Here is a 56,587-nt window from a genome sequence, read left to right as displayed (position 1 = left end):
TTACTCACGGAAGCCTCCTTCAGCTGAAGTCAAAGTCATAGATCGGGGCCAACTCAGGCTCAGGCTCCACCGGCATCTCCAGCGCTGCAGGCGGCGCTGGAAGCTCGTACCCTGGAAGAGGCCGACCCACCTTGATCGAGTAGTCGTGCAAGGACTCCACCACCGGATGGTTACCCTCGCCATAGAACCAGGTGCGCGCTGCGCGAATAGCCTCAGGCTCCAACTCCTCAAGGAACCGGCTGGTGATCCCGTTGGCCTCTTCGCGGCCTCTTGATTCCTTGGGATTGACCGGGATCTTCCAGCGATTGGCGAGCTCCAGGTCATTGGGGGCCACAAGAATCACCCGCTCCTTCCCACGGGTAATCCCGACGTACGCAAGACGGCGCTCGGCCTCCATGTCGGCAGGGCGATCAGGCAGCTGGTGAGGGAATTGACCTTCGACCATGCCCGGGATGATCACCAGCGGCCACTCAAGCCCCTTGGATTTGTGGATGGACGTGATCAACAGCGGGTCACGCATGGTTTCCGGCTGCTCCTGCTGCTCCATGCGCTCGGAGAATGCATCGAGCATCGCCTCGACGTTCTCGTAGCGGGAAACCTCTCGCGCCATCAGGTTGATGACGTTCAACCGATCCGCTTGCTTCAGCGGGTCAGTGATCTGACGCTGCACATCCGCACGCCAATCGAGATCGTTCCAGATCATGGCTGCGAGGTCGGCCATCGAGCGCCCAGGCTCGGCCAGGCGTTCCAGTACAGTCGCCCGCCGACGCAGGCTGGACAGCTGGCCAGGGCGAAGCCCATCGGATTCATTCGCCGAACGCAGAAGCTTCGGGATTTCGCTCAACTCTCCGCCGGCGAGCTCCTTCGATACCTTCTGGATGTACTTACGAGGGAGGAACATCCCTGGGGCCCCGAGAACTGAGGCAATCATCTCCTCCCGCCCTTCCTCTCCGCAGGCCTCGAACATCTCCGCATCGCTCATCACGGCGTACGCGTTGATTGCCTTCACCTCCGGCATCGACATGATGCCGCGCCCCTCAATGACATAGGGGATCCGCTCACGGATCAGGTGCATCTCCAGCGGCGCCGCCAACTCGTAGGTTCGCACGAGGATCGCGGCCTCACGCATATGGCGCCCTTCGTCCTTCCACTCCTTGAGGTCCTGCATGATCGCCTGGGGCCAGTACCGATCCCCCGTGCGAGACGAAGCCATGCGCATCTGAACCGTCGATTTCGGCGTGGCCTCATGGGACACGCAGAGCTTCATGGGGCGGTCGGCGTTGTTACGGATGAGGCTGTTGGCTGCAACAGCCACTTCGTGGCCGTAGCGGAACGTGAGACTGAGCTGATAACGGGTGACGTTACCAGCGCCGAGGCGCTCTTCCAGTCCGCTCATCATGTAGGCCAGGTTCGCACCGCGCCAACCGTAAATGCACTGATCTTCATCGCCCACCACGAAGAGGCGGCCGCGGGTTCCGAGCAGGGTCAAAATCACCAGCTGCTGAGCATCGTCCACGTCCTGGTATTCGTCGACGATGATGTGAGCAAATTCGTTCGCCGCCCATTGCCTGGCCTCGGCCGAATTCTGAAAGAGGCAAGCGAGGTCGTAGATGAGGTCATCGAAGGTCCGCAATCCCTCTTCACGACGAACGTTTTCGTGAATGAGCATTGCACGAGCCACTTCCTCGTCACCTTCGGCGAACTCCAGCAGCACCTCGTGGTTGTCGATTTGCTCCAGGGGAACCATGCTCGCCTTGGCCAGGGTGAGCGCCTGGCGCAGGGCTCCAACCTTCAATTCGTCCACGTCGACGGCGTTCTCATCGCCACCAGCCAGGGCTCGCCGAGCGAGCGCGGCGGCTTTCCAGTCCTCTGCGACCAGTTGGCGCGCAGGGAGAAGCCCCTCCTCCTCGGCGACCTGCAGCACTTCCTTACAGAAGGAATGGATCGTGCGGAACTTCAGCTTGTTCGCCCCAGAAACCGGGAGGGCAGCCAGGCGCGCGTTCACTTCGCGAGCTGCATCGACGTTGAAGGCGAGCCCCAGAACCTCGTCCGCCTTCACGCCTCGCGACAGCAGGACACCACAGTAACCGATGACCATCTTGGTTTTACCAGAGCCTGGCGCAGCCGATACCAGGGCATGCCCTTGGCTATGCGTGGCGGCCTGAACTTGTTCGTCAGAAAAACCTGCCAGCCAAGGGTGCTCTTGCCTGGGTTCGCTCATGACGGTCTCTCCCTGTTGATGTATTCTTTTGTATATGCCATAGTAAAATTATAGCACGAATGACTTTCGACGGATAGATCATGCCACACATTGACGTAGCGGTTTTCTGTCCGCTCGACCAGACCTTCACCTATGAGTGGCCCGACTCGCTTGGGGAAATGCCATCACCCGGCTGCCGAGTGAAGGTGCCATTTGGCAAGCGAACGGTAACCGGCTTGGTTGTAAGGCCATCTCTCGCTGCCCACAGTGAAGAGGCCGCCAAGAAGATTCGCGCTGTAGAAGAGCTCATCGATCGCGAGCCACTCTGGGATTCGCAGAGTTGGGCGACCTGGCTGTGGATGGCGGACTATTATCAGCACCCTATCGGAGATGCTCTCGCCACAACGCTTCCTGCAGGCCTGGCGAAGGGTGGTCAACCTGAGCCGGCGAAAGGGCGCCTGCTTGATATGTCTGGTGATACCCGCTACGCCGCCGGCGATCTCGCCGCAGCGACTACCTCCAGCCAGAAAGCCGTAATGCGCGCGGCCGCAGCGCACGCGGATGGTGTGACTCGCCTGGCCCTGATCGAGGAGACCGAAGCTCCTCGCGTTGTGGATCTACTCATCCGCACCGGTGCCCTTCACCCGGTGAGAGGCGGCCATAAAAGGCACGCCCTGAACGCCGCCCAGAGCGAAGCCGCCGTCCAGATCAAGGACGCCCTAAACGGATTCTCCGTGACCCTCCTGGATGGGGTAACCGGTTCCGGAAAGACCGAGGTCTACATGGAGGCCATTGAGGAGGTGATCGCCCAGGGGAAGCAGGTTCTCTACCTGGTGCCCGAGATCGGCCTGACACCACAAACCTGCGGGCGCCTCGAACAGCGATTCGAGGTATGCGTGTTGCACTCGAAACTGTCCGAGAAAGATCGTCTCCTGGCGTGGGAGCTGGCCAGGACCGGAGCGGTATCGATCATTGTCGGAACACGGTCTGCCCTGTTCACCCCGATGCCGAACCTTGGCCTCATCGTGATTGATGAAGAGCACGACTCATCTTTCAAGCAGGACACGCACCTGCGCTATCACGCCCGGGATGTCGCGATCTACCTGGCAAACAAAAGAGGCGTCCCCGTTGTACTGGGCTCAGCCACTCCATCAGCGGAAAGCTATCGAAACGCCGTAGCTGGTCGCTACCGACACCTGCAGCTTACAGAGCGCGCTACTGGCGCTCAGATGCCGAAGATGGAAGTTATCGACGCCAAGAGCCTTCCCCACCCAGACGGGATCTCCCAGCCCGCATTGCATGCAATTCGCCGCACCTTGGCCGCCAGCGGCCAGGCCCTGGTCTATTTGCCGCGCCGCGGCTTTTCGCACGCTCTGTTCTGCACCACCTGCGGATGGGCCTCGGAATGCCCGAACTGCAGCGCTCGGATGGTCTTCCATCGCGGGAGAGGAAAGCTGATCTGCCATCACTGCACCGAAAGCAGCCACCAGCCAGGCGCATGCCCCAAGTGCCTCGCCGAAGTGATCCCCCTCGGTGCAGGCACCGAGCGCGCAGAGGCGGCACTGGCTGAGGCGCTGGGTGAAGACTACGTGCTGCGCCTGGACACCGATGTGCTCTCCTCAACCACGGCGATGCACGAAGCCTTTACCCGCATTCGCAAGGGCGATCCACTCTGCATTGTCGGGACGCAACTCCTGGCCAAGGGGCACGACTTCCCGAACGTCACCCTGGTGGTGGTTACCGGAACCGACTCAGCCCTGTTCTCGGCGGATGCCAGAGCTTCGGAGCGCGTCATTCAGCAGATCACCCAGGTAGCTGGCCGGAGCGGTCGGTCCAAGCCGGGGCGGGTGTTGATCCAGACCTCACAGGCGGAAAACCCTGTCATCCAGCAGCTGATCAATGAGGGCTACCACGCAACGCTGGCGGGCCTGGTGAAGGCGTACGAGGAGACCATGCTCCCGCCAGTCTGCGCACATGCGCTGCTGACGGTGGAAACAACGGACAGGGATGAAGGCAGGCTGTTGCTGGAACAGGTGATCGACCGAATCGACGATCCTGCACTGGTCGGCCCGTTCCCGGCGATCATGGAGCGCCGCGCCGGATCACACCGTTATCAAGCAGTGGTTCTGGCAGAGTCTCGCAAGGAAAGGCACACGCTGTTGAAGCGCATGCGGCACGAGTGGAAGACGCTGGGGACGAGATACCCGCTCATGATCGATGTGGACCCGGGGCAGCTCAGTTGAGGATGATATATCCTTGATCCTCCAACTTAGCACTGCTGTTTGTAAGGAGATTCAACCATGCATGGCGTCGTATACGATCCGCCGGCCGCCGGCCTCCCCTATCTCGCTGTCGTTCTTCATGACGGTGAGGTGGTGGTCGCCCGAGCCGTATCTTCCGTCGAGACAGGCGAAGCACTGATCGCGAAGGTCTTCAATGATTTCGCAATAGCGAAGCAGAAAGGCGAGGTTTGACGCCTAGAAGTATTGCGCCTGCTCAGGATCTGCAGGCGCGATCTACCCTCGGGCCATGGAATCGATCGGTGCGCACGCACTGAAGAGCTCTGGCCGGTGGATGTAGTACCCCTGAAAGGCATCCACGCCACACCCGATCAGGTACTCCATGTGCCCCTTGGTCTCAATGCATTCGGCAATGACCTTCATACCGCGACTCTTTGCGAGCTTCACGACCGCAACCAGAACATCTCGGGGAGCTTGCTCGCCGCAAACACTCCGGCTGAGTTTCACCGCCTGCCAGGGTAGGTCGATCATTCCAAGCGATGCGGCGCCCTCGCCGAAATCATCCAGGTAGACAGCTACACCGGCACCGGCCAGCATCTCTACAGTTCGGCGCACCTGCGCGAGATTCTGCACCTCGGCCGTTTCAGTGATCTCGATGGCAATGTTGTGGCGCCCCCGAAGTACGGAGACAGCCTCCAGCATCGCACCGGAATCACAGGCAGTCAGGCTGGAGAAATTCACGGTGTGCACAGGAGCATCTTCTGGCACGGCCTTGACTGCCATCCTGAGCAGCATCAGATCGTAATCGCGGACCAGACCGAGCTGCTCGATCATCATCATCGCGGCCCCGACCGATTCACCGCCGATACGGGAGAGAATCTCGTAATGGCTTCTGCCGTCGAGATAGCGGATGCGCTGGCGGTACAGTTCGACCAGATGCTCAAGCGTGCCGCCGGTGATGAACTGGTCGATCAGATCGGTAGCCTCCCAGTCATCCTTCACTGAATCCACCACTTGGAGGCGCCGGCCGGCCAGCTTTGCCTGCCGGCATGCACCTTCCGCCCGGTCGATTGCATGCGAGAGCTCCTGGCAAGACGCCAGGCCGAACACCGCGTCAATGCGGATCGGCTTCGAGAGTGCCGCACCCACATTTTCTCGAAGCTTCAGGCGGATCTCATTGAATTGCCGCTCCATCAGCTGTGGGTCGCGACGCTCGCATACCCCCAACCAAACATCGCCTGAGATGTGAAACCAGTGATGCCGGCCATCGTCCCTGAGTGTGGCACCGACAACCTGAAGTATCAGGTCTCCACCCTCAGGCCCGAGCAGCTTGTTGAGCAAGCGGAAATTCGACAGGTCGATACAGGCCACACTCCAGCCGCGAAGGCTTTCCGGAGCGCGGCGCCGGAAGTCGACAAGCGCAGCACGGCCGCCACTGCCAGGCATCGAGAACGCCGGTAGCCATAGATTTGCCATGCTGTTCATGTCTAGCCTCCTACTCCCTTCCGCGGAGAAGCTTCTTCGTGATTGAGCTGAGATCGTCCATCGACAAGTAGCGAATCTTCAGATAGCCGCCCTTCTGGCCCTTCTTCGCTTTTTCGAGCAACGCCTCGTGACCCAGCTTTTCGCTGACCGCCTGCAACCACCGGCGCTCATCGGGATCCTCACGCTCGGCCGCGACTGTCGCGCGCCCTGGGCGCTTGGCAGCCTTGGCAAGCGCCTCGATCTGGCGATAGCCAAGCCCTTCTTCCGCAGCTTGGCGTGCAATACGCACTGCGTCGGCCGCAGAGAGCCCGTAGAGACAGCGCACCTTGGACTCGGTTAAACGCCCCTCTCCGAGGAGCTCCTGCACAGCCAGGGGCAAGGTAAACAGGCGCAGGTGGTTGGTGATGACCTCGCGACTTGCACCGAGCATCTGGCCGAGCGCTTCATGGGTGAGTTCGAACTCCTCAATGGCCATCTGATAGGCCTTGGCACGCTCAACGCTGTTCAGGTCCTTACGCTGGTCGTTCTCCACAAGCGCAGCCTGCAGGGCCTGCAGATCCGTGTAGTTGCGAACCAGGCAAGGGACGCGATCCATCGAGACCAGCTGCGCGGAGCGCCACCGGCGCTCACCAGCGACGATCTCGTACAGATCTCCGGCACCAGGCTTCGGCCGCACGACGATCGGCTCGATGATCCCGATGCCGTTCTCCAGAAAGCTCTGACCGAGTTCCAGAAGACTCTGGCGATCAAAATTGGAACGAGGCTGATAGCGCCCGGGCACCAACTGCTCAGGGCTCAGAATTTTCAAGCCAAACGCCGATTCCTCGGTGGCCTTGGATGCCTCTTCTGCTTGACTTGAAGTCATCCTTCAACCTCAATTAGAACTTGGATCGACTTTACCATTATAATCTCGGTAACAAAACACACGCTAACTGGAGATACCATGAAGAAGCTCCTTCTGATCATCGCCGTAACGGCACTGACGCAGCCGGCGCTGGCGAGCAGCTGGAACGTTTCTGGCCTGTTCGACGCTGTGACTCCGACAGCCAATACGACGGTAGCGACCACGAACAGCAACGCGCTGCCGCCAATGCAGACCACTTACAGCACGCCGGGCTTCAATCCAGACTCGCAGGTAACGCGTACCTACAAGACCCAGCCGACCGCCAGTGGTGGCATGCCTGTATGCCCAAACCGCAATGCTGCTTCGCAGCAAAGCGCTAGCGGTTACCAGATGCAACGAGTTTCGAGGGCCTACTGATATGCCACTCCCCCTCATACCGCTCCTGGCAGGACAAGCTATTCGTGTCCTGGGCCCGCAAGCCATAAGGCATATAGCCGCAAAAGAAGCTTTTGGTCTGGCTGAAAGCGCACTGGCCAAGCGCGCTATGCCGCTGCTTGGAGAGGCGCTCACCAAAGGCGAGAACTTCATCCCTGGAACCGGCACCATCGGCAAGGTTCTGGGAAGCACCCCCGGCGCGCTCGGCCAGCTGCTGGGCAAGGCCGACATCATCAGCGATGTCGCGGGCAAAGCCCTTACCGAAATCGGGCCGAAGATTGCTGGCATGGCCATCCCCGGCCTGGGCGCCGCCCTGCAGGCGGTCGACCTGACCAAGAAGGCAGCAGACGCGTTCGGTAGCAACCAGAATGCAGGGCAGTTCCTCTCGACGATGAGCAAGCTCGATCTGCCAAGCATGCTCAGTGCCGGCGAAGCGCTCGGGTCCAAGCTGCTGCCCCAGTTGGTGCAGGCGATCAGCGAACTTCTGAAAAGCGCCACGACCTATCTCGATCGGGCCCAGGAGAGCCTGGCACCCAATGATATGGCCCCCCGCTGATGTCCGCGGGGCTGTCCTACTCTCCTCATTGGAGCCCGAACTATCTGGTCGTGCCCCACGCGCGGTTAGACGACCGCGCAAGGGCAGCGTTGCCGCACCTCCCGATGATGGGTCGTTACTTCTCCGACGAACAGTGGGCAGCCTGCCCACTGAGCCCCGCCGCACACGATATGCGCACCTGGACCATGATCAGCGAACCGGCCTGGGTGGCCCGTAACGCTCTGCGCATGCTCGGGCAGAAAGCACGAGAGGTTGCAGAGCGGGAGTTCATCTCTGACCTATCCCGCGATCAAGACGCCATCCTTCTCAGCCAGAAGACGCTCTCCCGTAGCGGGCCCGAGGCCCTATGGGCCCTTGCCCTCACTGTCATCGCGCGGGCAGCATCGTCGAAGGGATACACCATCCTCGACCATGCGCTCGAACACGCCCCGAAGGACGCACCAGAGCTTGGCAGTTGGAGCAACTACGCAGCCCTGTTCGGCGAAATGTCGACCCTGGCAGCCGCCTCGAACGGCAACCTCCTCGGCCTGTTTCAACGCCTGAAGAAAGCCTCGATGCCTCAGCAGGTACTAGCCAGGCTGTTGATCGACATCCAGACGAAGCTGGATAACTCGCACCAGGCCCATGAGATTATTCAATCGGCCGGCCTCGCCTCCTTTCGATGGGTGTGGACCGCTCCAGGATCGGCGCCCATTGAGGTTCTATTCCACGACGCCCAGTCGGCTGTCGAATGGCTATGCGAAAGCTTCCTCCCGCCAGGGCTCGAAATGGCGACCCTGCGCGCCAAGCTATCCCCCCTACGTGACGCGCTGCGCAAGACAGAGATCGTGCTGACAGATCTCAATCGCGACGACATCGCCGAGCCTCTTGAGCTCATCAAGATGGTCGACCAGCTGGCAATGCACGGCGCCATTCGCTAACCCATAACTGAGATCCGCCAATGTCGCCCCAAGTTGAACAACTGATCATCCTGATCGAACAGATCCAGGCTAGTGCTCGAAAAGCAGAGAGCCAAGGTACTGCGTTGATTGTCGATGGAGCTCTAGTAGAGCAAGCCGCCAAGCAAGCAGAGGCCCTGCGTGCACCTCAACAGCCATCCCCGGAGGATTTCGTATCGCGTGTGGCCGGCCTTTCAATCTGGGACTACGACCAGAACGATGGAACGCCATACCGGGAATGCGAAGAGCCCACCGACGGTTACCTGGACTCGCATACAGCCCTCATGGATCTGATTGAAGAAGCCAGGAGGCTGGAAGCTCAGGAACCCGAACCCACCGCGCTGTATCAATTCCCCGATCAGTCTCCGAGGATCTAGCAGGGTAGCGCTCGGCTTGACTATATAGGCACATGTGCCTATTGTTCGTGGCATAACCACCTCATGGGTGAAGTGATGATCGCTACGAACACATCCACAGGCCTGCTCAACAGGCCTATCCCTGATGGCCGCTCAGATCGCTATGCATCTGGCTGGGCCTATGCCGACGGTCATCTCCGCAACGGCGGGAAACTCACCGCCGACGCACCTGCAGATTGGCACGAAGAGAAGGCCGCAGGCTTCAGTGATCGTCTCCAAGTCGAGCGCGACGCATTGGCTCACCCATCTAAGGCGCACAGCCGCACGCACTGTGATTGCGGCGCTGAACTGGAGCCTGCAAGCGCCGGCGGGAACTGGGGCAGCTGGCGGTGCCGCAAGTGCTGGACAGGTTACTGCCAAGACTGCGGATCTCAATTGGACGGCTACAACGAATGCATCGCTTACCGGGAGGCGCAGGACGAAGACGCCAATGAGTAAACCCAATCTCGTGAATCAGGAAACCCAAGCCGCCTATCGTGATGCAAGTTGGCTCAGCCATCCTGACACTCGCACTCCCAAGCGAGGCCATATTCTGCTCGATGACGGGCGAGCCGCATGCGGCCTGGTCGCAATGATGTGCGATGCCGAGCCGGCCGAGGGCATCCCCGAGTGCCTGCGCTGTCGGCGACCAGGTTGCCGTGACCGCTGGCCAGAAGTTGCAAGCGAAAAACTACCCGCCAGCGGGTCTGATCAGAAATCGCAGATGCAGGAGAAGTAGATGGGCGGGAATGCACTTTCCTCAGTCGGGGCGGCACGTTGCTCCAAAGTCGTAGCCCAGCTGATGTTGAGCGAGTTCCGGGCGCGGTTTTCCGCGACCATTGCGCGATTTGAAATTGGAGTAACAATCGCCCCCATCATGGCCTATCGGCAGAAGGAGGACTTCGGCGACCTGGATGTACTGGTCGACAGCACCCTGTTCAAACAGGTGCCTCCTGCTGAATTTGTCAATGAACTCAGCAACCACTACGGACAACCTCTCCGCTGGGTGAAGAACGGCCCTGTGCTTAGCATCGGCCTTCCCCTGATGGAGCCAGGCCGATGCCTTCAGCTGGACTTGATCAGCACACCCGCGGAGGAGTTTGATTTCAGCCTTCAATACTTCAGCTGGAACGATGCGGGCAACCTGATCGGCCGCGTAGCTCACAAGATGGGCCTGAAATTCGGTCATGACGGGCTTTGGTTGCCGATGCGTGATGGAACGAATCTCTTCGATGAGCTCCTGATCACCCGAGACTTCAGCGTAGCCCTACGCTTTCTTGGATTTGACGCAGAGAGATGGAAGTCGGGCTTCGATGCCCTAGACGACATATACCGTTTCATAGCAGCCGGCGAACGCTTCGATCCATCACTCTACCCACTGGAGCATCGCAACCATACCGCCAGGGTTAGAGACAAAAAAAGGCCGGTGTACATGGGGTTTCTCCGTTGGCTAGAGGCCAATCCAAGCCTGCCGGAACAGGAATGGCATGCGGACAAGACGCGCTATCTGCCAGAGATCTTTGCAGCTTTTCCTGAGTTGGCCGCAGCGCATCGGGCCAGCCTTCAACGGCTCAGCGGGGCAAAAGCCTTGCGGGCCCGCTTCAACGGTGAATTGGTTTCTGAATGGACCGGCCTACGAGGAAAAGAGTTGGGGAAATTCATCACTCACTTCAAGCGCGAGCACGACGATTTTGAGGGCTGGCTGCATTCTCAGAGCGATGAGCAATTGAGAATCGAGGCTCAGGCTTCGCATCAGCGCTTCCATGTCCTTCTGGAGGATGGCCACCACGCGGACATCTCCGCCGAACCGAGCCCATGATAATGGTCAAAACGGACAGCCTTTCTAACAATCAATTCCGTCAACGACTCGGCCTGTCATACCCTTTCGCGACGGCCGTACTACCCGGCTTGGTCATTGGGCCAGCGGTCTACTACCTCTATCGCTGGCTGGTTGAGTTGCTGAAAGGCTCCGTATCACCCACCACCTTCCTGGCATACGATGTCCCTATCGCATACCTGGTGCCAGCCGTCTTCCTGATCGGCGCGCTACTCCTTCACAGGGCGCTCATACCGAGTATCGGCCTGCTCGGGCGATTCAACCGCACGCAAGCGTGCGTCGGGTTGGCCGCCGTCTTTTCAGCCTATCTGGCCAGCATCGGCGTGGCGGAACTCGCCGGGTTTGGACGCGAGATGGGGATGGTCCTTCTCGGATTTGGAAAAACCGAATTTCAGTTCCAGATCTTCATTGTCACGGTACTGATCCTCCCGCCGATCGTGGAGGAAATCGCCTTTCGGCACTTCATCCTCAACACTCTTCCATTCAATCGGCATCGACTTGTAGCGGTGGCGGCCGTGATCGGCTCCGCAACCTTTTTCATGTACGCCCATATCGGCGCCTATAACTTCTGGCCGACGCACGCCCTCATGTTCACCCTGGGGGTGATCTTTGCGGTAGCCCGCCTGGTAACCGGAGGGCTACTGCTTCCCATGATGCTCCACTGCTTCGCAGTGGCCACCGGGCTGTCACTGAACTATGTCTGGGCAGCCCTAGGCGGATAGCAGTGGTCGACCAAGTAATCGAGGCGTCGTACAATAGGCACATGTGCATATATGCAAAGGTAGGCCATGAACAACCAAGCCAGTTTCCGCTCGCTGATTGAGAAGACGGACATCACTCAGGCGGAAGCCGCCAAGATGATCGCCGAGGAGACCAAGCGTCCGTGTAGCGTTCGCAGTGTTCGCGCCTGGCTCGCCGAGGCTGAGTTGCGAAGCGCCAGGCCCTGCCCAGAATGGGCCGTGCAGGCGCTGGAGAGCCGACTGCGTACTCTCGGCAAGGTTGAATAGCCGGCGTGGCCGGCAAACAAAAAGCCCAGGCATTGCCTGGGCTTTTTGTTGTTGGCCGTCAGCCATCAGACCTGGGGGCCGTCGTAGACAACCTCCTGCTCCGGGTTGAGCGGCGTGACCTCGATCTGCAGATCCTGGAGCAGAACAGGCTCTTCGCCACGGCCCTGCTCGACGACTGCATCAGCCAGGCCACGGTCAGCCATGTAGGCGTACACCGGAGAACCATTGAGGTTACGCAGGCTCTCCTGACGCAGCTGAGAGACCTCCCAGATACGCTGCAGCATGAAGTCGCGATCTTCCGTCCCCGTAGCCTTTGCCAAGGGCACCAGAGCACCGGAAGCCGATCGCCCCAGGAGCACGTAATGCTCCTGCTCGTCATTGCGTGCAACCCGCTGCATGCCGAAGCGGACCACCGCGGGATGCTGGCTCAGGCGCATCATCGGATCCGGATCGAGATTGACGTTCACCACGTCAGACGCAACGTTGTGCACCAGGGACGACTTGCCTGTACGAAGCGACTCCAGGACCGTGAAACCATGATCAGAAGCGCGCACGGCGTAGTAGTCCGGGCGGAGCCGGCCATGATTGCTTTCGATCTCCTTCGCGAGCATGACGACATCGCCAGGGCGCAACACGCTCAGGGCCACATGGCGATCGACCATGCCGGCCCAGCAGCGCTGACGCCAGGTAGAATCGCCGTCGGCGACGGCCGGCGACAGGCGCTCTACGAACGACTGCGGCGCGGCCGCCTGGCGCGGATTATCGCGCTCGCTCTGGATCCCGAAGCGCACAGCGCGCGGCGCGGCCTGGCGAAAGTCCACGGAATACGGGACGACGAAAGCCTCAACCCGCCCTTCGGGCGTTTTCACTGCTGCGTAGCCTGCAGACGGTGTGAGTTGGAAGTCGACGACCTCACCCTTGTGTTTCAGCGCCTCGGCCAGCGCATCTTGAAGCCGCTGGCCGGACTCCATCCAGATCTGCTTGACCATCGAGACCTGATCCAGGTTGGCACCTGGTTTGATAGTGGCTCTCATTGATTCGATCCTTTGGCCTTACATCTTGAAGTCATAGAGTTCTTGAGCGATCGCCGCCGGCTCCTGGTACTCCGGCTCATCGTGATCGAGATCATTGTCTCCATCATAATCGAGCTCGTGTCCATCACGGGCGTTCAGGTATTCCAGCGCATTCTGCTGCAGCCAGTCGTTGCCGATTTCCTGAAACACCTGGTTCACCACCTGGCCGTTGAACTGGTGCAGATAGGCCAGTGTGCGTTCGGTGATCGCATTCAGACCGGCCGTATCGATTTCCGGATACAGGTCTTGGATCACCTGATAGATGGGCGTCAGGCCTACATTAAACTCGCAGGCGCCCTGGGCGATCATCATGAGTCCCCGCGGCAGAGGAAGTTGGGCGCCGTCCGTGACCTCCTGCAAAGCGTTCACCGCGATCAGCATCTCGTCGACGCCCACCTCGTCGCGTGCCACCGCAGGCACCTGGAAGGCCTGGATGAGTTCGCCTTCGACCTCGGCAGCGCGCAAGACTGCGGTGCGCAGCAGCTGCTCATGCAGGGGGCTTTCCTCGCCTTCGAGGCGGAAGAAGCGGCTCGCCAGATGCATTGCAATGCCCGCACGCAACGTTTCGGCATCCGCAGGGCCATACTGTTCGTCCAGCGCGGGGAACAGATCCCGCAGCGCCTCCTGGTTGTGGAGGTTACCGCGCACATGGCCCGCGCGAATCAGGTTCGCCTGGGAAACGAAGGACGTTACCAGGCCGGCTTCGCGGTCCTTGCGAATAGCCATGTTCACGACTGCGACTGCGCCTGCAACCACCTGGTGGAAGATCGCGAGCACGCGCATATCGTTACCGGCCTGCGCCTGCAGCTCATGCAGCGCCTCCGGGAACAGATCGTTTTCCCGCAGGCGGTCAACGGCTTCCGGCGTGAACACCGCCCGCACCTGATTCAACGCCTGATCCAGTTCCTCTCGCGTGACGCGCATGGCGATGCTCCTATATATCCTTTTGAATACTCGATGGCATAAAACGCCTATTTCTGGTTCAAAGTATCCATTCGGCGGGCCGTGCCGTCAAACTTACTCGACACTTTGATCGTAGCGCCGCGCTACGCTATATTGGCGCAATCACTCTATTAAAGCGGTCGCATCGATGCCTATCCCTGAACTACGCCCAGAGGACCACGCCGTCGAGATCAAACTCGGCTCCCTTGGGTTCACCTTCACGGCTGTCCGTCCTTCCGATTTGGACATGTGGGGAGACTTTCTCAAGCTTCCTGCCGGCACCCTTCTTTTAGGAACGGGGACAGGCGGCTGGGGATGGGGCGAACGCTTCCTGATCCACGAGTCCACCGACACTGGCTACGCTACCGTGGATCTTCGCCGAGGCCTGGTTGTTGAGATGCCCGCATGGGAAGTCGCTGCGAGTTTCTGCCAACTGTTCTCCGAAGAAGCTTACCCCTACCAGAGCCTGGAGGAAGCTGTAGCCGCAGCGCGCAGCAGCATCCCGTTATTCGCCCTGCCTGCTGTGGTCACCGGCGCCGATGTTTGATTTACCTCCGGCAATCGCCGCTGGCGAGATCCCGCAGCAGTGCGTGGTGGCCACCATTCAGCGCTACCAAATACCGGCGACGCTCATCGTCGGGATCCTTGGTCAAGAGAATGGTCGTGTAGGGACAGCCAGCCGGAATAGCAATGGCTCAGTCGACTACGGGCCAGGCCAAGTCAACAGCATCTGGCTGGAGACATTGGCGCCGTACGGGGTTACAACAAGAGACCTGCAATGGGATGGCTGCAAGAACCTGTGGGTTAGCGGCTGGATAATGCGCAGGTGCCTGAACAAGTTCAACAACAACGCCTGGATGGCGATCGGCTGCTACCACGCCGGCGAAAACCCACGGACAGACACACATGTGCGGCGCATGTACAGCTATGCGGGCCTGGTCCAGGAAAAAAGCCTGAAGTACGGGCCCGGTTTCCAGCAGTGGCTGGCTATGGCACCGAAGCCCTGAGCGCACTCAGCTTCTACACAACCTCCGCCGCACCTCCCTCTGAAAACTGCACAGGCTCCCCGCGCCACGGGAAAAGATCGTGCGAATGGAAGGCTTGAATATCTCCATCGGCAAACTGCAGCAAGATTCCATAGCTGCGAGCATTGGTGACCTCCAGCACTGCAACATGGCGGCCGATACGGCCATTCCATTTGCGACCGCCTCCAGCCACCTCCCACTGAGTCAGGAATGGCGACGGTGAAACCTTCACCAGGCGAGCCAGATTGATTGGTGCAACAAGACCAGGAGCCTCGACAACAAGGCTCGGTTTCACCTTGTACAGTGGCAGGCCTGCCTGTGCGAGGATTGCGTTAGCAGCGGCAATAGCCGCCTTCCGAGCACTCTTCACGCCACCCCCATCTCAGTCAGTCACCAGGGATTGAACATCATCCCAGTCACTGGGACTTGCAGCTCCGCTGACAAACGCGAGCCTCATCCCAACGGTCGGACGCCTGTGTTTCATCAGATAAGCGGCAGCGCCGGCACACATGGACTCGTGGCCAGACGGGGAGTATTCGCCCTCCTCGTTCCACTCGCCGCCCCGCGCACAGTGAACCGTCTTATGGCACGGGAATGTCGAGTGATCATCGGTAGTCAGCTGCTCGATGATGCCCTCTAGCCGCCCGGGAGCGAGGTCAATGGCCCCCTCCTTCAAGAAGGGACAGTTCGAGCATGGCCGCTTGAGCCGATAGTGATGCTTGAAGGGATCTCGCTCGCGCACTTGTGCTGCTCCGGAGGTGTTTACGCCACAAGATAGGCACTTGTGCCTATTTGGTCAAGGCTAACCACCTGCAGCCGGACATAAGCTCAGGGATGACTTGGCTCTGCCGGCTGAATCAGCAAGCTTTCCTGCCAGGCTTGAATCTGCGCGAGAGCGGCTGTGAGATTCTCAGCTGTCGCCTGCAAGCCAAGGTACTCTCCCGAATCAGCGCCATACACAGAGACATACAGCTTTCGGCTAGGGTTCGGGTTTCTGCTTTCATGCTGATCAGTGAGACTGATCAGCCATGAATAGCGTTCATCCTTCTTCCGCGCCGCCCAGGACCCGCCCCCGGTGCTGGTCACCTCGAAACCGGCGTCCTCCCACTGTTCATCGAAATCCAGCAATCGGCCCTCTACGACCTCCAACGGCCGCCCTGGCCAAAGGTGGTCAGCAACCTCGTACTCAGACACCCCTGCTTGCAAGAGAGCCGACATCTGATCGCGCAACTCACCACCGACGAGATGGTGCAGGTCTCGCTCCTCAATCCAATCATCAAAAGCGCCCCGCTCAATACCATCCACAGCCGCACACTGCAGCACACGCTCAATAAACTCGGCTGACGGTGCACCATCTTGGGGGAGGCTTTTGCGCATTTTCATTCCTTCAAAGCGTCGAAATATTTCGATGCTTCGCTACCAGGGAGCAGCAGCGAGTCCATCAGAAATAGCGGGTAGAGGTCTGCTCCAGCTCCAAGTGCTGTCCGACAGCCTGCGCAACGACCTCGTAACTGGCCTTGCGGATTTCTCCACCGAGCTGATGTGCTTCGAGCAGGCGATTCGCCAGATCGTGGCACTCGGGGCCCGGATCACCATTGAAGGGGCCGCGGCATTGGCAGATCCGCCATTCCCCGTCCGAGACGGACAACTCCAGGGTCGCCAGGGGACGCTCCACACCAGGCTCACGGAAGCTGTAGAAGGCTCCGGTGCCCTCCATGTGCTTGTTGAAGTAGTGGTTGCTACGCCCGATGCAGTGGTTCATCAGGTCCGACTCCTGCCTGAACTCGGAGAACTGCAGCAGGCGGACTACCGCCACACCGGTCTGCGCATCCAGCAACCGATCCTCTCCACCAGGTGTTGGAACTGCTCGGCTCACCGGAACCTGCGCGGCCGGTTCCGGGATGTAGCCGGCCTCTTCGTGCTGCAGCTCAACCAACCACTCACGAGCGAGGTCAACCATCTCCGACCAGCTGGTCGAAGGAGAGATATCGGCATCGCCACCGGTGAGGTAATCGCGAACCAGGATCGCATCAGCCGCCACAGCAGGGCAGCACGCGAGCGCCTTTCCAGCGACCTCGGCCGCCAGCGCGCGGATCATCAGCTTCCAGTCCTCGTCGTAGGGCGCATGAATGCCTTCCAAAGAGACTTCAGCATCCGCCAGCACAATCAGCAGCGCCGCAGAAACGTCCACAGCAGCATCCCGGGCGGTCTCTGCAGGTCGCACCAGGCGAAGTGGCCAGGCCTGCTCGCCCCGGGCGCGGAAATAGGAGAACGCGTCGGCGGTCTGCTCAACCGAAAGGCTGTTGAGCGCTTTCCACCCCTTCTTGGACATGCCGCGCTCTTTCAGGTAGCCGTTCAGGCCACCACCATCCTGGTAGGCCAGCTTGTCTTTCACCGCCCATACCATCGGCAGCAAAGCGCGCGAGGTGCTGTCTGGAATCGCATCGGCCCAAGCAATGAAGTCTTGAGCCTCCTGGTAGGAAGCCTCCCACGGCTTAGGCAGCCGCGGGGATTGGCTCATCAGCTTGAAAATGGCTTGGCCCTTCATGCCAGAGCCCTCCCATCAAACTGGTTGTCGATGCGCCGCGCCTGCTCCTGGGCCGCGGCGCGCTCCAATACCCACTCGCGGGCCCGGCTATCGGTGCTCGGAGTGCGGAATGTCACGCCCACTTCCAGCAGGCGGTCAACGACAGCCCGCAACTCGGCCGGGAACTGGCCGTCGCGCATCGTAAAGGTCATCGCGAGGTCATTGGAAACCCGAACCCACTCACGCCCTTGGGTCAACTCACGAACGCCCTCATCTGCTACCAGCCAGCCGGAGCGCCCTTTGGCGCGCGGAACCACGACCTTCACCTCGGCGCCGCCTCTCCCGCGTGTTGCCTCCAGGTAGTAGTTGCTGTTCAGATCTGTCCGAGCCTGTTCGGCATCCTTGCTCGGGACACCCGGCAGATTTACGTCCTTGAGGTTCATGTAGACGCTGACGCGCACATGGGACTGCAACCGGTGAGCCAGGTAGTCCTGAACATCATCGGCGACGGTCATGGTCAGCGGCATCCGCAGCAACTTGATCTCGTCGAAGTTCGACGGCATCACCACGCCAAACTCACGCGCACCGTTGGCCAGCGTGTAGGTGGCAGGCAGGCCCTTGTGCAACTCACCGGCCATCATGATGGCTTTCAGCAGGTTCCCAGAAAGAACATGGCGCCGCATCTCGATGCTGCCTCGTGGCAGGTTCTCGTACTCAGCCAGTGCCTCAGGCTGGATCTGCCCCTGGTCGTCAATGAGATCACGGGCAGGATCGCTGATTGCTGCAGCCAGAGATTCCCAGCCGACAACGAACTCTTGCGGGTCGGCGTCAGCCTCAGCCAGAAACGCCGCTCTCTGCACTTCGCGCGCCTCATTGAGCAGCAGGCTCAAGGGAACCCGCGCCTGACGCATGTTCTGGTCCTTGCTGATCAACATCAGGCGCCATTCATAGGGGCTGTGCATGTCCTGCGCCCAGGTAGGAGGCTCAATTCCGACGATGTGGAAATCGATCGCAGCGTCCGAATCGAGTCGCAAGCTCAGATGTGCACCCAGCTTGATACGTCCAGCCAGCGAACGAAGCCCCATGTAGTCACGGGCCGCACGGCTGGTGAATGACTCGTGGCGAGCGTTCGCGAGATCCTCAATGGTCTCCCCGTCCCCGCGATCGGCGAAAAGGTCGCGCAGGTTGTTCATGCGCGTTTCCATGCGCTGGGTGACCTCCGGCATGACCTCGGCCAGCGGGAAGCGAGACCAGTTCCGGGTGGCTCCGTGCTCCAAGCTCAGGGCCTCTCGACCAGCTATGATCATGGTGTTCACGGTCTCAGGCGTGAGCGGCGGCAGTTCTTCGTTGTAGGCCAACTCTTTCAGGTAGACAGCCCCCTCGAACACAGAGTCGCCGGTAGCCGGATGGAGAACGACTTCGTTCACCACGCGCGCCTTGATATCCAGGTGGCGGCTGCGGAATGGGTTGATCCCACGGCGCTCCAGATCCTCCAGCTTGCTCTCGTACGCCCGAATCAGACCATCCATCATGGCGTCCTGAACATCGCAGGGCAGCAGCAAACCCATCGCGGTGACGCGGGCAGCCAAACCGGTATCGCCGCCTTGATCCTGCAGCTTCGCGGCCTCAACCCCAAGGTTGATGCCGATCACGTCGGCCACGCCCTGGTTGTCCTGCAAATAGCTCATGGCCGCTTCGCAGCCCACCCAGTTGAAGAGGTCCGGCATACCACCGCCGACCTCGGCATCACGCGAGCCGCGGGTCAGCGACATCATGTTGCTCAACCGGCGACGCATGATTGCCATCGAGCGCACTGCTACAGGAACTGCAGAGCCCGGCAGGGTATAGCGCGGCGGCACGACCATGTTCGCCCGGAAAACGCGCCCCAACGATTGCTGGAAGACATAGATGTCGTCGTCGGCCTGCAGAACAATCATGTCGCGCGGGCGCTGGTCAGCAAAACGATGGTCGGCATGCAGATCAATACCGGTTGCCCCGGCCTTATTGATGATGATCCCGGTCGTCTCGCCGCCGTTGAACGCGTTCATCACGCGCTGGCGATCGCGCTTCGAAGAATCCCGGCGGCGCTGAACCTGATAAACGCCCGGACGCACCTGATTGACTTTCCAGCGTCGGCCGGTCAATTCGCCCATCTCGTATCCGGCAGCACGCAGCTTGTCGCAGATGTAATCGATCGGCGACACAGGGATCTCGTTCGGGATCCGCGCCAGAGCAGCTTCAAACTCCTGCAGGACACCTCGAACATTCACGTTGGTCTCCAGGTGGCGACCGGCAAGCAGGATCTGCATCTGTTCGGGAAGCCCGCGGCCCTGCAGATTCACACGGGGCTCTTGCAGGTTGAACGCATGATTGCCACCACCGTATGCAACATTGATCTCGGTGATCTTCTTGGCCATGCGGCGGAGCACACTGGCGAAGCTCATCTCCACTTCAGCCCCGTCGGGCTGCACGTTGTTGTCGACCAGAACCTTGACGACTTCGGCGAGGATGGACTCCATCGTGCTTTGCAGGACGAGCGTAGGCTTGTTCCCTTCTCGGGCAGACTGAATTGCCAGGTCGGCATAGAAGTCCGCGTGAACCGCCAGGAGGGCTTGCTGGCTGAAGTGGTGCAATGTGGAGCTGAAATGCATGCTGCTCAGCCCCATCTGCTCACGACCGCGGCGGCGGCGCTCCTGAGCCTCGCGCTGACGCACGAAGTAGTCGTTCTGGTTGATGTCCTGGGTGTAACCCGTCACTACAACCTGGAGTTCAAGCAGAGCGCGGAGCGCTGCGGACAGGGCATCCATGTTCTGGCGAATGGCAGGTACATACTCCTGGGGCACTTCCGGAGCGCGATACTCGGCGCGCGACATGTCGTGTTCGCGACGGATGTACTGCCCCTCCTGGGCCAGCATCATCGGCACCGCTTCCATCGCCGCCGCACCGCCTTTACGCAGGATCTCTTCGATGTGATGGGAACTACCCAGCAGCGACAGATCGGTGCCGGCATACAGGCTCAGGTTCTTCCCTTCCTTGGCGGAAGTCGCGGAACTGAACAGCGTGTGGCGGGCTGCATCGCGGATAGCGCGCAGATTCTGCCCACACAGACTGTCTACGCCTGCAGAGAGGTGCGATTCATCAACAAGCACAAGCGCGTCATGAGCGATTGCACGCAGCCATTCCACCCGCGGCGCGTCAGCCGGTGTCATCAACTGGGAGTGGCAGGTGAACACCACGCGGATACCCGCAGGAAGCGCGCCAGATTCGTAGACCTGGGTGAGCTCGTCCCCGCTACGGCCGGGGAACATCTGCTCACCTTGATCATTCTCGATGCCAACCCCAGTGGTCGTGATCAGCATACGGCTTCTGTCGACCAACTCGCTCATTCCAAGCACGGCCATCTCGCGCGCCATGGAGTTATAGAGCGTCTGGTCCTTGGTGATGAAGACCGTCGGCATATCGTTGAGGTAGGCGTAGCGCAGCACGCTCGCCAGAACACGCCCCTTGCCGATACCGGTCAGGTCGCCGAGCACCATGTTACGGTCACGCGAGAAAGCGTCCAGAGCCAGCGCAACCGCATCTACCTGCTCCGCGTACAGCCGACCATCGAGATCAGCAGACGAATCAAAGCCAAGCTGCCGAGCAACGAATGCATCAAGGTCACCATGGCGCTGGACCAGGCGATCAAGCGCAGAACCAATAGCGCTCGCCATGTTTGCAGGAACCATCGTGCCTTGCTCGCGCAGCGCACTGCGCGGCAGATAATTCACACGGCCAGAGGTTTCTTCAAAGTTGAGATCCATGCCGCGGCGACGCTCTGCGCGGCGCGCGTCGATCTCGGCCCGGACGCGCTCTTCATCTTCAGCCGAAAGAACGGTGCCCGCCAGATCAACATCTTCTGGATCACCAGTTTCAACTGGGGTCAGCTCATCGCCGCCTCCAGCCGCTGCAGGCGTTCCACCGGCGACAGGCTGGTCAGCTTCTCGATGTCCATCTCGTCCTGCGGGTAGCGTTCCAGCGCGGCTTCCACGATCTGCGCCATCTGCGCCGAGTCCCCGTTCATCGCCGCGTACAGCCAACTCTCGATCAACGCCGCCGGGCTCTCCGGCGACAGGTCGCGAGCCAGCAGGAGCTCGGCCAGCATCGCCGGCGTCATCTGGCTGCCCGGCATGAACGCCAGGCTGCTCCGCCCGAAGCTCTGCGCCGCGAACTCCTCCAGATCGCTGGGCCTCATCAGGCCCTGCGACAGCGCGCGCTCCAGCTGCGCCGCCAGATCCCGCTGCAGCAGCTCCTTCCACCGCCCCCAGCTCGGGCGCTCCATGAACTCGTTGTGCTCCGTCTCGTTGAGCACCAGGCCGAACGTCAGGAGCATTTCCTGGTTCTGAAACACTGGCAGCAACCAGAACAACTTCGTCTTCTTGGCCATACACGTCTCTCCACAGAGTATTCAGGAACAGGCCCATCTCGCGCTCGCTACCGACGCTGAGCAGATCCTCATTGAGGACAGCAACGTGCCGATCCGGCGGGAGAGTGGCATCAACAAACAGAACCAGGCGATGGCTATCGCCCTTGGAACTTCCCCATACAGCAGAAATCAAGGGGAACCCCGGATTCTCTGCCAAGAATTGATTTGCACTCGCCATGAGGCGATCGCGCGACGCGCCGAGCAAGAAAAGGACCGCCTGGGAGTCTTCAGGCATCCGGTTGAGGACTTCGCGGAACACATCCAGCCAGGGCGACATGATAATGGCGGCAGACGGCCCCATTTCCTCGATCCGGGCAAGCTCTGCTGCGTCTGGCATAGCGGGGTATCCGCCCTGCAGAACAGGACGGTCATCGCCGGCATGGATAGCGTCTACAAATTGCTCGACAGCCGACTTGGCCGGTACAGGAGTCGCTGCAGGCTGGGGCTCAGCAGGAGCCGGCGCGGCATCTTCGACTTGCTGCTCGACTTGAGCCTCGGCGACAACCTCTTCAGCCGGCTGAGAAGCAACAGGCTCAAGCGCCGTGGCAGCCGCCGCGGACACGTCATCAGCGAAACCCGGCAGATCGAAATCTTCGTCCGCCACATCGAGCGTTTCCTGGGCTTCCAGCTCCAGAGCGCGCTCGGACCAACTCTTGTAGCGTTCGACAGCGGCCGCCTTCGCGGCTTCGCTGAATGTGCCATCCGGGCCCGGGCTCACCAATAGAACCGACGGACGAGGACGATCCTCCAGGAATGCCTTCGGCAGCTTCTCCAGCCAAGCCGCGGCCGATGCCTGATCGGCAATCGGCGGGAAGTGGATAGCCAGGATCGACCGGTTGAAGAAGTAACCCTGCTTGCCCCCCAGATCAAGCAAGGCCTTCTTGGCTTGTTCAGTTCCGCCCAACGCAACGAAAAAGAACTTCCCTGCTGCGTTACGCCACATCTCAAGCGTGGCGCCATAGGCCTCAATGTTCAGCCACCGGATCGGTTTCATTGCACGACTCCCTATACCACCTGCAGGCAAACTTCGATCTGATCGCCGGCGGCTTTCGAGCCACCTAACCGACGATCACTGTAGTCGGAATTATTGTGGCGCAACGCAATAAGAAAAACCCGACGGGCCTTTGCGCTACTCCATACGTGATAGACTTCTTCAGTTAGCTGGGCCTGATCGAGTGAATCGAAGCCCTGGCCGGCGCCTGCCTCAGTCGCCCTTGAGCGACCATCACTCCGCATCATTTCTACGGCAATCCCCGCCATCAGGCCGGGCCAACCCCGAAGCCTATAGTCCCGGATACTCGGTACTATAACATTGGCCAAACCAAGGGCCAAGCAAGCAAATCCCCTTTCTCTATATGCCGCCCGGCAGCACATATAAGACCACCTTAGAGCGGATTGGGCTAACCCTGTGCGTTACATTGCGCCGGCACGGCGCATACCATAGATTCTACAGATACAAAATATTGTACTATTGGGACTACAATAGCATTCAAAGGCTGCCACGCCCGTCTCTAGGAGAGTCACAGAAAATGCGGATCAAACAACTTCTAGTCGCAACCATGTTCGCGTCGGTGCCTCTCTTTGTGCCGATCAAGGCTTACGCCTTTACCGACACGGCTGCTCTCTTGGCGATTCTGGAGCAGGCCATCATGCAGCTGCTTCAGCAGCAGATCCTCACTCAAACCACGGAGGAGGGTCTCGGGAATGTCGAAGAGGCCGTCAAGTCGACCGAGGAGACCATTAAGGTGGAGTCCGAGGCAAACGCCCGCGCCATCATGAACGGTCAGGTCGACATCTATAACCAGCAGAACCAGAAGGACCAGCAGGCGTCCACCTTCTGCCAGGAAGATCAGGTTCTCGCAACGCAGATCGGCAAGGCTGTCACCCAGAAGACGTACAGCCGGCAAACGAACATGTACAACAAGTACAACTCGGCCGAGGCCATCCGCGAGCCCGCCAAGTTCACTGCCCGCCATAACCGCCAGGTGAAGGAGAACATCACTCCGTCATGCGACCCACGGATGCTCCCACCGGTGGGCAAGAAGGATCTGGACAACGGCTCCACTCCTATGAGTTGCACTGAGACTCAGATCGAGCTGGCAACCGCAGTCGCCAGTGGCCGCAAGCCTGCCCCACAGCCCCCTGAGTCCATCAAGAACACCGATGTCGGTGAGGTTCTGCAGCAGGAGATCGACACCTACAACTTCCGCATGTCTGCCGTAGAAGGGGCCATTGGTTCTTCGATTAGCGAGGAGATGGATGCGCAGATCACCGCCTACCAACGCCTGTTCGCCTCTCCCACCATCGAAGAGATCAACGCCATGTCCGGCACCGGGGGCATCTCACGTGACGCCCTGGTCCAGCAGCAGATACAGAACCAGCTGCTCCTAAACATCTTCAGGGAGGCGGTCGAAACCCGTCGCCTTCTGGCAATCCAGGTGGCACAGCGCGAAGAAGATCATCGCAAGCAGATCGGCGCTCTCATCAGCAACTCTGGCCGGCAGTAAGGAGCCCTCATGAGCAACTCTAACGTAAATGAGGCCACCGCTAACGCGCCCTCCCCCGCCAAACCGAAATCCAAAACCCTCAAGGCTCTCGGGTGGATCAGTGGGATCACCCCGACCAAGATGGCAGCACAAGAAGTGGCATCCATGGCGTCGATTTCGGGCTGGGCGCTGAAAAACTTCAAAGGCATGCTGAGCTTCAATCGGGCCCAGGCCAAAGAAGACCTCAAGATTGCGTCCACCGATCCTGAGCGATTCTGGGACGAACTCATCACCACGGCCAAGATCACCGAAGAGTCGGTGCGAGTCCGCTATACCCTCGCCTACTGGTTCAGCTATGTCCTGTTCATGGGCCTGGCAATAGGCATTGGGATGGTGGCAGCCAACTACACCATCCCCATGGCCCTCATCGGCAACATCATGCTGCTCAACGTCCTGCTGATGGTCTACATCACGAATCTTCACAAGCTGTACACAGCTCGCGAGCAGCGCGTGGTCACCATCCCGGCTTTCGTGAAAATCATGCTGAAGCAGCCCGCTCTGCTGCTGCCGATCCCTCTCCCGAAAGACTACAAGCTGCGTGAAGGCCAAGCGCCTGCCACACCTGAAGGAGATCCCGCATGAACTCGTTTTCGACCCTGGTCCTGCTCTGGCTCTTCGGTTCGTGGATGTTCGACCCGGCCGAGATCGCCGGCATGGCCGGACTCCGAACCACCGAGGTCACCCCCCTCACGATCTTCGCCAGCTACTTCTCCATCGTTGGCCTGACCGGCTTTGGCATTCTGGCGTCTTGGGCAATGTTCCTGGGTATCTTCCGGCTCCGCCAGAACGGCAACTTCTTCGGCGCCCGAGACGGCAACGAGGCATTTTTCTACCCGCTTCGCGTGGTGGTAGCTTTGACTCTCTGCGCACCGGTGATCCCCGTATCGAGCGCCGGCGGCCAGGCCATCGTGCTCACGCCTGGTCACCACCTCATAGCCAGTATCGCCAAGAGCGGCAGCAGCTGGGGCGATGATGCCCAGACCCAAAGCTTCAAGCTCATGCACACCTACAACCTGTTCAATGAGCCGCGGTACGAAATCTCAGTGAACAAACCTGAAGCCAAGGCCATGATCGGCAACTGGTTGACCCTGGCCACCACGGCAACCGGATACTACGTCCACAAGAACCCCCAGGATCGCCTCCCTGGCATCAGCGCTACCGAGCTGGCCACGCGCCTTGCGGAAGGTGCCTGGCGTCGTCAGTACACCGACAGCGGAGCACCTGGTTACCATGGCCCATCCAGCGCCACGGATCCGTTCATCAACGAGATCCTGAACAATACAGCCATCCCGTTGATCCCTCCTACCGACGCCATTGCAGCAGCAATCAAGCACACCGACACCAGCATTGAGGAGGACGCTGGCGAAGGCACCGTTGGTGGCGAAATGGGCTCGGAGAACTTCCTCTGCGATTGGGGCGGGACTTCAGGCTTCGCTGCATCTATCGTTTGCTCCGATGAGCAGATGGCGCTGCGCGTAACCAACGACAAGTCCATCTCTCAAGGGCTCGCCGCGGCACAGCGCCAGATGTGGCAACGTCTCGTGCAGACGCAGCTCAGCCGGCACCTGGGAGTCAAGAACAACCAGAGCGCCACGGAGGAGGCAGCGCTCGCGGCCGCAGCTCAAACCTATCTGCAGAAGGAAGTAGAGTGGTACACCGCTACCGCGAGAAACGTCATCAAGCAGACGATCGCGTCCAACCTTCTGGCCGAGTCGGAGCAATTCTTCGCGTCGTTGGAGGAATGGGGCTGGATGATGGGCGGCACCTTCGTGCTTCGCGCAGCGAACGACTTCACCCGGGCTCAGAGCTACGCTTCGGAAGGCACGTCGAAGCTCTACCCCACCAGCAGCCTCGCTGATCTGACTGTCGGCGACGATCTTACAAAGCTGACCATGAACAAGGTCGAGCGCGAGTTGGAGGACAAGGGCGACTCTACAGACCTGATCGATCTCCTGGGGCTGGACATCCTCGGCAAAGACCCCTCCCAGGCCAACCTCTATACGGTCTCTGCGTTCGGCCGAGAGCTCGCGGGCACTGGTCTGATGTTCATCAGCGGAAGCGGGCTCTCCTGGATCGCAAGCAAGGCGACCAAGGGCAACGGCGGTATGACCAAGGCCCTGTTCATGATCGGCGTTGTCTTGCTGATCGCCGGTGCCATGATTGGCTACGTCCTGCCGGTCGTATTCGCAATTTTCGGCCTCATGGGCGTCATTAGCTGGCTGACTTTTGTCGCCTCTGCGTTCTTCGGGGTAACCCTATGGGGTGCCGCTCAAGCAGCACCAAAGGGCGAAGAGCACACGTCCCAAATGGCAGGCAAGGGTTGGAATACGCTCATCTTCATCGGGTTCTACCCGGCTTTGGCCGTGGGTGGCCTGGCCGCTGCAGTGACCATCACCAGTATCGGCCTGCCGATCGTCAACACCATGATGGCTGGTCTATGGGGACTGATGGACAACGGCGCCGCAGACCTGAGCCAGCCTTTTGATGCGATCGCAGGTCTCCTCATTGGCTCGGTCATGATGGTTCTGCTCACCTGCATGCTGTTCTGGTCCGTTTGCATGACCTCTGCATCACTGATCACCAACTTCCCACGCACCGTGCTGAACATGATCTCGTTCTCCGAGCCTGGCCTGAATCCTTACGAGAACACAGCTCAAGGCGTCATGGGCGGTGTCAGCAGTATGGTGAAGGCACCGCTCTCGATTGCTACCCAATCGCTCATCCGGCGCATGGTTCAGCCTGGCTCCTCACCACGCCAACCAGAAGCCGGCGGCTGAGTCCGCAAGAGTCCGCAAAAAAGGAGCGGGTAATTCCGCTCCATTCCCCTCCCCCACACCTACCCTCTTTTCAGCTTTTCAGCGGCTCGACCTCGCGCTCAATCCTTTCCCCTACCTCGGCGTAGGCAGTAGCCAAAGCATACTCGGCCTGCAGGTTCATCCAGAACTGCGCAGACGTATTGAAGTAGCGTCCAAGTCGTATGCGGTCTCAGCCGTCATGCCGCAGTGCTCTAGCAAAATATCAGCAATAGTCGGCTCGGACACATGCAGGCTACGGGCAAGTGCAGTCGGCGTTATTCTCAACGGCTTGAGAAACTCTTCGCGAAGCACTTCACCTGGGTGAACTGGGCGCATGCGGCTAGGGACCATGGACGCCTCTCAATCGTAGGCAGGCAGACCGAAGCCTACCGAAAACACATGTCACGGAGCTAGGCATCTCTCTATTCTCCAGGCACAAAAAAGGGCGCCCTATTCGGTGCGCCCTTCTATACCAGATACATCTGATCTCATTGATTGCCCTTACTTACAGATAGTCCTTGAAGAAAACAGGGAGAGTGTTTGCGACGGCCTTGTGTATCGAGTCAGCAAACTCGTACTTGGTAGCCACCTTGTAACCCTCATCTGCAGTAAAGACTATGTGCACGCCTTCGAGCTGACCGGCAGAGACACCGCCCACTTTGTGGCTGGCATTCGGCAGATCGTTTTCAACGAGCTTGCCATCGATGTAGAGCGAATTGGCAAAGAACTCGCCCTTCCCTTTCTCGTATTTCACGACCTGGAAGTGGTAGACCTTGCCAGGCAGATTTTTCAGCGGAGGCACATTCGCATTGAAGTAAGCGGTAGCCTCGGCATCCCACTTCTCAGGCCAGACCTCATTGGTTTTCTGACCGGTGCAACCCAGCACAGCTGCGACAGACACGACCAGAGCCCCTACCAGCGCGATCAGCTTCATCTTTTTCATCATCGTTCTCCTTGATCCGTAGGCTCGGCGGCTATCGCCTTCCGTTGTGCCTTTGTATATATGAAAGCATAACAGAAAAGAAGTTCAAGGGGTTTGAGAAAAAATTTTCTAAGGGAGGGTATTGATCAGCAAGCGATGTCGTAGTCGATATCATCGGCTTCTTTAGTCTGCGCCCAGCTGCGATACAGATCCTCGGCCTCGCCCTCAATGAGCCTCCAACCTGGAGCTCCGGTCTCAGGGTCAAACATGACATCGAGCTCGTAATCGATCCCGACGCTACCGGCCATGACGATCAAGAAGGATGGGGATGAGCCTTTTGTGAATGCAACCGTATGAGTCGGCCGCCCCGCGGCCAGCATCGCGGCGCTGACCCAGCAAGCGGCTGGGCGGTAACCAGCACGGATGGCAGCCTTGCACGTCATCTGCATCGCCCGGCGATGATCGCCATAGTGCGCGAAACAATGGGCGTAAGCCCCGGCGAGGCCGCTGAGGGCTATTCGGTCCATCAACCTTCCGAGCTTCGCGTTACTCATCCACTACCCCTTGCCAGGCTCCCTAGCCTGGCAAGGGAGTCTGAGACAGATCGATTTCTTCCACCAGAGTCTGAATCGTAGTCGACTCAAACGCTGAAAACTCGCGATCCAATGCGGATCGCATCTCACGCAGCTGAGTCGGAGACGATGCCACGAAATCGCGCACATGCTCCTGCTCATTGCTCACGCTCATGGCGGTCAGGAACATCTGAATGTTCTTAGCCGCCTCGACCGAGAGCGTCTTGTCATCGAAGGTCGCTCGATCGATGTAATCCGAGGCCATGTCGATGGCCATCGAAGGAAACGCTGAACCGTGGAGCATCAGCTTGCCGGCGTACTGCGGAGCATGCTGGCGAATAACGTCAACAGCTTTCGCAACGAACGGATCACTGACTGCACGACCTGGGTACAACTCGCTGAGCGACGTGCCACCCTGAAGGTCACGCCCTTTCATCTCGTGCCAAGCAGATTCGTAGCGCTTGACTCGATCAAAATCGAAAGCGCCCGCGTGCCCAGCTCGCGACACATGCGCATCCTGCAGCGCTGGCGTATTACCTACAACCAGCAGGTCAAAGTTCGTTTGCGTGTTGCGCTGATACTGCTCGCGCTCCTGCTCGGTAGCCGGACGCATGCCGGACATCGAGCCACACAAGATGTTGACCAGGACCTCTCGGCTTCGCTGACTCATCTCGCTTACTCCGTGTTTACATTAGTGTATATGAATGCATAGCGTCAAGCCGCTTACGCCGGGTTTTCGATGTTCACCGTGTGCTTGCACTTCGGGAATCCCGAGCAGGCCCAAAACGGGCCCTTCGCTCCTTGGCGGATCACCAGATGGCTCTTCTGGCACTTGGGACAGATGTCGCCTTTAACGACCTCTGCTTTCGGAATGGGTTTTCCATCAGCAGCAGCTCGAAGGCTTGTCTTGCAAGCATCTCTGTCCGTGCAGCCCCAGTACGGGCCGAATCGGCCAGTCTTGATGTACGCCATAGGCTTCGCGCAGGCCGGGCAATTGGCCGCATGCCCGTTGAACTCCAAGATCGGCTTGGATGCTTCTGCCCGCTCCTGATTCACCCCACGCTGCTGAAAATAGGCAGCGCATTTGCGCACTGCATCTTCGGCAGCCTTCATGGCGGCCTCGAAGGTGATGCGCTTATGCCGTACGTGATCCATGTAATCTTCCCAGATGGCGGTTTGCCCTGGATCACGCAAGATATCCGGCAGAGACTGGATGAGCATGATCGCATTGTCGGAACAATCGATCTTGCCTTTCCCCGGCCCCGGGACGATCAGTTTTCGGTTGCGCAGCTCTTTGATGATGGATGCGCGAGTCGCTTCGGTCCCAAGACCGGACGTTTCCTTCAGGCGCGCGCGCTGATCCTGGTTGGTCACGAACTTGTGGACGCTGATCATGTCTTCCAGCAGCGTACCTTCCGTGTAGTATGGAGGCGCCTGGGTTTGGCCTTGCTTCACATCGACCTTATCGACCACAGCCTCCATGCCATCGGTGACCGGTGGTAGTTTTTGCTTGCCATCGCTCTTCTCGACAGGCTCGTCGTCATCTGCCTCTTCCGGCTTCGCCTCAAGCGCTTTGAAGCCTTGCTTCAACGGCGTGATTCCGGTGGCTTTCAGTAGAATGCCGCCTGCAGGCATGGTCACGTCTACCTGGTTGAACTCATAGTCCGGCGCAAAAGCGCGCATGTAGTACAGAACGATGAGCTGATAGAGCTTCTTTTCGTCGCCCGCAAGCCCGCTCGGTACTGATGCGGTGGGCAGAATGGCGTGGTGGTCGAAATCCTTTTGGATCTCAGCCTCCGGCTTGATGCGATCCTTTCTGAACACCGGCTGCGCGCTGCCACAGGCCGCCAAGGAAGGTGCCCAGCCGGCCGACTCCAGGGCCGACAAGATCCCAGGGACATCAGGAATCTGCTCCTCCGGCATGATGTTGCATGAGGTGCGGGGATAGGAGACATACTTGGCGTCGTACAGCGCCTGGCAAACTTCCAGCGTCTGATCGAGCGTCCATTTCCAACGCTTACTGCAGTCTTTCTGCAGATCAGAAAGACTTGGGAATTTCGGAGGGGACTCCTTTTGGTCGGCCGACTTAACGACCAGTGGACCTCTAGCGCCGTTTACAGCTGCTGCCAAAGCATCGGCCTTGGACTTTTCCCACAAACGGTGTTCGTCACCTTTAGGCGCAAAGGTCATCGTCAGATTGCCAACAGCTGTCGAAACGTCTGCAGCCAAGGTGAAGAAAATCTTCGGGGTAAAGTTGACGATGGCCAGGTGTCGCATCACCACCAGGTTAAGCACCGGAGTTTGAACTCGCCCGACTGGAAAGACGACCTTGGGCGGTGCAAGCGTAAGCGTCGCGCCGCGGCTGTTAGTCATCCCCCACATGTAGTCGAATCGCTGACGAATCAGCGCGGCCGCGTAGAGCGTATCGAAATCGCGTCCGTCCTTGAGTGCTTTCCAGGCGTTACGGAGGCTGGCTTCGTCCAGGGCAGACGACCAGAACCTCATGAGCCTATGTTTGCGGTTCCCGGATAGCTCAATCAACTCTCGCCCGATCAGCTCGCCTTCTCGCCCGCAGTCGGTAGCGATAATGATCTCATCGGCCGTTTTCAAGAAACCGAGCACAGTGCGCAGTTGGTCCGCCTTGCCGTTGACAGCCGCGACCTTCCAGGACGGAGGAATGATAGGCAAATCTTCGAGGGACCATTTATCCCAGCGCGGATCCAGCTTACTCGGCTCAAGCATTTCAACCATGTGACCGATCGAATGGGTGAATACCCAGCCGTTCTTGGCCTTGTAATACCCTCTGCCGCTTTCAGCGATGCCGAAAAGCGAGGCATGAGCCTTGGACTGATCCGGCTTTTCACAGAGAACGACCGTCGACATATCGACCTCAATTTTCTTACATGATGTCGATAGTATAACAGGCGATCTGATTAAAGTTCATCCAGAAAACAAAAAGCCCGGCATAACCGGGCATTTTTTAGAGCCGTCGCTTAGTCCAGCTCGATCGTCTCCAAGTAACTGGAAACCAACTCAGCGAGCTTAGCAGGGTCGACACCTTTCACACACGAAAGCTCGACCTTGCTCCCAGCCACCTTGATGCTTCCAAGTGGCTTCCCTTTGGAAAACAGCGTTCGACTCTCCTTTCCAGCACCTCGACCGCCGCTAATGGTGGACTGAACCCACCGCACCGCGCCCTCCTGAGTAAATCGACCGTCGCCAATGCCGGCAACTGCTTCAAGCACAACGTCCTCATGAGCCTGCGAAAGCTCTACGAACTTCAGCACCTGCTTCGTACCAATCAAATCCGGCTTTTTCTCCAGCAAAGCCTGAACACTTTTCGGCAGCTTCAAATAACCAAGGCAGCGACTGATCGTTGACTGGTTAACGCCGACGCGCCGAGCAAGGGCGCTCATAGAAGGCTCAAGCCCCTTATCCAGGATCTTGCTGTACGCCTTAGCCAGCTCGAAATCCGAGAGATCCTCATCACCCTGGTTGTCAGCCACGGCGGTGATCTCAGCCTCCTCATCAGACATCTCGCGAATACGCGCCTCGATATCCGACCAATGAAGGAGCTGATGAGCTCTCCAACGTCGCTCGCCGCCGACCAACTCGTACCGGCCGTCGGCTTTTGGCCTTACAAGAATCGGCTGACGCAAGCCACCTGCGGCCTGAATTGCATCAGCCAGGCGACCGAGAGCCTCCTCACTGATCACCAACCGCGGCTGGTATGGGGAGACGTCAATCATCCCCACGGGGATCTTCTTTATTTCGAATGCAGGATCAACTGCAGCGACAGCCACTGGCGCCACTGGCACGGCGGGGGCTGCAGACGAAGCTTCTTGCTGCGCCAAGATATCCTCCAGCGTCACCTCAAGATTTGCCTCTGGAATCTTCTCCGGAGCACGAACACCCTGGAGATGCGTTGGTGGCAAATGCGCGTCAGGCACAGCAGCCTCAGCTGCCCGGTCAACCCCCAGGCGCCTTGTTACTTTTGGCATGGGACACCCCTTCGATTTTCCACCTATGCACCGTGCATAGGTCAATTTTCGATCACCTATGCACCGTGCATAGGTTGTTTTTTAAACAGCTATGCACCGTGCATAGCTCAGTGGAGGGTTTCGCGAATCCTCTGCAACACCTCAGCGAAAACCTGCCGCATCGCCCCAAGCGAGTTATCCGACCCAACTTTCCAAGCCAGGATAGGCACGCCATCCTCAAGCGCCTTGGAATAATCCTCCGAGAAGAAAAGCTTGCTGTCTGTGACTTTGCCAGGGAAGAGCTCGGAGAGCCGCGCTAGGTTGGTCATGATCCGCGGGCGATTCTTTATGAACATCGTCGGGATCGCGACGATTTCTGGCGATCGCTGGAAGTCTTCCTGGAAAGCGGCCAGCTTACCGGCAAGACGAGTGAGCGCCCTGAAAGAGAACTTATCCATCCGGATGGGGCAAACCAGGAAGTCACTCGCAACCATGCTGTTGCGGGTCAGTAACGAGCCGGATGGCGCGTTGTCGAAGATGATCACGTCATAGCCACTAAAGTCACAGGCCGGCAACTGACCCGCGCGAGCCTTCACGATGTGGGACGCGTAGCGGAAGTCGGAATTGTTAGCCGCCCCGAGCGCCACATCCAAGTCATCAAGCGATTCCTCCGCCGGAATCAGATGAGGACCGTACTCACCGAAGGGCTTCTTGATCACCTTATCTAGTGGAAGGGGAGGGAACATATTGCTGACACCCAAGAGATTGCCAAAGTGACCATCGATAGCGCGGTCAGCAGGCACGCCCACCTCTTCGAGCTCAGCGGGGGTCAAATCAGGATCGTACCCGAGCATGCTGGACGCATCGGCTTGGGGATCGTTATCAATGAGGAGGGTGCGGTAACCCGCAAAAGCAAAAGAGAGTGCCAGATTCACAGAGCAGGTAGTTTTGCCAGTGCCGCCCTTTTGAACAAAAGTCGACACCGTGATCGGCCTGGAGAGGCTCTTAGTCAGACCTTTATCCCGACGAAGCGCCGCAATCTTGAAGATGTCCGCCGGAGTGTAAACCCGCGCGGAAACAGTGCCACGCGGCACACGCCGAATATCTACGCCCAGGTCAGGCTCGGCAGCCTTCAGCGTCTGCAGGCTGATGCCCAGGGCATCAGCTGCAAACTGCGGAGGGAGGTAAAGGGAATCGAAGTCGGTATACGGATAACTTTCTTGCGCTTGAGCATCGGCCATGGCCACGTCCTCAGGTTGACTGTAGGCGTAACCATATACCATCAACAGCAGACCGCAAGCCGTTTATATGGTTTTCGTGTGTTTTTTGCCTAAATACCCTATAACGGCCCTCAGCGATCACCGCCGGCGGCCTGCGCTGGAGGCAAGTCTGCATGAATGTCCTCAAGCGAAGGCTCCAGATCGAGCGGCTGCTGCACCTGCGGCTTAACGGAGAACGTGAAGCAGATCATTTCGACCGAGCGCCCCTTCTTCTGGTAGGTGACCTTCACGTCGAGATCAGCGGTGCGATTGATCTCCTCCACCGCATGCTCAATCACGCGCCGGCGCAAATCTCTGAACTGGCTGTAGGTCTCCTGAAGCTGGAGACGATCACGCAACTCCTGCACAGTGATCTTCATCCAACCAGTGGAGCGAAACTGGCAGAGCCACTCATAGATCCTGACGCTGTACACGCTGTTGAGATTAACGATCTCGCCAGCACGATAAGCCGTGTACTGGCGCTCAAGTGCGGTGAGCTGAGGCATTACCTGGTCTGTGAAGTGAACTTCTACCTCACCCATACCCTGGTGATACTTGACCTCACTGACCCACCGGATTCGCCGGCCGCTCTTGTTCGTACCGATCCGTATCTCACGATCGAACAGGGTATTGCTCGCGTCGCGCAACGCGAGATAGGCGGCATCGAGGGTAACGTTGAAAGTCTCCGCGTAATCAGAGGCCCGAATCACAAACACCTTCGGCCGCAGAGGGCGCCTAGAGTCGATAGCCGACATGCAGAGACGAAGAAGTCGAATCTCCGAAAGCGATAGGTGATAGGAGGATGTGACCAGGGCATTTGACTGGCCAATCACGCGATTCCAGGTGCTTGGGTAGTCGTCGCCAAGATCGTCGCCCAGCAGATCCTGAGGATTGATGGACACGCCATCGATCACCATGTCGATCGCTGGCAGCTCATCGTCTGTATCGTGAAGGCTCTTGTTGGCCCTAGCTGAATCAGTCATCTTAAACCCCCTCGCGTGCAGCCAAAGCATACAGGGGAAATTACGCAATCCGTCCAGATGTCCGAGAATCTGTCCACCTATTGGGCTTGCAGCCAAGTAGGCGTGCCTCACAGCCTGTGGATAGCGCCGAGGAAACGTCCACCAGTTCCGAGGATATGCCCACGCTTACCGACTAATCGGCCACATCAAACCGAGCAGACGCCCACCAATTCCGAGGAAACGTCCACTTAGCGACCTTTCCGACCAAGCTAGAAGCCTAGTGCCACAAGGGTTTCAGAACATTTCACCTCCCTTTAAAAACAAGAATAAAAATATCTAAAGGCTTTTCTTATAAAGCGACAGGCCAGCAACGCGCCAAGACACACTTATCCACACCCCAAGACCAGATGCCACAAAGAAAGGTGGACGTTTCCTCGGAAAAGCAAAAGCGGGTAATCAGGGAGCGGGCAGCCTGAACGACCGATGCATACGCAGCACCGAAGCGATCCATACCGCCGCCAAAGGCAGAGAGGCCCTCAGACGAGGCGTACTGCAGAGGCCATTCCTATAGGTGGACAGATTCTCGGCGGCATCCAGACGCCCCATTCTTGGCTACCAGGAACCTAACAGGTGGACAGATCCTCGGGCGAGGGAAAGTTCGCCGGCTGCATTACAGGTGGACGGATCCTCGGCGGAGCAAAATCTCACCGATAAGTGGACAAATCCTCGGCAACTTAAAGTAGGGATTGGTGGACAGATCCTCTGCCAGCGAGCCTTCAATCCCTTATGCGGCAATGGCTTAGGATGCTCTTCTAGAAGTCGCATGCTCAAACGATTCAGCCAATAGGTGGACAAATCCTCGGCAAGCGAAGGAATGGCTGAGCTCAGCAGCCCGATTACCGGAATAGGTGGACAGTTCCTCGGAACTGGAGCAAAGCCCTTACGGGACGGGCATTACAGCCGGATGATATGTGGACAGATTCTCGGAGCTGAAAACGCCTGGATGTGAAGCATAGGTGGACAGATTCTCGGCCTTAATAGAGGGCATTAGGGCAGGGAGAGCCCTAAGCTGATGCCCTGAAGGACTTCAGCCGAGAATCTGTCCACCTATATGAAACCCACAGTGCCCGATTAGGTGAGGGAGGAGGGAGGTTAAGAACGGAACGGTGAACAGGCCCGAGGATCCGTCCACCTATATGCTCAGGGTCACTCTTTCCAGAGGTAGGAGCCAAGCTTCTCAGCAGCAGGATCGGCGTTCAGCTCTTTGGAGAGCTGAGCCTTCAACCGCTCTACCTTCTGATCAGCTGCTGATCCCGACTGGCCACCGGAGGCGCCGCCATCGGATAGCAATTCTGACATAACGCCGTCAGGCCCATTGAACCCCTCCGGCTTTGTCTGTACCTCGTTCATGGAGCCAGTACCGGCAGCATTTGCAGCGCCGGCCAGGATGAGGACTACCGAGCAAATCGAAACACGCATGTTGTCACCTACCGGTTATAGAGACCTGGACCGTCAGAGAGATCGTCAGGCTCAGGGACTTGTTGTTGGACAGAAGGCTCTTGGCGCGGCGCAGAAGTCTCACCACCGCGGCGGAAGAACGAAGTAAGGCCGTCGGTAATCCCGCTGAGCAACGATGGCTCGGCATGCTTCTTGAGTTTCGAGATGTCACTCTTGCTCACCACCTGGATGCCTTCTGCTTTCGCCAGCGCTGTGACGATCTGCATGAATTCAGGCGAACCGTTGAACCACATCTGGGACCAACCGGCAGCCTTGCCGCACTCAATGAAAGCAGCAGCCACTTCATTCATCGAGGTGCCGCGCATCTTGCACGAGAGATTGCCGGTCGCAATGTTCATGGTCACTACGCTTGAACGAAGGAGTCCGCCCTTGCTCTTGAAGGTGATTTCGTCACCAGAAGATGCGAACACTGCACGAAGACCACCCTTGGACTCTGAACGGAGCAGAAGCGCCTGAGCATCATCCCAGAACGCCTCTGCCAACAAAGCTTTGAGCTTCTCTGCACGCTTTCGCGCTTCAGACTCTGCGCGCTGGACTTGAGCTGACTGGCTCACCGCCATTTCATCAACAACACCGCCGGCCTCGAACACCTGCTCGACCACTTCATCCGAAAGCGGGGCGCCACCGCCCTCAAAAATCGCTTCTTCAGCTGCGGAGGCGACCGGTGCATCGTCGACCACCTCTAGCTGCTCTGCAGGTGCCGGGATGTCCTGTACACCGGCATTGGCGCCCTGCAGCAGCAAGGCGGAGATATCGTCATCGGTTTGGGCCCAGAGAGGCGCAGGCGCTGCACTTTGCTGGGAAGCGGTTTCGGGCTTTCGCATGGGAGTCACCAAGTCTGTTGTGTCAAGGTAGTCTCAATAGTAATATAGGGTTCGCATGTGAAACAGATAAATTGCATGCCATTTCCACAGCCGCGTCTTACACAGATGCGGTTTTTTTTGCGCGCTTGTTTTGCTCTGCTTATCTATGCTCTTTTTGTTTTTGCTATGCCGATTCCCGCATTTCCAGCAGAGATTACGCCTCGGTATTGGATGATTGGCATAGCCATGAATAAGAAGGCCGCCTTGCGGCGGCCTCTTTCACTCGGAGTGGATCAGGCCTTCGCGGCCTCGACGATCTCCTGCACCAGAAGATTCACAACCCCGTCCAACGGCAGGTCAGGGCGAACCTGCTTCAGCTCATCAATTCGCTTCTCGATCGAACCTCCAGGAAAGAGCTTGACCAGGATCTTCAGCGCAGAGAGATAGCCCAGTTCGAGCGAAACCTTACGACGCACTGAAACGTCATTAGGCGTCGACGAGAAAGCCCAAAGGTACATGCTCGGAAGGGGATAGGTCAGATACTGGATCAGCCGCCCCTTGGAGGTTTCGGCGATCAGCAGCATGTGAGCGCCTTCAGAGTCAGCACCTCGAACCTTGCTCCGAAGAGCATCGACTGCAGAGGGCGGTAAGCCGAAGCGCTTCTGGCAGCGAACGATGCCTTGCTCACCTGGGGACCCCAGGAAAAAAATCGAACTTGCCAGCTCAATATCATCAGGGCCGAAGTCCTCATCACTCTGCGAAGCCATTCCGTAATGGATGTTGAACTTACGGATCTCGCGACGATCCTGCGCAAATTGCGCCCTGACGGCTGGAAAGGGCTTGGTACGATGATATTCGTCAACGTCCAATCGCGAGGGCATGCTCTTCTCGCGATCCATTACTCGCCGATGGAACTCTTTTACATCCGGATCGCATACCAACTCGTCGAGGACATCGTTGTTGATCCACCACTTACGCGTGGTCGCATGCCGTGCAAGCAGCATGATCAGCGCACCCTGCTGCTCGCCGGAAACCCCACCCCCTTTAACCACGTCTTCCAGGTTCAACGCCAATACCCGGGCGTTCGTCTTGAAAGTGGTTGGGCCGCTGAAAATCTGCTGCCGCGTCCAACTCTGCAGAACGCTTTTCAGGTACTGAACCAGGGAGATACCCAAGCCTGGCACCTGCTGCGAACCATAAAAGTCGTTAATCTCCTGGCTGGAGGCCAGCACGTCAGCGAGGTCTGGTATCGAAGGCATGGCACGCCATTGCGCAAGCTCTGCGAGAATCATCTTGCGCTGACGGAAAAGCTTCATCGTCAAAGCTTTCCAGCTCAGATCGCCTGCGTCGTTCCAACGCTCGCGCGTGACGATTTCATCGATCTCTTCATAGCCTGAGAGGCCTGGCGTGTACACCTTCAGTCGCGAGCTGGTATCGGACAGATACAGCTTGTAGGCGTTCTCGATCAGCATCGGCACGATGGTCGTAACACCCTCCGGAGGAGCATCTTTACCGGCCGACGTGAACAGCTGCGTGAGAAAGTTCGTCAGGAACATCCGCTCCACCGTGGTGGGATGCCATACGCAAAGCTGAGTATCGAATGGGTTCATGCAGCAGTCGGGCGACTCGGTGATCCGACGATAGCTGACCTGCCATAGATGCTCTTTCGGCAGGATCGACTCCAAGAGAAGGATCACGCCGCTGGAGGAAGGACCGATGTCGAGCGTAACCATCCGCGGCAATAGGTTGTCTGATGCGTATGCCTCAATGTAGGCGGCCCTGATGGCCTGGAGGAGCACAGACTTACCGCCACCCATGGGGGCGATAAGCACGTCAGACACGAATTTTTGGATCCCTGCAGCCTGATGTTTGAACGGGTACAGGCGCTTCGCTTCTGTGAGCATCAACAGCGCGCCCTGCATGTGCCGCTGCCAGATCGAACCTGGCCGAGAGAAGGGCAGGGCGATCATTGCGTCCTTGACGGGAACAGCGAATGTCGTAGCCGCATAGGTTGTTGCTCGATCACAACCAGGAACAGCGTGCTTGAGCAACTCGTCAGGATCATCTGCGTCCTGCCGCCACTGGCTGCCGCCCCAGGCCTGCAGCTGGCTTATCAGGGTGTATATCTGGTGGCGGGCCTGCTCCTGGGTCTTTGCCTCAGTGCACACTTGCATCCGGAAGCCGCAAAGGTTCTCAGTCTTGGCAATCTCCAGAAGAGCCTCTGCGTGACTGGAGATGTCCGCGTTACGGCTCGACAGGATCTTCACGGACTGCGCGACGCCCTTATGGGTGTTGACGTAGTTGCGCCACTTTTCCGCACCTGAAAGGAAGCACATCGATGTCCACCAGTGGAAATCACGCGGCATCGTGTTAACCAGCAGGTCCGAGTCGAGCCAGGTGAGCGGATGGACATACATGTAGGCGACCGCGAAGAAGCGACCGCCGCGGTTACCGATCCGCACGACGCCATCGTCGTAAACGGTTAGAGGCTCGGGAAGTATTTGATCCCGGATGTGGGGGAGGCGGGTATGGTCGTCGGCAGCACTGTTGACGTTGAAATAGCGGCGATCACCTTGGACCGCAGGAACCCAATTGGCAGGCGTGGCGTCCGGAAGGTACAGGCGCCTGATCTCTCGAATCAAAGCCTCGCTTTCGATCGGCTCGCAGATCTGGGTCACATCCTGGGATCGCATGGCCTTTGCAAAGGCGTCCGTGTTGCTGTGATGACGCTGGTATAGCGTCTGCATCTTGCTGCCCAGGATCTGCGTGTACGCACTCAGGCTTCGCGGGAGGCCGCCAAGCAGGCGTTGAGCACCCTGGGCGTCCAGCGCAACCTGCTTGGGGTCACCCAGTGATTGCATGGACGTGGTAACCGTCGCGATGTTGTTTTCCCTTACCGCCTTCTTGGCGAGCATGTCCTCACGAGAGGTGATCAGAGCCTCTACCGTGGCCATGTCCACGTTCAAACGGCGCCATGTTTCGCGCGAAACATCGGTTAAGAGGTGGAGATCTTGTTTCGCCTGGTCCGGGTTAACCTCGGTCACCCACTGAATCTGACAGCCCGGCTGCTGAAGCTGGCTTGATAGCAGAGTGAAGAGCGACTTCAATGCCGCTCCGCGCTCAGCATTGCCGAACATACGGTAAGCGCCCGACATCCTCAGCCCGCTCATATACCCCAGCCCCGCCTGCAGCTGGATCGTACGGGGATCTACCACAGAGATAATCGGAAGGCGAGAAGAGCTGAACTTCCCGAAGAGCTCATTCAGCGAGTAGAAAAGGGTCATCCCTCCACCTCCTGGACGATCTGCTCCGTCTTGGCGAGCGCCACATCTGCCGGCTCATTGGTGAGCGCATTGAAACGCAGGAGCAGCTGATGATCTCGCATGCCTTTCACCTTCGACAGAAAGTTGGCCTGCAGCGAGGTAGCCGAAATCCACTCCCTCATCGCTCGTTCAAGCCCCGCTGCAGGGGCGATTTCCGAAGCAACAGCCATAATTGCGCTCCTAAACTAAGTCCGCGAATGCCGTTTTAATCTTCGATTCGCATAACTATGCAAATCTATTTTTTGTTTTGCTTGGTAATGAAAGCCAAAGCCAATCTGGTACAGGTAGGGATTTGTTACGCCAAAGAATCGGACCAAAAGCGCCGGAACGCCCACAAAAGCGAATCCAACCTCGCATGACGAAACCTGCACCGCCCGCATATCTATGCGTCCTTACGCCAATAAAAGCGCAGCGACCGCTGTAGATCCTGGCTGTGCAGCCTTTCAGGCGCCGAGCCGCACGCACCAATTCCCACCTCGAATGACGAAACCAACCTCGCATGACGAGTCAGGAACCAGTCATCGGGGGCTCAAGCCCCATCTCCTGACACAAGCTGTCCAAGTCAGCGATCGCCATTGCTGGCAGAGAAACCACCAGGCGGCCACCGCATGCGCTCGACATGGGCGTGTACCCAGCGTCGTAAACCTTCTGCGCATGACGAATCATCATCAGCCGATCGTAAGCAGCCACAAATGCAGCTACCGGCTCCCGGCCAGTGGCCGGCTTGTCGCCAGAAGTCGTGCCCAGAAGCGCATAAAGAAGGGCCTCAGCAACCAGCGCGGCGGAGTATGAGTAGTCACGATCAGGTACGAGACGTACCCCGCCCGTCGAGGGCCCGGAGAGCTGGTCACCCAGACTCTCTACGCGACTTGGCCGCCATACACCGCGGACTACCAAGTTGGACCGGTCCGCGTAGAACATCGCCTCAGGCAGAGCGCACCAAACTCGCGGATCAGAGTCTGCGGACTGCCTGGCCGCAAATGGTGCGACCACAGCTAAATCCGGATCGAGGTCGCTGATGCTCACCTCAAAGAGCGAGCCGAGCCCTCCTTCAGCCATCAGCCGATTGCTATCCGCCTGGCCAGAGAGGGGATGGAACGTCCAGTCTGCACGCAGATGAGGTACAGGCAACTCCATCAAAGCCTGGAGATAGGGGATGCGAGGCGCAATGTAGGTTCGAGAAGTTGCATCTGGGTTCGACTGGACCATCGCAGGCGTCATGTACTCGTGCGCGTTACGCGCAGCAAGAATCAAGGGAGAGCCCGCAGGCTGGCGACTCGCCACACCCAGGAAGTTGTTCAGATACCAGTCAAGGCGACCAAAGACCTTTCCGTTCCAGCCGAGATTGCCTTCGAGGTAGCGCGCAATCTCCTGAAAGATCTGGAACACCGCCGTTGCCTGGTCCGGGATAGGGGCGTACTGCAGCCCAATCTCGTGAATGATGCTGGACATGCTGCACCGGAGCAGCTGGTCGCCGCGCAGATTCGACTGCTTGTAAAGCTGGCCGTTCTTGAACTCTTTGTAACCCACGCTGGTGTACCAAACGACACCTGAGGCGAGATCAGAAAGCCGATTGATGCGGCGCCCCCCTTCGGCGGTTACTGCGTACCCAGCCGAGGTCGCGGGATACCGGTTGTCATCCAGGATAACGACACCCAGCGCAGGGATTGGCATAGGTTCTCCTTAATTCGCATTGTTATGCATTGATTGTTTATTCCGCGCACATCGGCGCTTTTTCAAGCATTCCCTCGCTTACTCACACCGAGAAACAGCCCTCCCAGCAAGGTCTGCCAGGCGCCGGACGCATCCAGGCGCGTCGCAGCACCCGACAAAGCAAAACCGACTAAGCGCGGCTTTGCATATCTATGCGAGTCAATCACGAGCAACGCATAACCGGTCTTCGATGATTCTCGAACCGCCTGTGAAAACGATTGATGTGATGCTTTCGAGACTATCATACTATGACAATACAATGGTAAACCAAATATACTTTGTATAGTATGACAATAAAATAATAGTATAAGCCAACCGAGCCTGTTGGACCGGAGGCTACCTGATGACTGAAAAGGCGTCAACAACAAGGCAGGAAGGGTGCGATTCTTGTGCTAAAGGAATTGCGCTGATATATTTCTGGCTATCTTTTTTGAGGTGTCTTTCATGGTGGATAAAGCAGAGCCAACCATCGGCCAGCTTGGGGAAAGCCAATCCCTGGAAGACCTCGACCGGGCTCAGGCTCCAGTCGAGGAGGGTGTGCGCAGCAAGCGCTCTTGGGGTGGGGTGGCCTCTGCACTCGGTCAGAACAGGCCCGCCCTGGTGATCGGTGCGGCCATCCTGTTGGCCGTTGGCACCTGGGCGTATCGCAAGAACGCGGTAGTGCCGGTCACTGATACCAACACGGCGATCGCTATCACTCCGCCGGCGCCGGCGGAGGGGCGCGGCTCGAATGACGTACGGGTGCAGGGCTTGGAGTCGAAGGTCGAGGAAGCCGCCCTGGCAGAGGCTGAGAAAACCAGTGGCACTTACGTGCCGCCGCTCGCGCCACTGGCACCGCCGGAACCACCGAAAGTTGACCGGGCACCTCCGCCGCCAGTTGCTCCGGAAGTGAGCTCGACTGCAAACAATCAGGCGAACAACCAGCAGGCGCAGCGCGCACAGAAAGAAGCTGAGGAGATTGAGAAGGCGGTCGCCATTCAGCTCGACGCGCTTTCAGCGCGGGTGGATGGCCCGGGCAAGATTGAGTCGACGCCTGTCACTCTTGATCTTGATGGTCTGAGCAAATCGCTGACCGGTGCCGGTCAGGCTGCAACTGCTGCCGGCGGCAGCTCCGAAACCCGTCTTGGCTACCCGATGGGTACTGTCTGGACGGCGACCCTGAAGACCGGGGCAGACACCGATCGCCCAGGCACTGTGCAAGCCATCATCGAGCAAGGTCCGTTCGCCGGGCGCACAGCGCTGTGCAATTTCACCTGGCCTACCCGCGAATACATCAACCTCGAATGCTTCGCCATCCGACTCGATAAAGAGTCGCTGCCTATCAAGATGGTTGCCGTTGGTCCCGACGAAATGCCGAACCTGAAGGCTGAGTACAACGGTCGGTACATCCAGCGGCTCGGTTCTCAATTCCTGGTTGCCTTCCCGGCTGCCTACGCAGAAGGCCTTGGTCGCGGCGGCACTACCGTAGTTACCAATGGAGGCACAACCTCCACCCAAGAAAAGTTGAGCGGTGCTGACCTCGCTATTTATGCCGCGGGCAAGGCGACTGAGCCGCTCATGAAAGAGGCCCAGGCCATCGCTGGCGAGATCAAGCCGCAGGCCAAAATCCCACCGATGCAGCTGATCGGTCTGATGCTCGCTGAGGACATTTAAAATGAGCGGTAACGACAACTTCTTCGATGATCTGCCGGTCAGCACCCGTCGCGAGAAATCCGATGATGCTGGAACTTCCGCGCCGGGTGGCATGGACGATTTCGTTCTTCCTCCTTCCGCTGAAGCCCTCAACGTTGATGAGCTCCTGGCCGGCCTTACGCCTCCACCAGTTGAGCAGTTCGAGCCGCAGGTAAGCGCCGCGGCAACAGTCCCGAGTGAGCCAGCGCCTCAAAATGATGTGCTCGACATGGACCTGGTTGAGTTCCCTGCCTCACCGGTCGACCAGAGCCAACCATTGGTTGCGCCGGCCCTGGAGCCTGTTCGTGACATTGATGGCATCGGCGAAAGCCTGAGCATCGCCGATGCTGATCCTCTCTCGCACGGATCGAATACAGACGCAGCACTAGGCGGCGCGACTGCTGCTGTCGCAGCAGAGAAGGAGAAGTCTGACTCGTTCTTCCAGAAGCATAAGGCGAAGATCGTTTTGGTTGTTCTCCTCGCGGTGGTGGCCGGGTGGAACTACCACAAGAAACAGAAAGCAGCGGAGATGGAGGCGTCCCAGGCCGCAATCAGCCAACCTGTTGCTCCCTACGAAGCTGCCATCCAGCAGATGCAGCAAGGCGACCAGAATATTTCGCACCTGGATCAAAATTCGGCACTGCCGTTTGACGAGCAGGCGCCCGCGGGCGATGCGGCTGCTCCGGCTGTCGACCCGTTTGGTGGGGCTGAAGATCCGTTCGGCGCGCCCTCAACTCCTGAAGTCGCGCAGCCTGCGATCGATCCTGTCCAACAGCAACCGGTGGCTCAGCAGCAAACGGCTGTAGCACCTGTTGAAGCGGTCGAGCCGCCAGTTACCCCTGCAGCCGAACCGGCTCCGGTTATTGCGGCTCCGCAGGATCTGCAACCAGTCGTAGACGAACTGAAGGCCAAGGTCGCTTCGCTTGAGAAAGAGCGTGACGACTGGAAATCTCGTGCACTCAAGGCAGAAGAAAGTGTCAAGCCCACTCAAACTGCCCAAGCGCAAAAGTCCGCCGCCGCACCTCGGAAGGAGCCTGTCCGCACTCAGCAGGCGCGGGTCGTTTCTTCTCGTCCTGCGGCCCAGCCGGCTCAACCCAAAGCGACCGTGGGCAGCAAGCCCGAAGTTCAATGGCTGGGTTCCTTCATGGTCGGCAATGCCTGGCATGCGCACGCGATCATCGCTGGCAGCGTATACGAACTGAGTCCCGGGCAGCGCATTGCAGGTCTGCGCGTCGATAGCGTCACCTCCACTGGAGTGAAAGTAAATGGCCATGAATTCCGTTAAGCAAGCGATCGTGAACCGCTACGCGGCCCTACTTGGTGCCGTCTGCCTTGCGTTGATGCCTCTGTATGCCATGGCAGGGATGGACGATGTGCTGAACGGTGGGGCTATCGGTGGTGGAAGCTCTGGGTCGTCCGCCAGCGCCGCGCGCATGGCTGCTGACTTGGGGCGGCTCTTCGAATCTCTCGTTCTGATCTTCGGGGTCTACTACGCCCTGAAGTCGGTACTCATCTATTCGCGAGTTGTCTCGGGGCGAGGAGCTGGCCAGCAAGAAAACATGGGAAGCGTTGCCTCCCACTTCTTTGCAGGAGTCGTTGCTTACCACTCTCGCACCTTTTTCAGCATGGTCCACAACACCATTCCGATGATCCCCGACTTTGGCCGGCTCGTTTATGACGCTGAGCTGATGATGGGCTTGATGTCCTAACCACCCCAGGAGCTTCACCATGAAAAAGTTGAAAGACATGTCCGTCAACCTGTACTGGAAAACCCAGATCGCCGCCGGCTCGATGATGATGAGCGCCATGGCCGCGGCCAGCTCGAACCCCATCGGCGCTAACACTGGCATCCAGGCTGGTGACAGCATCAACAACCTCAACCAGAACATTTCGGGCCTGCCCCTGCTACTGCTGAACGCGTCGCAGATCGCGGGCATCTTCTTTGCCTACAAGGCCTGGGACAACTGGTCCAAGGTGCAGAAAGGGAACGATCCTGAAGCAAAGCCCGGCAAAACCTTCGGTTACGGTGTCGCCGGCGTGGGCGCTTACTTCCTGCCGTCCTTCCTCGGCATGGGTGGCGCGACCCTGCTCCCGGGCGTGTGAGGAGCGATGGCGATGGCTTTGCTCTTGGGCGTAAAACGAGGCAACTGGCGTGAAGAAGAGATTCACAACGACAAGGTGTATCTCGACGCCCGGAGCAAAGCCATTTCCAGGGATCACTCCACCTGTCAGGAGTGCGCTTGGCAGGCTGATCGCTTCCAGGAAGGTCATCACAAAGACGATGACCATACCAACAACGATCCGGCCAACATCATCACCCTATGTGCATGGTGCCACCGCTCACATCACATAGGCCTCGCGGGCGTCTATGAACTTGGATACGCCGGGATCTCGACAGATCGATCCAAACCGATGCCGCCACAGGCCTTCCTGAATCAGGCCACCCGTTTCTATGACTGGGTGACTGCTCATGGAGCTAACGCAAAGCCCCACTTCATACAGTGGGCATACAACTTCGAAGAGTACCTGACCAACTGCATCGCAACTGCTGAGCGAGTCTTTGGCTCGTCTGAGTTGAGCGATATGGCCGAGATACTCGCCTCCATGAACAACGAGGAGTACGCCAAGCGCGGCGACCTCATTGGGGGCGTACGACTCATTCATCGTCGAATGCAAGACCTCAATCCGGCGAACGCGGCCGAGGCACATGAGCTTGAGCGCCGCAAATACTGGGTTTCTGTCATGAAACAACGTCTAGGGAGTCCAGCATGATGGATCGAAAATATTCGTCGTTCGCAGACCTGTGCATGATGACCAGCGCAGGTCAGCCATGGGCTCTCGATATGCGCACGCGATCGGGTAATCCCGCACTGCTGGCGTACCTGGTCAACAGCATCTGCAATCTGCTGGTGGAATCGAATGCGATCTCCGACGGTTTCAAGCGGGTGGATCAGGGGCTCACGGTTGTCCAGGGCGACGGTGCGGCGCAGCAACTTGCGCCCGCCCCGCTCGTGTTGCTCGCTCTGCGTTACGCCAAGAGCAAAATGATTGATGGCGGCCAGTGGCGAGCAGATGCACGCGAGGTTGTCATGGCTTGCTGCCCCGAGGTAGCCAAAGCCGAAGTAGGGCAGATGATCGAGCCCGAAGCTGCAGCTCACTGGGCTATGCCTCTGATGAGTGATACCTGGTTGAAGTCACCGCAAGTCGATCGCGAAGTGGCACCGGAGGCAGCATATGCTCCAGCGCGATGACTATGCCGGTCAGGCAAATGAACAGCTGAGCGAAGCAAACCTGCAGAAGTGTGTGGCCAGCTTGAAGCTGGTCGAGCCGCTGATGCTGGCTTCGTTGATCAGGCCCGGCCTGGGCGAGGACGTATCCGGTGAGGAAATCGTCAAGGCGCAATCCAAGCTGCTGTTCAGGACACTCGATCTCGCGGACCGGATACTGAAAAACCTGAATGTCGAAGCGCCGCTCACGCCAACGAACCGCTACCTGGTAGCCCGGGAGATCGTGGGGCTCGTAGCGATGCACTGGCGGCATGGAAGTGACCTTTCGGCCGCGGATATGGCAGCCCTGGCCGAACATGCAGTCGCCGGCGGCTTACAGTTGATGGATGCCTTGAACGCCGAACCGTTCACCCAAGGCGAAGATCAATCTGAGCGACTGAACAATGCGGTGGCAGCAACAACCGGCATCATGCTTGCGATGCGCGAAAAAGCGTCTCTTGGTCACCAGACAGTGGCGTTGTGCCGCGAGATGACCAATCACCTGGCCAAGGTGGTCGGCGAGCAGGCTGCTCGTTTACGGGTGCAGAATCACACTCCCGCGATCAAAACGCTGATCCGCGTGTGCTCTGACTACTACCCCATCCTTTGGGACTCCGAGATAACCGCAGCAACGAAACTTTTCGCGTCGCTGAGCTCAGATCCCGCGAAATTCCGCTCTGAAGCTGAGCGTCTGCGCACCTGGCCACTGGAAGCCTTCTTTAAGCGCGTGGAGGAGGCGGTAAACCTCTGCATTGGCATGGCCGCCAACATGCAGCAGCTGCTCGACTCTCAGTCCGAGCTCGACAGCACTCTGAACCCATAAGCGCCCACCGAGAGACCACCCTATGAACGGCAATAGTGGCAGCGATGACGCCGGCGCGATCTCGATCATGATCACCCTGGCGGCTGTATTGTTCCTCATCTTCCACTTCTCGGATCGCATTCTTTCAGTCTGGCAAGCGCTCATAGTTCCAGTCAGTCACGGTTGGGCGTGGCTCGCTGCAACTGACCTTGGCCAGCAGCTGATGCCGATAATGAAGCGCGACCCGCAGATCATTGCCAAGATCCCGGCCTACCTGGAAAGCCTCTCGCCGGAGCAACTGAAATCGCTGGGTTACACAGAAGCGAAGCGCTATGGCGACTATGTGCATCGGCTGACGACAGCTATTGCGGGCCCTCTCTTCATTTACCTCGGGTTCCGCTGTTTCAAGCACTCTCGCATGGAAGATCCCGAGATGTTTCGTGTGATCAAGGGGATTCCGGCGATCGTGCAAACCCTGAAGCGCATACCCGGGCGCGAGTGGATGAACGACATCATTGATGCGAGCAAGCTCGACCTGTTCAACGGGAAGATTGCACTTCAGGCGCCGCTCACGCCTTGGCGCATGGCCGAGATCTACCAGCTGTTCGAGCTTGATGAGCAGAAGAAAATCAAACGCTTCGACAAAGAGAAGGCCGCGGCTATTTTCAATCAAACCCTGGGCCAAGAGTTCACGACGGTCGAAGCTTTGGAGAAGGGTAAGTACGGCCGCGTTTGGAAAGCTCTCATCAGCCAGCTCCCCGCCCAGGATCGCAAAGCCGCCTCTCAGGCCGCAACCAAGGGTCATCTTTATGAGAAGACCGTGATCATTGGCCTTATCCGAATGATGGGTCGGGTCATGATCGTCGACTACGGTCCACTCGCTTTCCTTCGCTATCAGGATGTCGCCTTCTTTGATGCCGTCAGTTCTTGCGGGCGACGCACGAGCTTCGTGGCCGGCTCCGGAATCATGGGGCAGTTCCGTCATGAGGTTGAGATTTTCAATGCCTCGAAGGGGACCATGAAGCCGGAGAAGGATGCGGGCGGAAAGTGGGCCGCAGACTGGTTGGAAGAAGCTCTCAAGACTGATCCCTACGAGCGCCCGTGGGTCGAAAGCGACGACATCTGGGCATCCTTTGATCCTTGGCTGTAAGGACGAACAATGGCTATTGCACGCAAGCCGAACAATCGCTACAGCGAAACGGCCAAAGAGCTCGACTACAACCGCTATATTCGCGAGAACCTCACTGCCGCGGAGCGGATGAACTATGCCATCCAGGAATACGCTCCGCCCCTAATGATGGGCGCCGGCCTCATCTCGCTGGCCGCGCCTGGATTATTCGAGGTCACTGCAGGCGTAGGCGCGGCTGCCTACGGCGCGTTTGTGGCGACGAAGCAGCCTCACCAATGGCCTCTCTGTACGCCGTCCTACGTCTGCAAGGCTTCACCGCTGCACAAGAAGCTGTTCAAGGTTCAGCAGGCGCCGTTGGTGAAAGACGCCTTGGGGGTCGTTAGAAAGGTGAACATGCTGAAGACGATTCCAGTCGTCGGCAGCCTGCTTTTCCTCAAGGATCCTACCGAGATGATGGGGGACGGCATCCTCTATCTCGGCTCCGATATGGATAACGGTGGCGCGCAGATCTGGACATCCATGGATCTGCTGGTTCGCCACATTCTGCTTATCGGAACTACAGGTTCCGGTAAGACTCAGGCCATTCTCGGCATGATCGCGCAGCTGATGGCCCAGGGCAGCGGCGGGATCTTCTGCGACGGTAAGGCTGACATCACCACCTGGTTCATGCTCTATACACTCGCGCGCCACTTTGGCCTTGAGCGTCAACTGCTGGTGATCAACTACCTGACATCTGGTGGAGCGAACACCAAGCGCTCGAACACAACGAACATTTTCGAGATCGCCTCGGCAGATAGCCTGTCTGAAATGACCAGCTCGATGATGGGCGGTGGTTCTGGCGGCGGTAACGACGACATGTGGAGGGGGCGCGCCGAAGCCCTCTTCAACGTGATTATCCGGGCTGCCTGTGAAGATCGCGATTTGCGCGGTGAAACAATCGTCGCCGACGACCTGCGCCGGCGGATGACACTGCAGAAACTGCTTGAGCTCCCGCAGAACACGATCTATTCCCAGCGTGTCCGTGACGAGGCGCAGCTGTTCCTCAACGACCTGCCTGGTTACTCGGCTTGGCAGAAGGCGACTCAGCCTCAGGCGAAAGAGCAGTGCATGGGCCGCATGTCGGAGCAGCTGGGCTTCCTGCAAATGCAGTTCACCCGGGTGCTGTCGCTGCTCTCCGGAACCTACGGGTACATCACCGGCACCGACATCTCCGAGATCGATTGGATCGACGTTATCAACCAGCGTCGTACCGTCTACATCATGCTGCCTGCGTTGGAAAAGTCGCCAGAATCGCTGAAACAGCTCGGCCGGATGGTGGTTACCAGCATGCGTAACGCCATGCTTCCCATCATCGGCGGTGGCCAGCTGACCGGTCTCAAGAAGATCCTCATCGATGGCCGGCCGATCGGCAAACGAGTCCCCTACGGACTGTTCCTGGACGAATATGGCAGCTACTGCGTGGAAGGCTTCGGGGACGTGGTAGCCCAGATTCGCTCCATGGGCGTGTTCGCTTGCTTCAGCGGCCAGGACTGGGCGTCTTTCAAAAAGGGCTCTGAAGTGGAGGCTGATCGAGTCAACGCGAACACCAGTACGAAAATTTTCTTGAAAACGTTTGATCCCAACACCGTGAAACTCCTGGTAGACACCTGCGGCAAGAAGCTTGTCTCGGTGGCAGGTACATGGGGTGACCGCCCGAGTGGCGGACGTGCGGATATGCATACTGGCTACCAGTCTGTGGATGCGTTGCAGGTCCAAGAAGTCGATCGCGCGCGTATTGACCAGCTGGCTAGTCAAGACCCTGGTATGGCCCATATCTACTTCGGCGGGAAGCTCTGGACCAAGGCGAAGATGTTCTATCCCGACATCCAACAAAACGCCCAAAGCCAGGTGAACAGCTTCGTTCGGATGCGCACCCCAGTGGGAGTGAGTGGGATTGTTGAAGACGCCGAGCGGCTTATCGCTATGCGAAAGCATCTGGACAAGATCCAGGAGGCTGTGCGGTCTTATGCCCCTACCACCGAGGAGGCCGTAATAGACCTTGGCGATGAATTCCACCTCTGGTGCCAAAGCGCGATGGAAAGCAGCAAGGCGAGAGGAGGAGAGATCTTCAGTGCGATGCAGAAAGCAGCGGAGCAGATCTTCAAGGAAGAGCGCAAATCTGTACCTGGTCTGGCTGTTCCTGAACCGGCGAAGAAGGCCGCGTCAACAACTACACCGGCGGTAAAACCGGCGACAACCGCCGCAGCGCAACCTGCAGCGTCCCGACCTGCAGGCGATGCGCTCAGCCTGCTCGATCAGGCGGTTCGCCAACAAAAGCCATCCCCTGCGGAATTCAATGAATCGCTTCTGCCGGACATCGCTCCCCCTGACCTGATTCTCGATCACGCTGACTCGGCGGGCCGCACTGACAAGCAGCCAGAGCCGCTCGTGCATCCTTCGAATATCTCGTTCAGCATGGATGATCACGCACCGGATACTGCGACGCAGAACATGATCGCTCGCACCGCGGTGAGCGCGGCAGTGATGCAAGAGGTCAAGCAGATGCAACAAAACGGTAGCGATCCTGATTGGGCGGGAACGCTACCGGAGGCGCGCCTAGCCGCAAACACTGCGGTTAAGAACGCGAATCCGGAAGATCCACAGAACGCATACCCCGAGAGCCCGGTCCCTAAAAACTTTTCGGCCAACTCGCTTCGGGGCGCGCTATCAGATCTGAAGGGCAAGATGACCGATTCGCTGAAGGCAACGAGCCCTGCAGCGAGCGAGAAGGAGGAGCAGCAATGAAGTTGGTGAAGGGGAGTGCGCTCGACTGGCAAAGAACACGGGAGCTACTGGGTCAAGCGAGCCAGGAGATTGCTGTGCCTGATGCACTGGTTGAGTTGGAAGCAATGACGCTATCCGATGACCCGGATCTGCTTCCTGCGGAATCTGACTGGCCAATGATCGACATTGAGGGTGCCAACGAAAATGTTCGTGAGGTAGCTGCCGTGGTAACGGAAATGGTCGTGAGGCACAGAACCTTTGAGTCTCTCCCTGTGGGCCTCTGGAATCACCCGATCAGCATGACCGATCAGGCCATTGGTCAAGTCCTGAAAAGCCTGGGTTATCCCAAGCCCGAGCATCAATCGACTAATGCTGTAGGAAGGGTTCTTAGCTGGCCTTGAGTTTTATAACGCATACTCGATAGTAAAAGATACTTGCGCTTTTTCTATGCCGTGTCTAATGTGGTTTTTGATGGCGCTAATGCCAGCTAATACCCTCAGGAGCACGTCCATGTTCAAGCGCAAATCTCAAGACAAGTCGAAGCCCGTCAACAGCCTGATGCTGCAAGTTCAGGAGTACGTTGCCTCCGAGGGCAGCAAGGAGATCGATACCGTCATCGGCGTCGATCTGGAGGGCAAGCAATACTCCGTAATTCTCACCACTTCCGGTGACGCGGCCGAGAACGACAAGCGCAACACTCTGGCCTCGTTCGCCAATTCGAAATCCAACCACCACGTCCCGGTCGGCGGCATGATGCTGCTCAGCACCGTCTGGCTTCGTGAGCCGGAGAAGGAAGGCGCCCCGACCACCGGTATCGCTCGCTGGTCCGAATTCTTCGGCAACAGCCGCGAAGAGCTCTCCATCGGTAATGCGATGTATCGCGCCGGCACCAGTGCCGACGGCAAGGGCAAGGAAACCAACTGGGGTGCCCTGGATCGTCTCGGCAAGCCGCTGACCCTGACCGCCGAGCAGTTCCCGGGTGCCGTTGCGGCCCTGGCCGACAAGTGCGCTGCCGATCGCTCCCGTGCCCGCCCGATCGTTCGACTGCTGAGCGAAAGCGGCCAGGTGCTGGACTTCACCACCATCAAGCAGGGCACTGCCGAAGTCGAAGAAGGCGGCGAGAAAGTTCGCCGCGCCGAGAACGGTGCCCAGGTGGTCGAGGGCATGAAGAAGAACACCCGCCTGACCAAAATGCTGCAGGCTGCCGAAGCCGGTCAGGGTGTCCTGGAAATGATCCCGGTGATGTCCATCGAGATGTCCAAGAAGATGATGAACTCGCCGCGCGGCCACAACTACGTGGCCCTGGCGAAGCGCTTCCAGGACGAGAACCAGGTCTACGCCGCCGAGTGCTACATCCGTCGCGCCCCGTCGGACGACTTCAACTACATCAGTCATCTGTCGGTCACCAACAAGGATCGCTTCGATCCGCTGCTGCTGCCGTCTGATCGCTTCCCGCAACCGGCCTACAGCGCCGAGCTGCTGGCAGAGGTCGGCGTCGACCCCGAAAAGGTGAAGGGCAAGGGGCCGCAGGCTGAGCCTGAGCCTGAGCCCCAGTACGAAAACGCCCCTGGCTTCGATAACTGATCGACGCCTGGTGGAAAAAAGCCCCGCAATCGCGGGGCTTTTTTTCGCCATCACGAAAACTGGCAGACGGCGTGTTTTCGCTTAGCTATGCAATTTTATAACTAGATAATCCTGTTCTTACTAATCATAGATTTTCTGCGCGGCACTGTTGAAGTGATGGCGCTGAAAGGCTAGTATTTGTTTGCAATCGAGAGTGCAACGGTAAAACAAAACTCACGATGCGTACCGATCATTTTTGTGGAGACTGAGCATGAAAAAATTCGCTGTTGGCGCCGACATTGGCTGCAACTACGCCAAGCTGTATGCCGGCAAAGGCGCGCAGATCGCGATCCGTAGCACCGTGTCGACCAAGCCTCAGATCGGCGTCAGCATGGGTGGCAATGGCCCGGATGAAATCGTCATCCAGATCGAAGACAGCATCTACGCGGTCGGCCCGAAAGTCGCTGATCCCATCGATACTCGCTTCGCCAGCTATTACACCTCCGATATCAACGCCGCACTGGCTATGGCTGTTCTCCTTCGCCAATTCGGTGACCTGTCGGATGCGTCCATCGACGCGGTGTTCGGCATGCCGCTGAACGTGTTCTACAACTCGCGCGGCGAGATCAATTCGAAACTCATCGAGGAGCGCGCCAAAGCCTGGCGGCGCCCTGCAGCCGTCCAGCCTGGCAGCAAGGAGATGCGCCTACCGAAGAACGGTTCGGTATTCGGCAATCTGAATGGCGCCTCCGAGGGAGTGGCCGTTTATCTCGACTACATGATGAATGAGGACGGCGAGTTCCAGCACGCATCCGAAGAGCTCGTGGTCGTCGCCGACGTAGGCGGTAACACCACCGACGTTGCTCTGCTGGAAAATGGCAACCTCCTCTTCAACGGCACCTCGAATTCCTTCGAAGCAGGCGCTCTGCATCTCTACGAGCGCGTCGCCACCAGTGCACGGGACCTCATGGGCCTGATGCGCACCCCGCCGCTCCATGCTGTGGAGAAGGCAATTCGTGAAGAGGGCGGCTGGCTCACCATCGGCAACAACAAGGCGAACATCCGCGACATCGTTGCTGCCGAGCGCCGCGCCCTGGTCAACGAGATCGTTCCTCGCATCGAGAAGATCGTTACTAAGCGCGTCGACGAGCTCAGCACCATTCTGTTCGCCGGCGGCGCAGCGAAGCTCCTGGAGGAGGACCTGCGCCATGTGCAGGTAGGCAACGCCAAGGTTGTCGTTGTCGAAGATCCTCAGTTCGCCAATGCGCGCGGCTACTACAAGCTGGCTCGCCACCTCGCTGCTCAGGAGTAATTCCTATGTCGCGCGCAAAGCGATCACTGAAGCGTCGTCAGTTTCGCTTCTCACTTGACCCGATGGATCCGGTGGAGGGCGAAGCTCTTCGCCAGATCGACGAAATCGCAGATCAGGCAAAGGAGATGTTCGAGAGCATTTCCCAGGATGAAGCTGATCGCTATGCGTTCAAACGGATTCTTTTGGGTCTCCTGAAAGACCGACCAGTTGAGTTGGCGGCTCCGGCCCGCAGCGCGCCTGTAGCGATCGCGCCTGCATCAATCTCGGAGCCGGCGGCTGTTGCTTCAACGCCTGCGGCGCCACAACCCGAAGCAACCCGCACCCCAGTCGAGCAGCCACCGAAAGCCCAGGAAGTTCCCGTCGAAGCGGTGGGTAAAGAAGGCACCGAGGAGGAAGGAGCAGTCGACGGAAGCCAAACGTCGTCTGCCGCCACTGAAGCGAGTGTTTCTTCACCAGAGAAATCCTGGCACGAGGAACTGCTCAACAGCACGGCAGGAAAGCCTGCTTCAACTCTCAACAATCTTGTCTGGACGGGTAACCGTCCTTCGGAGTAGCTAGATGCGTGATGTCAACGACGACCAACTGGTCGGCAGCATCGTTTTCTCGAACCGGGTGCTCTTGTACATCCTGGGCATTTGCGTGGTGATCATTGCGGCGCTGGCCACTACGAATTTCCTGACCTTCATGTATGCGAAAAACAAGATCGAGAGCATCCAGCGGGAATACTTCGCGACCACTCACAACGGCTCCCTGTTCCAGCTAACACCGATCGATGAGCCCATCGGCGGCGAAGAGCGGGCCCTGAACTTCAGCTCGGCCTGCGTCATTCGCATGTTCCAGCTGGATTTCGTCAACTACATCCGGCAGCAAAACGAGGCACAGCTTCGCTGCTTCACTGACGATGGTTACAAGACCTATCTGAATGCCTTCGAACGTGCCGGACTGACAGCCCAACTCAAAGATCCCCGTATCCGCCTCGTGCTCTCCGCCACGCCGGGCCCAGGCGTGTTCCTGAGCAAAGAGGTAAAGGTCTACAGCGGTGTAGCCCGCCAGACCTACACCATCCAGCACCCCATCGAGATCATCTTCAACGGCAACGTGAATCAGCCCCGCCGCGGATTGATTGAGGTCGATCTCCTCAGAGTCCAGCAGGAAAGTCGTCCTGACGGCCTCGCTGTTCATGCAATTCGAGTGAAGGTCTCCAAGTCATGAGAAAGGTCACCCTGATCCCAAGCATTCTGTTGCTTTCTCTTCTCTCACTGCAGGCTGCTGCAGAACCTGCAGAGCAGGACGTGCGTTCCAACGACCCCCTGGTCAACACGCTCCTGAAGCGCAAGTACCCGCTGACTGTTGAGCAACAAGCCGTCATCGAGCAGTACATGATCGATGATCGCAAAGACCTTGCCCCTCAGATTCCGGCGGGAGCAACAAGCACTGACCCTGAACAGATCATCGATCTCACTGATGGTGGCAAGACCAAGAGTGTCACCCTGCAGCTGGGATACCTCACCTCATTGATGGTGGTCGGCGAGAACGGTGCGCCATGGCCTGTTCGACGCGCTCGCGCTGGCGACGACAGCGTGGTGAACGTCGACCTGGTAGAGGACTCCGGTGCTGTTGAAATGCACCCGCAGAAGCCCTGGGTCAACACGAATGTCATCCTGTACCTGGCCGATCGCAACGAGCCGATCAAACTCTACGTGAAGGTATCCTCCGACC

General features: G+C 58.5%; 56 protein-coding genes (2 of these 56 cut by a window edge). 32 read left to right on the top strand and 24 right to left on the bottom strand.

Annotated elements, in window-relative coordinates; all coding sequences use genetic code 11:
- A protein-coding gene (locus IB232_RS22265; RefSeq protein WP_192400739.1) for a hypothetical protein crosses the window boundary here: on the bottom strand, positions 1-8 show its 5' portion. It extends 724 nt beyond the left edge of the window; 8 of the gene's 732 nt are visible here — the first part of the coding sequence; its start codon is at positions 6-8; its stop codon lies beyond the left edge, outside the window.
- An 11-nt stretch (positions 9-19) separates the two neighbouring features.
- Positions 20-2,221 carry an ATP-dependent helicase gene (locus IB232_RS22260; protein WP_192400738.1) on the bottom strand — a complete coding sequence of 734 codons (2,202 nt, stop codon included), beginning with the start codon at positions 2,219-2,221 and terminating at the stop codon, positions 20-22.
- Between the two features lie 80 nt (positions 2,222-2,301).
- Here IB232_RS22260 and priA point away from each other — a divergent pair, with 80 nt between their 5' ends.
- Together priA and IB232_RS22250 are read left to right on the top strand one after the other, a co-directional pair.
- On the top strand, positions 2,302-4,443 hold the full coding sequence (gene priA / locus IB232_RS22255) for a primosomal protein N' (RefSeq protein WP_192400737.1): 2,142 nt from the start codon (positions 2,302-2,304) through the stop codon (positions 4,441-4,443).
- Between the two features lie 57 nt (positions 4,444-4,500).
- Positions 4,501-4,674: a hypothetical protein gene (locus IB232_RS22250; protein ID WP_192400736.1), complete on the top strand. Its 174-nt coding sequence runs from the start codon at positions 4,501-4,503 to the stop codon at positions 4,672-4,674.
- A 42-nt stretch (positions 4,675-4,716) separates the two neighbouring features.
- Here IB232_RS22250 and IB232_RS22245 read toward each other — a convergent pair whose 3' ends face one another.
- Both IB232_RS22245 and IB232_RS22240 read right to left on the bottom strand, forming a co-directional pair.
- Positions 4,717-5,925: an EAL domain-containing protein gene (locus tag IB232_RS22245; protein WP_192400735.1), complete on the bottom strand. Its 1,209-nt coding sequence runs from the start codon at positions 5,923-5,925 to the stop codon at positions 4,717-4,719.
- A 10-nt stretch (positions 5,926-5,935) separates the two neighbouring features.
- Entirely contained in the window at positions 5,936-6,790 is an 855-nt protein-coding gene (locus IB232_RS22240) for a ParB/RepB/Spo0J family partition protein (RefSeq protein WP_192400734.1), read from the bottom strand.
- A 78-nt stretch (positions 6,791-6,868) separates the two neighbouring features.
- On the opposite strand from IB232_RS22240, the gene IB232_RS22235 reads away from it, so the two are divergent.
- The 9 genes from IB232_RS22235 to IB232_RS22195 all read left to right on the top strand — a co-directional run bounded on the left by IB232_RS22235 (position 6,869) and on the right by IB232_RS22195 (position 11,937).
- A complete protein-coding gene (locus IB232_RS22235; RefSeq protein ID WP_192400733.1) occupies positions 6,869-7,186 on the top strand; it encodes a hypothetical protein in 318 nt (105 codons plus the stop codon).
- Position 7,187: 1 nt separating this feature from the next.
- On the top strand, positions 7,188-7,760 hold the full coding sequence (locus IB232_RS22230) for a hypothetical protein (RefSeq protein ID WP_192400732.1): 573 nt from the start codon (positions 7,188-7,190) through the stop codon (positions 7,758-7,760).
- On the top strand, positions 7,760-8,680 hold the full coding sequence (locus tag IB232_RS22225; RefSeq protein ID WP_192400731.1) for a hypothetical protein: 921 nt from the start codon (positions 7,760-7,762) through the stop codon (positions 8,678-8,680). Before IB232_RS22230 ends, IB232_RS22225 begins: the two co-directional genes overlap by 1 nt.
- A gap of 20 nt (positions 8,681-8,700) precedes the next feature.
- Complete coding sequence (locus IB232_RS22220) at positions 8,701-9,075, top strand: hypothetical protein (RefSeq protein ID WP_192400730.1); 375 nt, start codon at positions 8,701-8,703, stop codon at positions 9,073-9,075.
- Positions 9,076-9,138: 63 nt separating this feature from the next.
- Complete coding sequence (locus IB232_RS22215) at positions 9,139-9,552, top strand: hypothetical protein (RefSeq protein ID WP_192400729.1); 414 nt, start codon at positions 9,139-9,141, stop codon at positions 9,550-9,552.
- Positions 9,545-9,832, top strand: a complete 288-nt coding sequence (locus IB232_RS22210) for a hypothetical protein (RefSeq protein WP_192400728.1) — start codon at positions 9,545-9,547, stop codon at positions 9,830-9,832. The genes IB232_RS22215 and IB232_RS22210 overlap by 8 nt, the downstream gene beginning before the upstream one ends.
- A complete protein-coding gene (locus IB232_RS22205; protein WP_192400727.1) occupies positions 9,833-10,912 on the top strand; it encodes a hypothetical protein in 1,080 nt (359 codons plus the stop codon). It begins immediately after the preceding gene.
- The gene (locus tag IB232_RS22200; protein ID WP_192400726.1) at positions 10,909-11,652 is read left to right on the top strand and encodes a CPBP family intramembrane glutamic endopeptidase; all 744 of its coding nucleotides are present in this window, start codon (positions 10,909-10,911) and stop codon (positions 11,650-11,652) included. Before IB232_RS22205 ends, IB232_RS22200 begins: the two co-directional genes overlap by 4 nt.
- 66 nt (positions 11,653-11,718) lie before the next feature.
- On the top strand, positions 11,719-11,937 hold the full coding sequence (locus IB232_RS22195; protein WP_192400725.1) for a hypothetical protein: 219 nt from the start codon (positions 11,719-11,721) through the stop codon (positions 11,935-11,937).
- A 65-nt stretch (positions 11,938-12,002) separates the two neighbouring features.
- Here IB232_RS22195 and IB232_RS22190 read toward each other — a convergent pair whose 3' ends face one another.
- Together IB232_RS22190 and IB232_RS22185 are read right to left on the bottom strand one after the other, a co-directional pair.
- Positions 12,003-12,971: a hypothetical protein gene (locus IB232_RS22190; RefSeq protein WP_192400724.1), complete on the bottom strand. Its 969-nt coding sequence runs from the start codon at positions 12,969-12,971 to the stop codon at positions 12,003-12,005.
- 18 nt (positions 12,972-12,989) lie between these two features.
- Positions 12,990-13,934: a hypothetical protein gene (locus IB232_RS22185; RefSeq protein WP_192400723.1), complete on the bottom strand. Its 945-nt coding sequence runs from the start codon at positions 13,932-13,934 to the stop codon at positions 12,990-12,992.
- A 166-nt stretch (positions 13,935-14,100) separates the two neighbouring features.
- Between IB232_RS22185 and IB232_RS22180 the strand changes: the two genes are divergently transcribed.
- Entirely contained in the window at positions 14,101-14,499 is a 399-nt protein-coding gene (locus tag IB232_RS22180) for a hypothetical protein (RefSeq protein ID WP_192400722.1), read from the top strand.
- Positions 14,500-14,545: 46 nt separating this feature from the next.
- Positions 14,546-14,959 (top strand): lytic transglycosylase domain-containing protein, encoded by a 414-nt coding sequence (locus tag IB232_RS22175; RefSeq protein WP_192400721.1) that lies wholly within the window; start codon positions 14,546-14,548, stop codon positions 14,957-14,959.
- Positions 14,960-14,972: 13 nt separating this feature from the next.
- Here IB232_RS22175 and IB232_RS22170 read toward each other — a convergent pair whose 3' ends face one another.
- From IB232_RS22170 to IB232_RS22150, 5 genes are all read right to left on the bottom strand, one after another.
- Entirely contained in the window at positions 14,973-15,347 is a 375-nt protein-coding gene (locus IB232_RS22170) for a hypothetical protein (RefSeq protein ID WP_192400720.1), read from the bottom strand.
- A gap of 458 nt (positions 15,348-15,805) precedes the next feature.
- The gene (locus IB232_RS22165; protein ID WP_192400719.1) at positions 15,806-16,354 is read right to left on the bottom strand and encodes a hypothetical protein; all 549 of its coding nucleotides are present in this window, start codon (positions 16,352-16,354) and stop codon (positions 15,806-15,808) included.
- Positions 16,355-16,418: 64 nt separating this feature from the next.
- Positions 16,419-17,525 carry a PcfJ domain-containing protein gene (locus tag IB232_RS22160; protein ID WP_192400718.1) on the bottom strand — a complete coding sequence of 369 codons (1,107 nt, stop codon included), beginning with the start codon at positions 17,523-17,525 and terminating at the stop codon, positions 16,419-16,421.
- Entirely contained in the window at positions 17,522-21,307 is a 3,786-nt protein-coding gene (locus tag IB232_RS22155) for a strawberry notch C-terminal domain-containing protein (RefSeq protein WP_192400717.1), read from the bottom strand. The genes IB232_RS22160 and IB232_RS22155 overlap by 4 nt, the downstream gene beginning before the upstream one ends.
- Before the next feature lie 119 nt (positions 21,308-21,426).
- The gene (locus IB232_RS22150) at positions 21,427-21,930 is read right to left on the bottom strand and encodes a hypothetical protein (RefSeq protein ID WP_192400716.1); all 504 of its coding nucleotides are present in this window, start codon (positions 21,928-21,930) and stop codon (positions 21,427-21,429) included.
- Here IB232_RS22150 and IB232_RS22145 point away from each other — a divergent pair.
- The 4 genes from IB232_RS22145 to IB232_RS22130 all read left to right on the top strand — a co-directional run bounded on the left by IB232_RS22145 (position 21,923) and on the right by IB232_RS22130 (position 27,292).
- Positions 21,923-22,693, top strand: a complete 771-nt coding sequence (locus IB232_RS22145) for a hypothetical protein (protein WP_192400715.1) — start codon at positions 21,923-21,925, stop codon at positions 22,691-22,693. The genes IB232_RS22150 and IB232_RS22145 overlap by 8 nt on opposite strands.
- 805 nt (positions 22,694-23,498) lie before the next feature.
- On the top strand, positions 23,499-24,476 hold the full coding sequence (locus tag IB232_RS22140; protein WP_192400714.1) for a hypothetical protein: 978 nt from the start codon (positions 23,499-23,501) through the stop codon (positions 24,474-24,476).
- Between the two features lie 9 nt (positions 24,477-24,485).
- A complete protein-coding gene (locus IB232_RS22135) occupies positions 24,486-25,097 on the top strand; it encodes a hypothetical protein (protein WP_192400713.1) in 612 nt (203 codons plus the stop codon).
- Positions 25,094-27,292, top strand: a complete 2,199-nt coding sequence (locus tag IB232_RS22130; protein ID WP_192400712.1) for a hypothetical protein — start codon at positions 25,094-25,096, stop codon at positions 27,290-27,292. The genes IB232_RS22135 and IB232_RS22130 overlap by 4 nt, the downstream gene beginning before the upstream one ends.
- A gap of 156 nt (positions 27,293-27,448) precedes the next feature.
- On the opposite strand, the gene IB232_RS22125 is transcribed toward IB232_RS22130, so the two are convergent.
- From IB232_RS22125 to IB232_RS22065, 13 genes are all read right to left on the bottom strand, one after another.
- Positions 27,449-27,646, bottom strand: coding sequence for a HigA family addiction module antitoxin (locus IB232_RS22125; RefSeq protein ID WP_225592472.1), 198 nt, complete (start codon positions 27,644-27,646; stop codon positions 27,449-27,451).
- A 169-nt stretch (positions 27,647-27,815) separates the two neighbouring features.
- Positions 27,816-28,253: a hypothetical protein gene (locus IB232_RS22120; RefSeq protein ID WP_192400711.1), complete on the bottom strand. Its 438-nt coding sequence runs from the start codon at positions 28,251-28,253 to the stop codon at positions 27,816-27,818.
- 125 nt (positions 28,254-28,378) lie between these two features.
- Positions 28,379-28,786, bottom strand: a complete 408-nt coding sequence (locus IB232_RS22115) for a hypothetical protein (protein WP_192400710.1) — start codon at positions 28,784-28,786, stop codon at positions 28,379-28,381.
- 22 nt (positions 28,787-28,808) lie between these two features.
- On the bottom strand, positions 28,809-29,474 hold the full coding sequence (locus IB232_RS22110) for a hypothetical protein (RefSeq protein WP_034023839.1): 666 nt from the start codon (positions 29,472-29,474) through the stop codon (positions 28,809-28,811).
- 53 nt (positions 29,475-29,527) lie between these two features.
- Positions 29,528-31,687 carry a DNA topoisomerase gene (locus IB232_RS22105; RefSeq protein ID WP_192400709.1) on the bottom strand — a complete coding sequence of 720 codons (2,160 nt, stop codon included), beginning with the start codon at positions 31,685-31,687 and terminating at the stop codon, positions 29,528-29,530.
- A gap of 110 nt (positions 31,688-31,797) precedes the next feature.
- A complete protein-coding gene (locus IB232_RS22100) occupies positions 31,798-32,805 on the bottom strand; it encodes a ParB/RepB/Spo0J family partition protein (RefSeq protein WP_192400708.1) in 1,008 nt (335 codons plus the stop codon).
- A gap of 107 nt (positions 32,806-32,912) precedes the next feature.
- Positions 32,913-34,025 carry a ParA family protein gene (locus tag IB232_RS22095; protein WP_192400707.1) on the bottom strand — a complete coding sequence of 371 codons (1,113 nt, stop codon included), beginning with the start codon at positions 34,023-34,025 and terminating at the stop codon, positions 32,913-32,915.
- Positions 34,026-34,135: 110 nt separating this feature from the next.
- Complete coding sequence (locus IB232_RS22090; protein ID WP_192400706.1) at positions 34,136-35,026, bottom strand: replication initiation protein; 891 nt, start codon at positions 35,024-35,026, stop codon at positions 34,136-34,138.
- Positions 35,027-36,211: 1,185 nt separating this feature from the next.
- Positions 36,212-36,484, bottom strand: coding sequence for a hypothetical protein (locus tag IB232_RS22085; RefSeq protein ID WP_153575620.1), 273 nt, complete (start codon positions 36,482-36,484; stop codon positions 36,212-36,214).
- A gap of 8 nt (positions 36,485-36,492) precedes the next feature.
- Positions 36,493-37,347: a hypothetical protein gene (locus tag IB232_RS22080; RefSeq protein ID WP_192400705.1), complete on the bottom strand. Its 855-nt coding sequence runs from the start codon at positions 37,345-37,347 to the stop codon at positions 36,493-36,495.
- Positions 37,348-37,619: 272 nt separating this feature from the next.
- Complete coding sequence (locus IB232_RS22075) at positions 37,620-40,610, bottom strand: hypothetical protein (protein ID WP_192400704.1); 2,991 nt, start codon at positions 40,608-40,610, stop codon at positions 37,620-37,622.
- Positions 40,607-40,819 (bottom strand): hypothetical protein, encoded by a 213-nt coding sequence (locus tag IB232_RS22070; RefSeq protein ID WP_192400703.1) that lies wholly within the window; start codon positions 40,817-40,819, stop codon positions 40,607-40,609. Before IB232_RS22070 ends, IB232_RS22075 begins: the two co-directional genes overlap by 4 nt.
- Before the next feature lie 337 nt (positions 40,820-41,156).
- Complete coding sequence (locus IB232_RS22065; RefSeq protein ID WP_192400702.1) at positions 41,157-42,323, bottom strand: hypothetical protein; 1,167 nt, start codon at positions 42,321-42,323, stop codon at positions 41,157-41,159.
- A 483-nt stretch (positions 42,324-42,806) separates the two neighbouring features.
- Here IB232_RS22065 and IB232_RS22060 point away from each other — a divergent pair, with 483 nt between their 5' ends.
- The 15 genes from IB232_RS22060 to IB232_RS21990 form a co-directional block, all read left to right on the top strand.
- Entirely contained in the window at positions 42,807-44,015 is a 1,209-nt protein-coding gene (locus IB232_RS22060; protein ID WP_192400701.1) for a hypothetical protein, read from the top strand.
- Between the two features lies 1 nt (position 44,016).
- Positions 44,017-45,318, top strand: a complete 1,302-nt coding sequence (locus IB232_RS22055; protein WP_192400700.1) for a hypothetical protein — start codon at positions 44,017-44,019, stop codon at positions 45,316-45,318.
- On the top strand, positions 45,299-45,742 hold the full coding sequence (locus IB232_RS22050) for a hypothetical protein (protein ID WP_192400699.1): 444 nt from the start codon (positions 45,299-45,301) through the stop codon (positions 45,740-45,742). Before IB232_RS22055 ends, IB232_RS22050 begins: the two co-directional genes overlap by 20 nt.
- Before the next feature lie 19 nt (positions 45,743-45,761).
- A complete protein-coding gene (locus tag IB232_RS22045; protein ID WP_192400698.1) occupies positions 45,762-46,136 on the top strand; it encodes a hypothetical protein in 375 nt (124 codons plus the stop codon).
- 12 nt (positions 46,137-46,148) lie between these two features.
- The gene (locus IB232_RS22040) at positions 46,149-46,805 is read left to right on the top strand and encodes an HNH endonuclease (RefSeq protein WP_034023940.1); all 657 of its coding nucleotides are present in this window, start codon (positions 46,149-46,151) and stop codon (positions 46,803-46,805) included.
- A complete protein-coding gene (locus IB232_RS22035; protein WP_192400697.1) occupies positions 46,802-47,284 on the top strand; it encodes a hypothetical protein in 483 nt (160 codons plus the stop codon). Before IB232_RS22040 ends, IB232_RS22035 begins: the two co-directional genes overlap by 4 nt.
- A complete protein-coding gene (locus IB232_RS22030; protein ID WP_045665559.1) occupies positions 47,268-48,122 on the top strand; it encodes a hypothetical protein in 855 nt (284 codons plus the stop codon). The genes IB232_RS22035 and IB232_RS22030 overlap by 17 nt, the downstream gene beginning before the upstream one ends.
- A gap of 22 nt (positions 48,123-48,144) precedes the next feature.
- Positions 48,145-49,251 carry a hypothetical protein gene (locus IB232_RS22025; RefSeq protein ID WP_192400696.1) on the top strand — a complete coding sequence of 369 codons (1,107 nt, stop codon included), beginning with the start codon at positions 48,145-48,147 and terminating at the stop codon, positions 49,249-49,251.
- Between the two features lie 9 nt (positions 49,252-49,260).
- The gene (locus tag IB232_RS22020) at positions 49,261-52,014 is read left to right on the top strand and encodes a type IV secretory system conjugative DNA transfer family protein (protein WP_192400695.1); all 2,754 of its coding nucleotides are present in this window, start codon (positions 49,261-49,263) and stop codon (positions 52,012-52,014) included.
- A complete protein-coding gene (locus IB232_RS22015) occupies positions 52,011-52,394 on the top strand; it encodes a hypothetical protein (protein WP_192400694.1) in 384 nt (127 codons plus the stop codon). The genes IB232_RS22020 and IB232_RS22015 overlap by 4 nt, the downstream gene beginning before the upstream one ends.
- Before the next feature lie 109 nt (positions 52,395-52,503).
- Positions 52,504-53,577, top strand: a complete 1,074-nt coding sequence (locus IB232_RS22010; protein WP_192400693.1) for a hypothetical protein — start codon at positions 52,504-52,506, stop codon at positions 53,575-53,577.
- Between the two features lie 250 nt (positions 53,578-53,827).
- Positions 53,828-54,868 (top strand): ParM/StbA family protein, encoded by a 1,041-nt coding sequence (locus tag IB232_RS22005; RefSeq protein ID WP_034023933.1) that lies wholly within the window; start codon positions 53,828-53,830, stop codon positions 54,866-54,868.
- Positions 54,869-54,873: 5 nt separating this feature from the next.
- Positions 54,874-55,422, top strand: coding sequence for a hypothetical protein (locus IB232_RS22000; protein WP_192400692.1), 549 nt, complete (start codon positions 54,874-54,876; stop codon positions 55,420-55,422).
- Positions 55,423-55,426: 4 nt separating this feature from the next.
- A complete protein-coding gene (locus IB232_RS21995; protein WP_192400691.1) occupies positions 55,427-56,080 on the top strand; it encodes a DotI/IcmL family type IV secretion protein in 654 nt (217 codons plus the stop codon).
- A protein-coding gene (locus IB232_RS21990) for a DotH/IcmK family type IV secretion protein (RefSeq protein ID WP_192400690.1) crosses the window boundary here: on the top strand, positions 56,077-56,587 show its start. It continues 1,094 nt past the right edge of the window; the window shows 511 of its 1,605 coding nt (coding positions 1-511); it begins with the start codon at positions 56,077-56,079; its stop codon lies off the right edge, out of view. Before IB232_RS21995 ends, IB232_RS21990 begins: the two co-directional genes overlap by 4 nt.

The sequence above is a fragment of the Pseudomonas sp. PDM15 genome, from assembly GCF_014851565.1.
Taxonomy (GTDB): Bacteria; Pseudomonadota; Gammaproteobacteria; order Pseudomonadales; family Pseudomonadaceae; genus Aquipseudomonas.
Note: the sequence above shows the minus strand (reverse complement) of the source record. Positions and strands in the feature narration are given on the sequence as shown.

Excerpts from the sequence above, each read along its gene's own strand:
- IB232_RS22230 (WP_192400732.1), top strand. The coding sequence starts at position 7,188 with ATGCCACTCCCCCTCATACCGCTCCTGGCAGGACAAGCTATTCGTGTC.
- IB232_RS22225 (WP_192400731.1), top strand. The coding sequence starts at position 7,760 with ATGTCCGCGGGGCTGTCCTACTCTCCTCATTGGAGCCCGAACTATCTG.
- IB232_RS22005 (WP_034023933.1), top strand. The coding sequence starts at position 53,828 with ATGAAAAAATTCGCTGTTGGCGCCGACATTGGCTGCAACTACGCCAAG.
- IB232_RS21995 (WP_192400691.1), top strand. The coding sequence starts at position 55,427 with ATGCGTGATGTCAACGACGACCAACTGGTCGGCAGCATCGTTTTCTCG.
- IB232_RS22160 (WP_192400718.1), bottom strand. The coding sequence starts at position 17,525 with ATGAAGGGCCAAGCCATTTTCAAGCTGATGAGCCAATCCCCGCGGCTG.
- IB232_RS22070 (WP_192400703.1), bottom strand. The coding sequence starts at position 40,819 with ATGGCTGTTGCTTCGGAAATCGCCCCTGCAGCGGGGCTTGAACGAGCG.
- IB232_RS22085 (WP_153575620.1), bottom strand. The coding sequence starts at position 36,484 with ATGCGTGTTTCGATTTGCTCGGTAGTCCTCATCCTGGCCGGCGCTGCA.
- IB232_RS22115 (WP_192400710.1), bottom strand. The coding sequence starts at position 28,786 with ATGAGTAACGCGAAGCTCGGAAGGTTGATGGACCGAATAGCCCTCAGC.
- IB232_RS22125 (WP_225592472.1), bottom strand. The coding sequence starts at position 27,646 with ATGCGCCCAGTTCACCCAGGTGAAGTGCTTCGCGAAGAGTTTCTCAAG.
- IB232_RS22185 (WP_192400723.1), bottom strand. The coding sequence starts at position 13,934 with ATGCGCGTCACGCGAGAGGAACTGGATCAGGCGTTGAATCAGGTGCGG.
- IB232_RS22095 (WP_192400707.1), bottom strand. The coding sequence starts at position 34,025 with ATGGCCGATGCTCAAGCGCAAGAAAGTTATCCGTATACCGACTTCGAT.
- IB232_RS22215 (WP_192400729.1), top strand. The coding sequence starts at position 9,139 with ATGGGTGAAGTGATGATCGCTACGAACACATCCACAGGCCTGCTCAAC.
- IB232_RS22010 (WP_192400693.1), top strand. The coding sequence starts at position 52,504 with ATGTTCAAGCGCAAATCTCAAGACAAGTCGAAGCCCGTCAACAGCCTG.
- IB232_RS22045 (WP_192400698.1), top strand. The coding sequence starts at position 45,762 with ATGAAAAAGTTGAAAGACATGTCCGTCAACCTGTACTGGAAAACCCAG.
- IB232_RS22200 (WP_192400726.1), top strand. The coding sequence starts at position 10,909 with ATGATAATGGTCAAAACGGACAGCCTTTCTAACAATCAATTCCGTCAA.
- priA (WP_192400737.1), top strand. The coding sequence starts at position 2,302 with ATGCCACACATTGACGTAGCGGTTTTCTGTCCGCTCGACCAGACCTTC.
- IB232_RS22210 (WP_192400728.1), top strand. The coding sequence starts at position 9,545 with ATGAGTAAACCCAATCTCGTGAATCAGGAAACCCAAGCCGCCTATCGT.
- IB232_RS22040 (WP_034023940.1), top strand. The coding sequence starts at position 46,149 with ATGGCTTTGCTCTTGGGCGTAAAACGAGGCAACTGGCGTGAAGAAGAG.
- IB232_RS22190 (WP_192400724.1), bottom strand. The coding sequence starts at position 12,971 with ATGAGAGCCACTATCAAACCAGGTGCCAACCTGGATCAGGTCTCGATG.
- IB232_RS22030 (WP_045665559.1), top strand. The coding sequence starts at position 47,268 with ATGCTCCAGCGCGATGACTATGCCGGTCAGGCAAATGAACAGCTGAGC.
- IB232_RS22100 (WP_192400708.1), bottom strand. The coding sequence starts at position 32,805 with ATGCCAAAAGTAACAAGGCGCCTGGGGGTTGACCGGGCAGCTGAGGCT.
- IB232_RS22250 (WP_192400736.1), top strand. The coding sequence starts at position 4,501 with ATGCATGGCGTCGTATACGATCCGCCGGCCGCCGGCCTCCCCTATCTC.
- IB232_RS22080 (WP_192400705.1), bottom strand. The coding sequence starts at position 37,347 with ATGCGAAAGCCCGAAACCGCTTCCCAGCAAAGTGCAGCGCCTGCGCCT.
- IB232_RS22015 (WP_192400694.1), top strand. The coding sequence starts at position 52,011 with ATGAAGTTGGTGAAGGGGAGTGCGCTCGACTGGCAAAGAACACGGGAG.
- IB232_RS22165 (WP_192400719.1), bottom strand. The coding sequence starts at position 16,354 with ATGCGCAAAAGCCTCCCCCAAGATGGTGCACCGTCAGCCGAGTTTATT.
- IB232_RS22065 (WP_192400702.1), bottom strand. The coding sequence starts at position 42,323 with ATGCCAATCCCTGCGCTGGGTGTCGTTATCCTGGATGACAACCGGTAT.
- IB232_RS22020 (WP_192400695.1), top strand. The coding sequence starts at position 49,261 with ATGGCTATTGCACGCAAGCCGAACAATCGCTACAGCGAAACGGCCAAA.
- IB232_RS22140 (WP_192400714.1), top strand. The coding sequence starts at position 23,499 with ATGCGGATCAAACAACTTCTAGTCGCAACCATGTTCGCGTCGGTGCCT.
- IB232_RS22105 (WP_192400709.1), bottom strand. The coding sequence starts at position 31,687 with ATGTCGACGGTCGTTCTCTGTGAAAAGCCGGATCAGTCCAAGGCTCAT.
- IB232_RS22235 (WP_192400733.1), top strand. The coding sequence starts at position 6,869 with ATGAAGAAGCTCCTTCTGATCATCGCCGTAACGGCACTGACGCAGCCG.
- IB232_RS22055 (WP_192400700.1), top strand. The coding sequence starts at position 44,017 with ATGAGCGGTAACGACAACTTCTTCGATGATCTGCCGGTCAGCACCCGT.
- IB232_RS22205 (WP_192400727.1), top strand. The coding sequence starts at position 9,833 with ATGGGCGGGAATGCACTTTCCTCAGTCGGGGCGGCACGTTGCTCCAAA.
- IB232_RS22260 (WP_192400738.1), bottom strand. The coding sequence starts at position 2,221 with ATGAGCGAACCCAGGCAAGAGCACCCTTGGCTGGCAGGTTTTTCTGAC.
- IB232_RS22110 (WP_034023839.1), bottom strand. The coding sequence starts at position 29,474 with ATGAGTCAGCGAAGCCGAGAGGTCCTGGTCAACATCTTGTGTGGCTCG.
- IB232_RS22180 (WP_192400722.1), top strand. The coding sequence starts at position 14,101 with ATGCCTATCCCTGAACTACGCCCAGAGGACCACGCCGTCGAGATCAAA.
- IB232_RS22090 (WP_192400706.1), bottom strand. The coding sequence starts at position 35,026 with ATGACTGATTCAGCTAGGGCCAACAAGAGCCTTCACGATACAGACGAT.
- IB232_RS22025 (WP_192400696.1), top strand. The coding sequence starts at position 48,145 with ATGAACGGCAATAGTGGCAGCGATGACGCCGGCGCGATCTCGATCATG.
- IB232_RS22000 (WP_192400692.1), top strand. The coding sequence starts at position 54,874 with ATGTCGCGCGCAAAGCGATCACTGAAGCGTCGTCAGTTTCGCTTCTCA.
- IB232_RS22195 (WP_192400725.1), top strand. The coding sequence starts at position 11,719 with ATGAACAACCAAGCCAGTTTCCGCTCGCTGATTGAGAAGACGGACATC.
- IB232_RS22050 (WP_192400699.1), top strand. The coding sequence starts at position 45,299 with ATGGCCATGAATTCCGTTAAGCAAGCGATCGTGAACCGCTACGCGGCC.
- IB232_RS22150 (WP_192400716.1), bottom strand. The coding sequence starts at position 21,930 with ATGGCCAAGAAGACGAAGTTGTTCTGGTTGCTGCCAGTGTTTCAGAAC.
- IB232_RS22060 (WP_192400701.1), top strand. The coding sequence starts at position 42,807 with ATGGTGGATAAAGCAGAGCCAACCATCGGCCAGCTTGGGGAAAGCCAA.
- IB232_RS22035 (WP_192400697.1), top strand. The coding sequence starts at position 46,802 with ATGATGGATCGAAAATATTCGTCGTTCGCAGACCTGTGCATGATGACC.
- IB232_RS22245 (WP_192400735.1), bottom strand. The coding sequence starts at position 5,925 with ATGAACAGCATGGCAAATCTATGGCTACCGGCGTTCTCGATGCCTGGC.
- IB232_RS22075 (WP_192400704.1), bottom strand. The coding sequence starts at position 40,610 with ATGACCCTTTTCTACTCGCTGAATGAGCTCTTCGGGAAGTTCAGCTCT.
- IB232_RS22120 (WP_192400711.1), bottom strand. The coding sequence starts at position 28,253 with ATGAAAAAGATGAAGCTGATCGCGCTGGTAGGGGCTCTGGTCGTGTCT.
- IB232_RS22240 (WP_192400734.1), bottom strand. The coding sequence starts at position 6,790 with ATGACTTCAAGTCAAGCAGAAGAGGCATCCAAGGCCACCGAGGAATCG.
- IB232_RS22135 (WP_192400713.1), top strand. The coding sequence starts at position 24,486 with ATGAGCAACTCTAACGTAAATGAGGCCACCGCTAACGCGCCCTCCCCC.
- IB232_RS22130 (WP_192400712.1), top strand. The coding sequence starts at position 25,094 with ATGAACTCGTTTTCGACCCTGGTCCTGCTCTGGCTCTTCGGTTCGTGG.
- IB232_RS22155 (WP_192400717.1), bottom strand. The coding sequence starts at position 21,307 with ATGGATCTCAACTTTGAAGAAACCTCTGGCCGTGTGAATTATCTGCCG.
- IB232_RS22220 (WP_192400730.1), top strand. The coding sequence starts at position 8,701 with ATGTCGCCCCAAGTTGAACAACTGATCATCCTGATCGAACAGATCCAG.